At 70.0% G+C, this 54,843-nt stretch carries 58 protein-coding genes, 3 tRNA genes and 1 pseudogene (1 of these 62 only partly in view); 13 read left to right on the plus strand and 49 right to left on the minus strand.

The annotated features are described in order from the left end of the window. Positions 1 to 119: 119 nt before the first annotated feature. Complete coding sequence (gene groES / locus A4X16_RS13985; protein ID WP_017203655.1) at positions 120 to 416, minus strand: co-chaperone GroES; 297 nt, start codon at positions 414 to 416, stop codon at positions 120 to 122. Positions 417 to 573: 157 nt separating this feature from the next. On the opposite strand from groES, the gene A4X16_RS13990 reads away from it, so the two are divergent. Then, positions 574 to 1,779 (plus strand): class I SAM-dependent methyltransferase, encoded by a 1,206-nt coding sequence (locus tag A4X16_RS13990; protein WP_067121520.1) that lies wholly within the window; start codon positions 574 to 576, stop codon positions 1,777 to 1,779. A 4-nt stretch (positions 1,780 to 1,783) separates the two neighbouring features. Here A4X16_RS13990 and A4X16_RS13995 read toward each other — a convergent pair whose 3' ends face one another. From A4X16_RS13995 to A4X16_RS14030, 8 genes are read right to left on the minus strand one after another with little or no spacing between them, the layout of a single operon-like run. Beyond that, positions 1,784 to 3,046, minus strand: coding sequence for a hypothetical protein (locus A4X16_RS13995; RefSeq protein ID WP_067121526.1), 1,263 nt, complete (start codon positions 3,044 to 3,046; stop codon positions 1,784 to 1,786). 3 nt (positions 3,047 to 3,049) lie between these two features. Beyond that, a complete protein-coding gene (locus A4X16_RS14000) occupies positions 3,050 to 3,595 on the minus strand; it encodes a hypothetical protein (protein WP_442922917.1) in 546 nt (181 codons plus the stop codon). After that, a complete protein-coding gene (gene tsaD, locus A4X16_RS14005) occupies positions 3,595 to 4,665 on the minus strand; it encodes a tRNA (adenosine(37)-N6)-threonylcarbamoyltransferase complex transferase subunit TsaD (RefSeq protein ID WP_067121528.1) in 1,071 nt (356 codons plus the stop codon). The genes A4X16_RS14000 and tsaD overlap by 1 nt, the downstream gene beginning before the upstream one ends. Then, the gene (gene rimI / locus A4X16_RS14010; protein ID WP_067121530.1) at positions 4,662 to 5,165 is read right to left on the minus strand and encodes a ribosomal protein S18-alanine N-acetyltransferase; all 504 of its coding nucleotides are present in this window, start codon (positions 5,163 to 5,165) and stop codon (positions 4,662 to 4,664) included. Before rimI ends, tsaD begins: the two co-directional genes overlap by 4 nt. Further along, positions 5,162 to 5,785: a tRNA (adenosine(37)-N6)-threonylcarbamoyltransferase complex dimerization subunit type 1 TsaB gene (tsaB, locus tag A4X16_RS14015; RefSeq protein WP_067121532.1), complete on the minus strand. Its 624-nt coding sequence runs from the start codon at positions 5,783 to 5,785 to the stop codon at positions 5,162 to 5,164. The genes rimI and tsaB overlap by 4 nt, the downstream gene beginning before the upstream one ends. A 20-nt stretch (positions 5,786 to 5,805) precedes the next feature. After that, positions 5,806 to 6,303 carry a tRNA (adenosine(37)-N6)-threonylcarbamoyltransferase complex ATPase subunit type 1 TsaE gene (gene tsaE / locus A4X16_RS14020; protein ID WP_067121534.1) on the minus strand — a complete coding sequence of 166 codons (498 nt, stop codon included), beginning with the start codon at positions 6,301 to 6,303 and terminating at the stop codon, positions 5,806 to 5,808. After that, positions 6,300 to 7,406: an alanine racemase gene (gene alr, locus A4X16_RS14025; protein WP_067121536.1), complete on the minus strand. Its 1,107-nt coding sequence runs from the start codon at positions 7,404 to 7,406 to the stop codon at positions 6,300 to 6,302. Before alr ends, tsaE begins: the two co-directional genes overlap by 4 nt. Next, positions 7,403 to 7,762 carry a holo-ACP synthase gene (locus A4X16_RS14030; protein ID WP_067121538.1) on the minus strand — a complete coding sequence of 120 codons (360 nt, stop codon included), beginning with the start codon at positions 7,760 to 7,762 and terminating at the stop codon, positions 7,403 to 7,405. The genes alr and A4X16_RS14030 overlap by 4 nt, the downstream gene beginning before the upstream one ends. 321 nt (positions 7,763 to 8,083) lie before the next feature. Between A4X16_RS14030 and A4X16_RS14035 the strand changes: the two genes are divergently transcribed. Further along, the gene (locus A4X16_RS14035; protein WP_067121540.1) at positions 8,084 to 8,917 is read left to right on the plus strand and encodes a type IV toxin-antitoxin system AbiEi family antitoxin domain-containing protein; all 834 of its coding nucleotides are present in this window, start codon (positions 8,084 to 8,086) and stop codon (positions 8,915 to 8,917) included. A 488-nt stretch (positions 8,918 to 9,405) separates the two neighbouring features. On the opposite strand, the gene glmS is transcribed toward A4X16_RS14035, so the two are convergent. After that, on the minus strand, positions 9,406 to 11,253 hold the full coding sequence (glmS, locus tag A4X16_RS14040; protein ID WP_067121542.1) for a glutamine--fructose-6-phosphate transaminase (isomerizing): 1,848 nt from the start codon (positions 11,251 to 11,253) through the stop codon (positions 9,406 to 9,408). 53 nt (positions 11,254 to 11,306) lie between these two features. Beyond that, complete coding sequence (gene coaA / locus A4X16_RS14045; RefSeq protein WP_067121548.1) at positions 11,307 to 12,257, minus strand: type I pantothenate kinase; 951 nt, start codon at positions 12,255 to 12,257, stop codon at positions 11,307 to 11,309. 31 nt (positions 12,258 to 12,288) lie between these two features. Between coaA and A4X16_RS14050 the strand changes: the two genes are divergently transcribed. Both A4X16_RS14050 and A4X16_RS14055 read left to right on the plus strand, forming a co-directional pair. Then, entirely contained in the window at positions 12,289 to 12,729 is a 441-nt protein-coding gene (locus A4X16_RS14050) for a VanZ family protein (RefSeq protein WP_067121553.1), read from the plus strand. Between the two features lie 41 nt (positions 12,730 to 12,770). After that, on the plus strand, positions 12,771 to 13,238 hold the full coding sequence (locus A4X16_RS14055; RefSeq protein ID WP_067121554.1) for a VanZ family protein: 468 nt from the start codon (positions 12,771 to 12,773) through the stop codon (positions 13,236 to 13,238). Between the two features lie 87 nt (positions 13,239 to 13,325). On the opposite strand, the gene A4X16_RS14060 is transcribed toward A4X16_RS14055, so the two are convergent. After that, positions 13,326 to 15,167 carry a DUF4012 domain-containing protein gene (locus tag A4X16_RS14060; protein ID WP_157560208.1) on the minus strand — a complete coding sequence of 614 codons (1,842 nt, stop codon included), beginning with the start codon at positions 15,165 to 15,167 and terminating at the stop codon, positions 13,326 to 13,328. Positions 15,168 to 15,420: 253 nt separating this feature from the next. Here A4X16_RS14060 and A4X16_RS18350 point away from each other — a divergent pair. The 4 genes and pseudogenes from A4X16_RS18350 to A4X16_RS14080 all read left to right on the plus strand — a co-directional run. After that, positions 15,421 to 16,470: pseudogene (locus tag A4X16_RS18350) on the plus strand (nucleotide sugar dehydrogenase); the annotation flags it as partial. A gap of 44 nt (positions 16,471 to 16,514) precedes the next feature. Beyond that, a complete protein-coding gene (locus tag A4X16_RS18355) occupies positions 16,515 to 16,799 on the plus strand; it encodes a hypothetical protein (RefSeq protein ID WP_067121562.1) in 285 nt (94 codons plus the stop codon). Continuing rightward, positions 16,796 to 18,271: a hypothetical protein gene (locus A4X16_RS18360; protein ID WP_157560210.1), complete on the plus strand. Its 1,476-nt coding sequence runs from the start codon at positions 16,796 to 16,798 to the stop codon at positions 18,269 to 18,271. Before A4X16_RS18355 ends, A4X16_RS18360 begins: the two co-directional genes overlap by 4 nt. A 29-nt stretch (positions 18,272 to 18,300) precedes the next feature. Further along, the gene (locus tag A4X16_RS14080; protein ID WP_067121564.1) at positions 18,301 to 19,239 is read left to right on the plus strand and encodes a Ppx/GppA phosphatase family protein; all 939 of its coding nucleotides are present in this window, start codon (positions 18,301 to 18,303) and stop codon (positions 19,237 to 19,239) included. A gap of 80 nt (positions 19,240 to 19,319) precedes the next feature. On the opposite strand, the gene glmM is transcribed toward A4X16_RS14080, so the two are convergent. From glmM to A4X16_RS14125, 9 genes are all read right to left on the minus strand, one after another. After that, complete coding sequence (gene glmM / locus A4X16_RS14085; RefSeq protein ID WP_067121566.1) at positions 19,320 to 20,678, minus strand: phosphoglucosamine mutase; 1,359 nt, start codon at positions 20,676 to 20,678, stop codon at positions 19,320 to 19,322. A gap of 14 nt (positions 20,679 to 20,692) precedes the next feature. Continuing rightward, complete coding sequence (gene rpsI / locus A4X16_RS14090; protein ID WP_067121568.1) at positions 20,693 to 21,178, minus strand: 30S ribosomal protein S9; 486 nt, start codon at positions 21,176 to 21,178, stop codon at positions 20,693 to 20,695. Positions 21,179 to 21,205: 27 nt separating this feature from the next. Continuing rightward, entirely contained in the window at positions 21,206 to 21,652 is a 447-nt protein-coding gene (gene rplM, locus A4X16_RS14095) for a 50S ribosomal protein L13 (RefSeq protein WP_067121576.1), read from the minus strand. A 166-nt stretch (positions 21,653 to 21,818) separates the two neighbouring features. Beyond that, entirely contained in the window at positions 21,819 to 22,571 is a 753-nt protein-coding gene (locus A4X16_RS14100) for an MBL fold metallo-hydrolase (protein WP_067121843.1), read from the minus strand. A gap of 65 nt (positions 22,572 to 22,636) precedes the next feature. Next, complete coding sequence (locus tag A4X16_RS14105) at positions 22,637 to 23,305, minus strand: endonuclease/exonuclease/phosphatase family protein (RefSeq protein WP_067121578.1); 669 nt, start codon at positions 23,303 to 23,305, stop codon at positions 22,637 to 22,639. 97 nt (positions 23,306 to 23,402) lie between these two features. After that, positions 23,403 to 24,689, minus strand: a complete 1,287-nt coding sequence (locus A4X16_RS14110) for a hypothetical protein (RefSeq protein WP_067121579.1) — start codon at positions 24,687 to 24,689, stop codon at positions 23,403 to 23,405. Next, positions 24,686 to 25,534: a tRNA pseudouridine(38-40) synthase TruA gene (truA, locus tag A4X16_RS14115; RefSeq protein WP_067121581.1), complete on the minus strand. Its 849-nt coding sequence runs from the start codon at positions 25,532 to 25,534 to the stop codon at positions 24,686 to 24,688. The genes A4X16_RS14110 and truA overlap by 4 nt, the downstream gene beginning before the upstream one ends. A gap of 42 nt (positions 25,535 to 25,576) precedes the next feature. After that, the gene (locus tag A4X16_RS14120) at positions 25,577 to 27,118 is read right to left on the minus strand and encodes an APC family permease (protein ID WP_067121584.1); all 1,542 of its coding nucleotides are present in this window, start codon (positions 27,116 to 27,118) and stop codon (positions 25,577 to 25,579) included. Positions 27,119 to 27,221: 103 nt separating this feature from the next. After that, the gene (locus A4X16_RS14125) at positions 27,222 to 27,584 is read right to left on the minus strand and encodes a winged helix-turn-helix transcriptional regulator (RefSeq protein ID WP_067121586.1); all 363 of its coding nucleotides are present in this window, start codon (positions 27,582 to 27,584) and stop codon (positions 27,222 to 27,224) included. A gap of 95 nt (positions 27,585 to 27,679) precedes the next feature. On the opposite strand from A4X16_RS14125, the gene A4X16_RS14130 reads away from it, so the two are divergent. Beyond that, positions 27,680 to 28,525 (plus strand): SDR family oxidoreductase, encoded by an 846-nt coding sequence (locus tag A4X16_RS14130; RefSeq protein WP_067121587.1) that lies wholly within the window; start codon positions 27,680 to 27,682, stop codon positions 28,523 to 28,525. 51 nt (positions 28,526 to 28,576) lie between these two features. Here the strand turns inward: A4X16_RS14130 and A4X16_RS14135 are convergent, their stop codons facing one another. The 9 genes from A4X16_RS14135 to A4X16_RS14175 form a co-directional block, all read right to left on the minus strand. Next, positions 28,577 to 28,933: a hypothetical protein gene (locus A4X16_RS14135; RefSeq protein WP_082914471.1), complete on the minus strand. Its 357-nt coding sequence runs from the start codon at positions 28,931 to 28,933 to the stop codon at positions 28,577 to 28,579. Next, positions 28,912 to 29,535, minus strand: a complete 624-nt coding sequence (locus A4X16_RS14140) for an Asp23/Gls24 family envelope stress response protein (RefSeq protein WP_067121846.1) — start codon at positions 29,533 to 29,535, stop codon at positions 28,912 to 28,914. The genes A4X16_RS14135 and A4X16_RS14140 overlap by 22 nt, the downstream gene beginning before the upstream one ends. Further along, positions 29,532 to 30,098, minus strand: a complete 567-nt coding sequence (locus A4X16_RS14145) for an RNA polymerase sigma factor (RefSeq protein ID WP_067121588.1) — start codon at positions 30,096 to 30,098, stop codon at positions 29,532 to 29,534. The genes A4X16_RS14140 and A4X16_RS14145 overlap by 4 nt, the downstream gene beginning before the upstream one ends. A 144-nt stretch (positions 30,099 to 30,242) precedes the next feature. Then, positions 30,243 to 30,416, minus strand: coding sequence for a CsbD family protein (locus A4X16_RS14150; RefSeq protein WP_067121589.1), 174 nt, complete (start codon positions 30,414 to 30,416; stop codon positions 30,243 to 30,245). A gap of 50 nt (positions 30,417 to 30,466) precedes the next feature. Beyond that, on the minus strand, positions 30,467 to 31,084 hold the full coding sequence (locus A4X16_RS14155) for a hypothetical protein (RefSeq protein ID WP_067121590.1): 618 nt from the start codon (positions 31,082 to 31,084) through the stop codon (positions 30,467 to 30,469). Beyond that, positions 31,081 to 31,647 (minus strand): hypothetical protein, encoded by a 567-nt coding sequence (locus A4X16_RS14160; protein ID WP_067121591.1) that lies wholly within the window; start codon positions 31,645 to 31,647, stop codon positions 31,081 to 31,083. The genes A4X16_RS14155 and A4X16_RS14160 overlap by 4 nt, the downstream gene beginning before the upstream one ends. Beyond that, positions 31,644 to 31,991, minus strand: a complete 348-nt coding sequence (locus tag A4X16_RS14165; RefSeq protein WP_067121592.1) for a hypothetical protein — start codon at positions 31,989 to 31,991, stop codon at positions 31,644 to 31,646. Before A4X16_RS14165 ends, A4X16_RS14160 begins: the two co-directional genes overlap by 4 nt. Next, complete coding sequence (locus A4X16_RS14170) at positions 31,988 to 32,179, minus strand: DUF2273 domain-containing protein (protein WP_067121594.1); 192 nt, start codon at positions 32,177 to 32,179, stop codon at positions 31,988 to 31,990. Before A4X16_RS14170 ends, A4X16_RS14165 begins: the two co-directional genes overlap by 4 nt. Further along, positions 32,176 to 32,622, minus strand: coding sequence for an Asp23/Gls24 family envelope stress response protein (locus A4X16_RS14175; protein ID WP_067121852.1), 447 nt, complete (start codon positions 32,620 to 32,622; stop codon positions 32,176 to 32,178). Before A4X16_RS14175 ends, A4X16_RS14170 begins: the two co-directional genes overlap by 4 nt. Before the next feature lie 165 nt (positions 32,623 to 32,787). Here A4X16_RS14175 and A4X16_RS14180 point away from each other — a divergent pair, with 165 nt between their 5' ends. Both A4X16_RS14180 and A4X16_RS14185 read left to right on the plus strand, forming a co-directional pair. Continuing rightward, on the plus strand, positions 32,788 to 33,399 hold the full coding sequence (locus A4X16_RS14180) for a TetR/AcrR family transcriptional regulator (RefSeq protein WP_067121596.1): 612 nt from the start codon (positions 32,788 to 32,790) through the stop codon (positions 33,397 to 33,399). Continuing rightward, on the plus strand, positions 33,400 to 35,046 hold the full coding sequence (locus A4X16_RS14185) for an MDR family MFS transporter (RefSeq protein WP_067121598.1): 1,647 nt from the start codon (positions 33,400 to 33,402) through the stop codon (positions 35,044 to 35,046). It abuts the gene before it with no gap. Between the two features lie 67 nt (positions 35,047 to 35,113). Here A4X16_RS14185 and A4X16_RS17895 read toward each other — a convergent pair whose 3' ends face one another. The 10 genes from A4X16_RS17895 to A4X16_RS14230 form a co-directional block, all read right to left on the minus strand. After that, positions 35,114 to 35,287 carry a hypothetical protein gene (locus A4X16_RS17895; RefSeq protein WP_157560212.1) on the minus strand — a complete coding sequence of 58 codons (174 nt, stop codon included), beginning with the start codon at positions 35,285 to 35,287 and terminating at the stop codon, positions 35,114 to 35,116. Between the two features lie 142 nt (positions 35,288 to 35,429). After that, positions 35,430 to 35,503: transfer RNA gene (locus A4X16_RS14190), tRNA-Met, on the minus strand. A 34-nt stretch (positions 35,504 to 35,537) separates the two neighbouring features. Then, positions 35,538 to 35,609 (minus strand) — tRNA-Thr (locus tag A4X16_RS14195). 68 nt (positions 35,610 to 35,677) lie between these two features. Next, a complete protein-coding gene (locus tag A4X16_RS14200) occupies positions 35,678 to 36,919 on the minus strand; it encodes a M23 family metallopeptidase (RefSeq protein WP_067121600.1) in 1,242 nt (413 codons plus the stop codon). 121 nt (positions 36,920 to 37,040) lie between these two features. Then, entirely contained in the window at positions 37,041 to 37,829 is a 789-nt protein-coding gene (locus tag A4X16_RS14205; RefSeq protein WP_067121602.1) for an inositol monophosphatase family protein, read from the minus strand. Positions 37,830 to 37,846: 17 nt separating this feature from the next. Beyond that, positions 37,847 to 38,941, minus strand: a complete 1,095-nt coding sequence (locus tag A4X16_RS18145; protein ID WP_067121604.1) for a hypothetical protein — start codon at positions 38,939 to 38,941, stop codon at positions 37,847 to 37,849. 84 nt (positions 38,942 to 39,025) lie between these two features. Further along, positions 39,026 to 39,823 carry an enoyl-CoA hydratase/isomerase family protein gene (locus tag A4X16_RS14215; protein ID WP_067121606.1) on the minus strand — a complete coding sequence of 266 codons (798 nt, stop codon included), beginning with the start codon at positions 39,821 to 39,823 and terminating at the stop codon, positions 39,026 to 39,028. Between the two features lie 45 nt (positions 39,824 to 39,868). Continuing rightward, the gene (locus tag A4X16_RS14220) at positions 39,869 to 40,360 is read right to left on the minus strand and encodes an FBP domain-containing protein (RefSeq protein ID WP_067121607.1); all 492 of its coding nucleotides are present in this window, start codon (positions 40,358 to 40,360) and stop codon (positions 39,869 to 39,871) included. Positions 40,361 to 40,614: 254 nt separating this feature from the next. After that, positions 40,615 to 43,308: a LuxR C-terminal-related transcriptional regulator gene (locus tag A4X16_RS14225; RefSeq protein WP_067121608.1), complete on the minus strand. Its 2,694-nt coding sequence runs from the start codon at positions 43,306 to 43,308 to the stop codon at positions 40,615 to 40,617. Positions 43,309 to 43,457: 149 nt separating this feature from the next. After that, on the minus strand, positions 43,458 to 44,165 hold the full coding sequence (locus A4X16_RS14230; RefSeq protein ID WP_067121610.1) for a FadR/GntR family transcriptional regulator: 708 nt from the start codon (positions 44,163 to 44,165) through the stop codon (positions 43,458 to 43,460). Between the two features lie 139 nt (positions 44,166 to 44,304). Here A4X16_RS14230 and A4X16_RS14235 point away from each other — a divergent pair, with 139 nt between their 5' ends. After that, entirely contained in the window at positions 44,305 to 45,714 is a 1,410-nt protein-coding gene (locus A4X16_RS14235; RefSeq protein ID WP_082914472.1) for a GntP family permease, read from the plus strand. 10 nt (positions 45,715 to 45,724) lie between these two features. Beyond that, a complete protein-coding gene (locus A4X16_RS14240; protein ID WP_067121858.1) occupies positions 45,725 to 46,240 on the plus strand; it encodes a gluconokinase in 516 nt (171 codons plus the stop codon). 33 nt (positions 46,241 to 46,273) lie between these two features. On the opposite strand, the gene A4X16_RS14245 is transcribed toward A4X16_RS14240, so the two are convergent. From A4X16_RS14245 to A4X16_RS14285, 9 genes are all read right to left on the minus strand, one after another. Further along, on the minus strand, positions 46,274 to 47,359 hold the full coding sequence (locus A4X16_RS14245; protein ID WP_067121862.1) for a LacI family DNA-binding transcriptional regulator: 1,086 nt from the start codon (positions 47,357 to 47,359) through the stop codon (positions 46,274 to 46,276). 33 nt (positions 47,360 to 47,392) lie between these two features. After that, positions 47,393 to 48,880 (minus strand): amidohydrolase family protein, encoded by a 1,488-nt coding sequence (locus A4X16_RS14250; protein ID WP_067121613.1) that lies wholly within the window; start codon positions 48,878 to 48,880, stop codon positions 47,393 to 47,395. Next, positions 48,877 to 50,349, minus strand: coding sequence for a Na+/H+ antiporter NhaC family protein (locus A4X16_RS14255; protein ID WP_067121615.1), 1,473 nt, complete (start codon positions 50,347 to 50,349; stop codon positions 48,877 to 48,879). The genes A4X16_RS14250 and A4X16_RS14255 overlap by 4 nt, the downstream gene beginning before the upstream one ends. Next, a complete protein-coding gene (locus tag A4X16_RS14260; protein ID WP_067121866.1) occupies positions 50,346 to 51,209 on the minus strand; it encodes a PfkB family carbohydrate kinase in 864 nt (287 codons plus the stop codon). The genes A4X16_RS14255 and A4X16_RS14260 overlap by 4 nt, the downstream gene beginning before the upstream one ends. An 8-nt stretch (positions 51,210 to 51,217) precedes the next feature. Further along, positions 51,218 to 52,228, minus strand: a complete 1,011-nt coding sequence (locus A4X16_RS14265; RefSeq protein ID WP_067121617.1) for an SIS domain-containing protein — start codon at positions 52,226 to 52,228, stop codon at positions 51,218 to 51,220. Between the two features lie 91 nt (positions 52,229 to 52,319). Further along, entirely contained in the window at positions 52,320 to 52,793 is a 474-nt protein-coding gene (locus A4X16_RS14270) for a heme-binding protein (protein WP_067121869.1), read from the minus strand. A 69-nt stretch (positions 52,794 to 52,862) separates the two neighbouring features. Next, positions 52,863 to 53,996: an epoxide hydrolase family protein gene (locus A4X16_RS14275; RefSeq protein ID WP_067121618.1), complete on the minus strand. Its 1,134-nt coding sequence runs from the start codon at positions 53,994 to 53,996 to the stop codon at positions 52,863 to 52,865. Positions 53,997 to 54,074: 78 nt separating this feature from the next. Further along, a tRNA-Tyr gene (locus A4X16_RS14280) sits at positions 54,075 to 54,159 on the minus strand. 86 nt (positions 54,160 to 54,245) lie between these two features. After that, on the minus strand, positions 54,246 to 54,843 hold the 3' portion of the coding sequence (locus A4X16_RS14285) for a PfkB family carbohydrate kinase (RefSeq protein WP_067121619.1). It continues 332 nt past the right edge of the window; 598 of the gene's 930 nt are visible here — the last part of the coding sequence; the start codon falls outside the window, past its right edge — the gene reads right to left on this strand; the stop codon is at positions 54,246 to 54,248.

Consider the following 54,843-nt stretch of genomic DNA (forward strand, 5'->3'; position numbering starts at 1 on the left):
GGGTATCGGGGGGTCGGGGGTCTCGTCCGATAGGGGATGCGGGCGACGCCGCGGCATCCGCCCGAGAATGCGGAGAGGGCCCGGATGCGATGCATCCGGGCCCTCTCGAAGACGTTGTCTCAGCGGACGACGACCGCCAGGACGTCGCGAGCCGACAGGACGAGGAACTCGTCTGCGCCGAACTTCACCTCGGTGCCGCCGTACTTGCTGTAGAGCACGCGGTCGCCGACGGCGACGTCGAGCGGGACGCGGTTGCCGTTGTCATCGATGCGACCGGGGCCCACGGCCACGACCTCGCCCTCCTGGGGCTTCTCCTTGGCGGTGTCGGGGATGACCAGGCCACTCGCGGTGGTCTGCTCGGCCTCGACCTGCTTGATGACGATGCGGTCCTCGAGCGGCTTGATGGAAACCGACACGGTCTACCTCTTCTTTCTTGACGCTGACAGGAAGACTTGTTCGCACTCTCAACCCGAGAGTGCTAACCCAGTCTAGGGCGTCCGCTGGCACTCACGCAATGCGAGTGCCAATGCCCGCCCTCCGTCGACCAAGCGTCGCGCGCCTAAGCTGACACACGTGGAGATGTCCGAGCTGCGTGCCCTGCTCACCCCCGAGGGGCTGAGCCTTCTGGATTCCACGGATTCGGTCGACGGCGTCGCCGACGTGGCGAGGACGGTCTCCCGTCTGCGTGCCGCCGGCCACTCCCCCGACCTCGTCTCGGCCGTCGTCGGGCAGGCCCGTCTGCGGGCGAAGGCGACGACGAAGTTCGGCGACTTCGCCGCACGGATGCTGTTCACGCGCGCGGGACTCGAGCAGGCCACGCGGCTCGGAGTCGCCGCTCGCCATGCGCAGCGGATGCGACGTGCCGGCATCCGGTCGGTGGCCGACCTCGGCTGCGGGATCGGCGGCGACGCGCTGGGCTTCGCCGGCGCGGGACTCGGAGTGCTCGCCGTCGACGCGGACGAGGTGACCGCGGCCATCGCGGCGTACAACCTCGCCCCGTTCGGCGACGACGCGGTGGTGCGCCACGGGACGGCGCAGGAGCATCTCCCGTCGCCCGCCGACGGCCAGGCGGTATGGATGGATCCCGCGCGGCGCACATCCGGTCATGCCGAGACCACCCGGGTCGGCGCCGAGGAGTACTCGCCACCGCTGGACTGGGCGTTCGCGGTGGCCTCGCGCATGCCGACGGGGATCAAGCTCGGGCCCGGCCATGATCGCGACGCGCTGCCCGCCGAGGCCGAGGCCCAGTGGGTGAGCGCCGACGGGAGCGTCGTGGAGCTCGTGCTGTGGACCGGTGCGCTCGCGCGCGAAGGTGTGCGTCGAGCGGCCCTCGTGATCCGCGGTGAGCGCTCGCACGAGCTCACGGCGGGCGCGGACGCGGAGGACGCGCCCGTCCGGGAGCTCGGCGCCTTCCTGCACGAGCCCGACGGCGCGGTCATCCGCGCGCGCCTGATCGGCGATGTCGCTCGCAGCCTCGACGCCGGGATGCTCGACGAGCGCATCGCCTATCTGACCTCGGATGCCGCCGTGACGAGTCCCTTCGTGCAGTCCTTCCGCATCCGCGAGACCATGCCCGCCAATCCGAAGGCGATCAGCGCGGTGCTCAAGGCGCACGGCATCGGAACTCTCGAGATCAAGAAGCGAGGCATGGATGTGGATCCGGCCGCGTTCCGCAAGAAGCTGACGCTGCGCGGCGACGCGAGCGCGACCCTGATCCTCACTCGCGTGGGAGAGCAGCGGCGCGCCATCCTGGCCGACCGGGTGCCCGTCGCGGACTGACCCGTCAGCCGGCCGGATCCGAAGGCGCCTCGACGCGGATGGGATCCCCGTGCTCCCCGCCGAGCTCGACGAATGCTCCGGTCGTCGAGTCGAGCGAATCCGGGACCTCGCCTCTGATCGTCAGATACGCGTTGCCCGCGGCCATGACCTCCAGATCGATGCTCCACGGCGTGCCCGCCTCGCCCGATCCCTCATCGACCTCGACGCCGCCGATGCTGAGAGCGCGGTCGCCGTTCTGCACGAGCACGGCGTCCTCGCACTGCATCAGATCGAGGGCGTCGACGATCATGCACTCCTCCGGCATCCCGTCGTCGATGCGGGTCCCGCGCCAGATCGCGGAGTCGTTCACGTAGCCGACCACCGAGAACGAGTACTGCTCGAAGCCCAGTTCCAGGAGCTCCTCGGCGCGTTCGCGCTCGCCGACCGCGAACTGCGCGAGCCAGCCTGCCCGGCTCGACGGCCAGCGCTGGATGAGCGCGACGATGTCGCCCGTCGCCGCGCGCACGGCGGTCGCGGAGATCTGCATCTCCTCTCCGCCGGGGGCTCCGTCCTCCGCATCGCCACCCGGATCGATCAGGGTCACGCCGACGCCGTCTCCCTGGGAGAGGAGCTGATCGGCGGGCTGGCACATGTCGCTCGACTCGCCGCCGGCGTCGAGGACGATGCAGGCGAGCTCGCCGTCCTTCTTCGTGCCGTACCAGACCACGGCGTCGTCGTCCGACCCGATGGCGCGCACGCTTCCCTCGTCGTACCCGCCGTCGGTCTGCAGCTCCACCCGGCGCTCCTGCTGGGCGCCGGTCAGGGCCACGCGCTCCTCGGCGCGCCCGAACAGCGCCCATCCGGCCGCGATCCCGATCAGGAGGAGCACGACGGATGCGGCGGCCACGAGCGGCACGCGACCCCGCACGGCGGCCCACAGCCCCGCCGCGGCCGTCGCGGACGGCGCCCCGCCGTCCCGCTCACGCTGACCCTCCAGCGCGGCGCCGTCGAGCGTTCCGCCGTCGGCATCCGCGCGCGCCGCTGGCACCGCGACCGCGTCGCCGGCGTCGGCGCCCGCGACTCTCGCGTCGGCGCTCTCACCGGCGGCTGCGCGGCCGTCAGCCGCCTCCTGCTCGTGAGGGGCGATCTGCGGACTCCTGCCGGCAGCCGCGCGGGCCGCCTCGAGCTCGTGCAGCCGCGCCGCATCCGCCGACGTCAGGACGCCGTCGCGACCGTAGGCGCGCTGCTGCAGGTCCCGCAGCTCGCTGGTCTCGTCGGCATTCAGCATCCGCTAGCCCAGCCTCTCGAACTGCATCCCGGCCCACACCAGCCAGCCGAGGCTGTAGACGGTGGCGCACAGGCCCAGGACGAGCGCCCACCGGGCGATCGCGCGGCTCTCGACCGGGCGGCGCAGGGACATGATCGAGGCGATCACCGCGACGATGGCGATCGGGATCGCCCAGCCGACGAAGAACGACGAGCACAGCGCGACGATCGCCGCCATCAGCGCCCACGGAGCGAGGCGGGTCTCGTCGACGGGCACCGTCTGATCGACGGTCGGCTCCCATTCGGCGCCCCGCCCCCGCGCGTCCACGTCAGGGCCGGTCGCGACGACGGGCTCGATGCCCACCGGACCGGTGGGCAGCTTCGTGTACCGCTCCCGCCGGGCACCGGGTAGCCGTGCCGCTCCCGCGGGCCGCTCGACCTCGTCGCTCGGCCGCTCGACGCGGGGCGGCACGACGTCACCGCGTCCGGCGCTCGACGGCGACGGCGTGGATCCGCCGAGGGGGGCGCGCTCCTCCCCCGTCCGGTCGGAAGATCGCGGCACGTCGCTCATCACGCCACCGCGACGCGCTCGTCGACCTGGATCTCGGTGACGGGAAGCGTGGAGTCCGCGCCGAAGGCGAGAGTGGACGGGCGCCGACCGGACGTGATGAGCTCGGCGGCGAGAGCGGCGATCATGGCACCGTTGTCGGTGCAGAGCGACAGCGGCGGGATGCGCACGGTGACCCCGGCCGCCTCGGCTCTGGCCAGCGCCACCTCGCGCAGGCGACGGTTGGCGATGACGCCCCCGCCGAGCAGCAGTCGCGGGACGCCCAGGTCCTCGCACGCGGCGAGCGCCTTGGTGACGAGCACGTCGACCACGGCCTCGCGGAAGCTGGCCGCGACGTCCGCCACCGGCACCGCTGTCCCCTCGGCTTCGCAGCGCTCGACCCAGCGGGCCACGGCCGTCTTGAGTCCGGAGAACGAGAAGTCGTAGCGGTGCGCGGCCATGTCGGATGCCCGGGAGAGGCCGCGCGGGAAGCGGATCGCCGCGGGGTCGCCCTCGAGCGCCGCGCGATCGATCTCCGGACCGCCGGGGTACGGGAGCGACAGCAGGCGCGCGACCTTGTCGAAGGCCTCACCCGCCGCGTCGTCCATGGTCTCGCCGAGCATCTCGACATCGGTCGTGAGGTCGCGCACGTGCAGCAGCGAGGTGTGTCCGCCCGAGACGAGGAGCGCGATGGTCGGGTACTCGAGCGGGTCGGAGTCCGGGGTGAGGATGTCGGCGGCGATGTGTCCGACGAGGTGGTTGACCGCGTACAGAGGCTTGTCGAGGGAGACGGCGAGACCCTTCGCCGCACCGACGCCGACCATCAGGGCGCCCGCGAGACCGGGGCCGCTCGTGACGGCCACCGCGTCGAGGTCGGCGAGCCGGACTCCGGCCTCGGCGAGGGCGGCGTCGATCGACGGCTGCAGCGCCTCGAGGTGGGCGCGCGCCGCGACCTCGGGGACGACACCGCCGTACCGGGCGTGCTCGTCCATGCTGGACGCGATCGTGTTCGACAGCAGCGTGCGTCCGCGGACGATCCCGATGCCGGTCTCGTCGCAGCTCGTCTCGATGCCGAGCACCAGGGGCTCGCTCATGCCGTCGCCTCCTTCTCGGCATCCGCAGAGGTCGCGTCGCCGTCGCCGCGACGATGCGTGAGCACCAGGCGCATCACGATCGCGTCCACGTCGTCGGGCTGGTAGTAACGGGGGCGTCGCCCGATCTCCTCGAAGCCCTCCGACCGGTAGAGACCCTCGGCGCTCGGATTGTCCGCGCGCACCTCGAGGAAGACCTCGCGCGCTCCGCGCTCCTCGGCCGCGTCGAGAAGCGCACGCAGCAGGGCGCGCCCACGTCCGGATCCGCGGTGCGCGGCGTCCAGCGCGATGGTCTGGATGTCGGCATCCGCACCGCCCTGCAGCGCGCGCACACCGCCGTAGCCGATGATCGTGCCCTCGAGCTCGTCGACCAGATAGCGTCCGTGGGGGCTCGCGAGCTCGGCCGCCATGAGCTCGGGGCTCCAGGCGTCGGTGGGGAACGACCGATGCTCGATCGCCATGATGGCGTCGAGGTCGTCGGGGGTGGCGGCGCGCAGAGTCACAGGCCCACCTTCTTCGGCGCGCCCGGAAGGCTGACATCCGGATGCCGCAGATACAGCGGCTCGTCTCCGGTGAGCGTGCGCCCGGCGGCGTGCGCGCGAGCGCCCACGCGGGCGAGGGCGACGGCGGACAGCGTCGCGGCGTCGATGCGGCGGACGCCGTCGAGGTGCGCGTCGGCCTCCGCCGCGGGCACCAGCACCGTGTCGGCGATCACGATCGGGATGCCGTCGGCATCCGTCCCGTCGAAGACGGTGACCGCGACCTCCCGGCGTCGGGCGTCGGTGACGACGGCGAAGGATCCGGTGACGCCGTCCTCCTCGATGGCGGCGAGGGCGGCGGCGTGATGGCTCGGGACGGGGAGCACGGGGATGCCGCGGCCGAGCGCGAAGGCCCGCGCGGCGGCGATGCCGATGCGGAGTCCCGTGAAGGGGCCCGGGCCCATGCCCGCGACGACGTGATGCACCGGATCGGCCCCGCCGTCGTCGAGCACCCGGGCGATCAGGTCGCCGATCACCTCGGCGTGGCCCAGCGGGTCGGCGGTCGACGCCTCGGCGCGGCTCGCGCCGTCGTCTCCGATGAGAGCGACGGCGGTGCCCAGGGAGGTGTCGACGGCGAGGATCACCTCTCCAGGGTAGTCGGCGTTCAGGCGGGTGATGCCGAACGGTCCTCTCGCCTGATCGTGACGAATCGCGGAGCATCCGCGTCGAGCTCGGACGGGTCGAGATCGTCATCGCCGCCGACCGGTCTCTCGAGCTCGATGTCCCACCACGTGTCGGCGAGGTCCTCCGCCATGCCGCGGCCCCACTCGATCACGACGACCGAGCGCGAGAGGTCGAGGTCGAGGTCGTCGAGCTCCGCCCCCGAGCCGAGGCGGTACGCATCGACGTGCACGAGCGGAGCCCCGCCCACGAGCGACGGGTGGGTGCGGGCGATCACGAACGTCGGGCTCTGCACCGGCCCGCGGACGCCGAGACCCTCGGCCAGTCCGCGGGTGAAGGTGGTCTTCCCGGCGCCCAGCGGGCCGGTCAGGATCAGCAGGTCGCCTGCAGCGAGCTGCTGCCCGATGCGTCGACCCAGCTGCTCCATGCCCTCCGAGGTCGCGATCTCCTGGCGACCGAGGAACGCCGGGCCGACGCTCATGCCGACCGCCGCGGCACGCGTGCGCCGATGCGCGTGACGATCTCGTAGTTGATGGTCGATGCGACGTTCGCCCACTCCGCGGCGGACGGGACGCCGAGAGTCGGGTCGCCGAAGAGCACGACCTCGTCGCCGATCGAGACCGGCGCGTCGCCGACGTCCACCACGAACTGGTCCATGGCGATGCGGCCCACGTTCGTGTACCGGCGTCCGGCGATCGAGACGGGCAGCCGGCCGGACGCGTGACGCGGGATGCCGTCGGCGTAGCCGAGCGGCACGAGCACGAGCGTGGTGTCCCGCGGCGCGCGGTGGTCGTAGCCGTAGGAGACGCCGGCGCCGGCGGGCACGCGACGCACGGCGGCGACCGCGCCGCGGAGCGTCATCGCGGGGCGCAGGCCCAGTTGGGCGGAGGACCTGTCCTCGAACGGGGAGAGGCCGTAGATGCCGACGCCGATGCGCACGGCATCCAGCCTCGTCTCCGGCAGATCGATCGCCGCGGCGGTGGCCGCGATGTGCCGGAGCTCCGGGCGGATGCCGAACGAGGCCGCCGCGGCGACGGCGTCGTCGAAGCGCGCGAGCGCCTCGAGGTCGTCCTGCGGCGACGTGTTCGACAGGTGGCTGAAGAGGCCGATGATGCGGAGTCGCCCGATGCGCTCGAGACGTGCGGCCTCGGCGAGCACACGACGCCAGTCGGCGGGCGCGATGCCGTTGCGCGACAGGCCCGTCTCGAACTTCAGGTGCACGCCGACCGGACGGTCGACCGACGCCGCCGCCCCCGCCGCCTCGAGCTGGTCGAACGACGAGATCCCGACCTCGATGTCGTGGGCGGCCGCCTGCTCGAAGCGCTCGCCGGGAGCGTGCAGCCAGGCCACGATCGGCGCGGTGATCCCCTGACGGCGCAGGTCCAGCGCCTCGGGGATCTCGGCGACCCCGAGACGGGTCGCCCCTCCCGCGAGCGCGGCGACCGCCGCCGGGGCCGCGCCGTGCCCGTATGCGTTCGCCTTGACCACGGCGATGACCTCGACGCCGGTGAGGCGACGGAAGTGCCGGACGTTGTCCGAGATGGCGTCGAGGTCGATGCGGGCTTCGCGGAACGGTGCGCTCACAGCGGCTCTCCTTCGGCGACGACGAACGCGGCCGCGAGGCCGGCGTCGTGGGTGAGGGTCAGGTGCAGTCGGGTGATGCCTCGCGCGGCGACGACCTCGGCGGTCGTCCCCGACAGCACGAAGTGCGGTCGTCCCGACGCCTCGGAGGCGATCTCGATCTCGATCCAGTGCACGCCGTCGGAGCCGCCGAGCGTCTTGATCAGCGCCTCCTTCGCCGCGTAGCGCGCAGCGAGCGACGGCAGCCGCATCCCCCGCTCGGCGTGTGCGAACAGACGCTCCCTCAGACGCGGCGTGCGCTCCAGCGTGCGCTCGAACCTCGGGATGTCCACAAGGTCGATGCCGGTGCCGATGATCACCTGTTCAGCCTAGTCGCGGCGTCGCGGAGCGCCCCGCCGCGGTGCCGCCCCGCCGCGGTGCCGCCCCGCTCTGCGGCCCGTTCGGGTCCCTGCGTCCCGTCCCGGCCCCCTGCGCCTGTCCGGTCTCCTGTCCCCCGCCCTCGCGTGTGCATGCCGGATCTTCTTGTGCATGCCGGATCAGCGCGTCCGGACATGCATCCGCGATTCGGGCATGCATACCGCACCGCGACTCGGCCTCCACAACCGCACCGGTGCCCCGACACTCCACGACAGCCGCCCCTGTGCACGACGCGACGTCAGAGGCTGCGGCATCCTCGACGGATGTTCACTCCTGCAGACCTCCTCGACCGGCTCGGCGGCATCGCGCGGGCACGATTGCTGCGGGACTTCGGATGCTCTGCGGCACACCTCAGCGCGGCTGCGCGCGTCGGTGCGATCCGGCGAGTGCGCAAGGGCGTGTATGCGCTTCCGACCCTCGACGTGAAGGTGCTGACGGCGGCCGCTCACGGCGGTGCGCTGACATGCGCGGACGCTCTTCGGGCTCACGGGGTCTGGGTGCTGCCGGATGTCGACGACATCGTGCATGTATGGATGGGCGGGTCCGGGCGCCGGCATCCCCACGACGGATGCTCGTGCGTGGCGCACTACTCCCGGGGCACCAGCGGCATCGGTCTCGCCCCGGTCGCGGCGGCGCTCGTCCACGCGTATCGCTGCCTCGGGGACGAGACGTTCTTCGCCGCGTACGAGTCGGCGTGGAACAAGCGGCTGATCTCCGCCGAGGATCGCCGGAGGATCAGAGGAGAGCTGCCGTCAGCGGCCCACTGGATGCTCGACCTGGCTCGGCCCGATGCCGAGAGCGGCTTGGAGTCGCTGCTGCGTCTGCGGCTGCGACTGCTCGGGCTGACGCTCGAGTGCCAAGTCGGGATCGACGGCGTGGGGCGCGTCGACTTCGTGATCGGGGGCCGCCTCATCCTCGAGGCGGACGGACGCGGCAACCACGCCGGTGCGGAGAGGCGTCACACCGACCTGGCGCGCGACGCGGCGGCATCCGCACGCGGCTTCGAGACCCTGCGGTTCGACTACGCCATGATCATGCACGACTGGCCCTCGGTGGCATCCGCCATCACTTCGGCGCTCGATCGCGCGATGGCCTGACCGCACGCTCACGGCCGTGGCGGGCGTCGGCGCGCGCGAGATCCGATGCCCCATACCCGCGCCGCCGCCTGCGAGCCCGGGAGACGGCCGACGGATGCCGGCGGCTGCCCCACCGTGTGCAGGCCCATAATCCGTGCGCAGGCCCGAATACCCGGACCGAACATGCACACGCACATCCGGCATGCACACGAACACGGATGCGCACACGGCACGCTCGGAGAACCGGGTCAGGCCCGAGAGACCGCCCACGGATGCCGACGGATGCGCCACCGTGTGCAGGCCCATAATCCGTGCGCAGGCCCGAATACCCGAATCGAGCATGCACACGCACATCCGGCATGCACACGACCACGGATGCACACACGGCACACCGAGACAGCCATGCACACGCACATCCGGCATGCACACGAACGGCAATACGCACACAGCACGCTCGAAGAACCGGGTCAGGCCCGACAGACGGCCGACGGATGCCGACGCGCGGCGACCTACTCGACGGTGACGGACTTCGCGAGGTTGCGCGGCTGGTCGACGTCGAGGCCCTTGGCCGTGGCCAGGGCCATCGCGAAGATCTGCAGCGGAACGACAGCCAGCAGCGGCTCGAACATCGGCCCGGCGAGCGGGATGCGGATGACCTCGTCGGCGAAGGGCAGCACTGCGGCATCCCCCTCTTCGGCCACGACGATCACGCGGGCACCGCGGGCGCGGATCTCCTGGATGTTCGAGACGACCTTCGAGTGCACCAGAGCGGAGTGCCGCGGCGACGGCACGAGCACGAAGACCGGCTGCCCCGGCTCGATGAGCGCGATGGGACCGTGCTTGAGCTCACCGGCGGCGAAGCCCTCGGCGTGGATGTACGAGATCTCCTTGAGCTTGAGCGCGCCCTCAAGGGCGATCGGATAGCCGACGTGGCGTCCGAGGAACAGCACCGACCGCGTGTCCGCCATCCAGCCGGCGAGCTGCGAGACGTGATCGTTCTCGGTCTCCAGCACCTGGGCGATCTTCTCGGGCAGTGCCGACAGCTCGGCGACGTCGACCGAGGCATCCGTCATCGACCCGCGGACGCGTCCCGCGTGCAGGGCGAGCAGCAGGAGCGCGGTGATCTGCGCCGAGAAGGCCTTGGTCGATGCGACGGCGACCTCGGGGCCGGCGTGCGTGTAGACGACGGCATCCGACTCGCGCGGGATCGTCGCGCCCTGCGTGTTGCAGATCGACAGCGTGCGGGCGCCGCGCTCTCGGGCGTACTTGACGGCCATCAGCGTGTCCATCGTCTCGCCGGACTGGCTGATCGACACCACGAGGGTGTCGTCGCCGATCACCGGGTCGCGGTAGCGGAACTCGTGCGCGAGCTCGACGTCGACCGGCACCCGGGCCCACTGCTCGATCGCGTACTTGCCGACGAGGGCGGAGTACGCCGCAGTGCCGCAGGCGGTGATGATGATGCGGTTGATGCCGAGGAAGAGGTCGTCGAGACCGTCGAGCTCCGGGATGACGACCTGGTCGCCCTGGATGCGTCCGCGCAGCGTGTTGGCGACCGCCTCGGGCTGCTCGGCGACCTCCTTCGCCATGAAGCTCGACCAGCCGCCCTTCTCGGCGGCGGCGGCGTCCCAGGAGACGTCGAACGGCTCGGCCTCGACGGGACTGCCGGCGAAGTCGGTGACCGTGACGGCCTCGGGGGTGATGGCGACGATCTGGTCCTGGCCGATAGCGAGGGCCTTGCGGGTGTGCTCGACGAAGGCGGCGACGTCGGAGCCGAGGAAGTTCTCGCCCTCGCCGAGGCCGATGACCAGCGGGGAGTTGCGACGAGCGCCGACCACGAGGCCGGGGTGGTCCTGGTGCATGGCGAGGAGCGTGAACGCGCCCTCGAGGCGGTTGACCACGGCCCGGAAGGCGCCCTGCAGGTCTCCGCCGTTACTGCGGTACTCGCGACCCAGCAGGGCGGCGGCGACCTCGGTGTCCGTCTCGCTGCGGAACGTGACGCCGTCGGCGAGGAGCTCGTCGCGCAGCGCCGAGAAGTTCTCGATGATGCCGTTGTGGATCAGTGCGAGCTTGTCGTCATCCGCCAGGTGCGGGTGCGCGTTCTCGTCGGTGGGTCCGCCGTGGGTGGCCCAGCGGGTGTGGCCGATGCCGGTCGTGCCGTCGGCGAGAGCCGCATCCGAGAGCGAGTCGCGCAGCGCGGCGAGCTTGCCGGCCTTCTTGCGCATGCCCAACGCTCCCTCGCCATCGATCACCGCGACGCCGGCGGAGTCATAGCCCCGGTACTCCAGGCGGGCGAGACCGGCGAGCAGGATGTCCTGGCTGGGCCGCGGGCCCACGTATCCGACGATTCCACACATGGGATACAGAATAGGTGCGGGATTTTGCGAAGATCCCGAACGAATCTCGCGGGTCAGAGCTTGCGCAGCAGCACGCTCTCCACGTTGTGGTCGGCGCCCTTGTTGAGCACCAGCCGCGCGCGATGTTTTGTCGGCATCACGTTCTCGACGAGGTTCGGCATGTTGATCTCGTTCCAGTACCCGAGGGCGGTGGTGACCGCCTCCTCGTCGGTGAGGTGGGCGAAGACGTTGAAGTACGACGACGGGTTCGAGAAGGCACCCTCCCGGAGGGCGAGGAAGCGGTCGACGTACCACTTCTCGATGTGGGCGGTGTCGGCGTCGACGAAAATCGAGAAGTCGAACAGGTCGCTCACGGCGACGTCGTTCGGCGCGGGCGGCGGCTGCAGGACGTTGAGGCCCTCGACGATCACGACATCGGGGCGGCGCACGACCACATGCGCGTCCGGCACGATGTCGTAGCGCATGTGCGAATAGAAGGGAGCCCGCACCTCGGGGGCGCCGCTCTTCACCTCGGTGAGGAACTGGATCAGCGAGCGCCGGTCGTACGACTCGGGAAATCCCTTGCGATCCATGAGCCCCCGACGCTCCAGCTCCGCGTTTGAATGCAGGAAGCCGTCGGTCGTGATGAGCTCGACCCGCGGCGTGCCGGGCCAGCGGCTCATCAGCTCGCGCAGCAGGCGGGCGATCGTGGACTTGCCGACGGCGACGGATCCGGCGACGCCCACCACGAACGGCGTCGTCGTGTCGTCCTCGTTGAGGAAGGAGCTGGTCGCCGCTCCGAGTCGCTTCGTCGCGGTGGCGTAGAGGCTGAGCAGTCGGCTCAGAGGCAGGTAGACCTCGCGCACCTCGGTGAGGTCGAGACGGTCGCCGATGCCGCGGAGCTCGACGACCTCGGTCTCGGTGAGCGGCTGGTCGAGTCCGGCGGCGAGCCGCGCCCACTCCGCGCGACCGATCTCTCGGTACGGGGACAGCGGCAGCGTCGGGTCAGCAGTCACGCGCTCCATCGTAATGGCGGGGGACGCTAGCCTCGTCTCGATGACCACTCCCCTCACGCGACGGCGTCTGGCGCTCGTCTCGAGAGCGATGCTCGTGCCGTACCTCGCCGCGCTCGCGCTCATCGTCTGGCTTCCCGGACGGGACGCCGAGGCGGTCACGGGGATCGTCGCCACGACGGCGCGGATGCTGGAGACCTGGGGGCTTCCGTTCGAGATCGGCTATCCGGTGCTCGAGTTCACGGCGAACATCGCGCTGTTCGTGCCGTTCGGCGTGCTGGTCACGCTGGCATGGCCCGCGCTGCCGTCGTGGGCGGTGATCGTGGCGGGAGCAGCGACGAGTGTGCTGATCGAAATCGTGCAGATCGCACTGCCGACCCGCTTCCCGACCGTGTCGGACGTCGTCGCGAACACCCTGGGAGCGGCGGTCGGGGTCGCCGTCGTGTGGATCGGGCGACGGATGCTGGCCCGCGCCGACACCTGAAGCTGGGGATGTCGGCCAGCAGCGCTGGCTAGCATGACCGCATGCCCTCCCTCGACCGCGCTCACACTCGTGCGGTCCGAGCGCGGATCGCCCTGATCGCGTATCTCGTCTTCGTGGCCTTCACCGTCTGGTTGCCCGCCGCCATCTCGGGGAAGGTCGTCGGATTAGCGCTCCTGCCCGCGCGTTGGGCGGCGGAGCACGACCTGGCGTCGTATCAATTCAGCTCCATCGTGCTGGAATTCGTAGCCAACATCGTCTTCCTGATACCCGTGGGTCTCCTCATCTCCCTCGGTTGGCCGCGGCTGCGGGTGTGGCACATCATGCTGATCGGTGCACTGATGAGCGGGCTCATCGAGGCGGGGCAGAGCCTCATCCCCACACGCGCCCCTTCTCTTTCCGACGTAATCGCGAACACGCTGGGCGCGCTGATCGGCGGCGCCATCGCGGCGACGATTCGATGGCGTGCGAGAACCTCTGCGGGACCAGCGACACGTGTGCCGAGACAGTAGCGGCGGTCGGCGAGGAACCGAGGCTTCTCCAGAGACCATCGCGGCGTCTACCCTCCGGCTGGTGACACTCGGAGTAGATCACCATCGTCAGCCGCAGCCGAGCTTTTCGATAGTGATCGGAGTCTCTCGGACCATAGGTGTCGTCCACACTTCGTACGGGCCGTACTCTGAACCCGAAACGCCCCCAGCGCCCTTCATGGTCACAGTGATGGTCGCGACGGTCTGCGGCGGAGTCAAGACACTGATGCGAACCGCATTACGGCCAAGATGAGGGCCCTCCGCCATCAGCGTATAGCTAGCCGCACCTTCGACATTCCAAGATTCGATAGTCGCTCCAACTGGACCATATACAACCACATCCGTCGCGATATCTCCCGCCCGATAGTGCGGGCCAGTGATGAAGTAAGGCAAGTCGGTGGCCTGCTCGCTTGTGATGTTGTTGGCGAACGTGATGACCTGACTGAAGGTCGGCTCGCCCGAGGCCGAGCACTGAGCCGTGGACGTGATGCTGGCGTCAGCGTAATAGTCGGTCTTGGCGCCAGTGGTGTCGTTGAAATACACTCCTGCAATCGTACGAACGTCGTTCGTCGGCGGAAGTGTTCCCGAAAGCCGGCCGTCGCCAATCAGGTTCTGGATGGCAGGGTCGGAGGACCAGAGCTTCATCCGACCTTCCTCTGTCGACTGACGTAACACGTCCAGGAAGGTCAACGGATCGCTGGTTCCGCTGGTGAGCGCCGTGAAGATCTTGGCTGCGGCTGCGGCGAAAAAAAGGTCCTGCTCCGCCCCGCCCGTTCCTTCGCCGTACTTGAAGTAAACCTCGTTCAGAAGCAGCGGAACGGCATTCTCGCTCGTGAGGATCTCTCCCGTGTCCAAAGGAATCGGCCCCGTTGTTTTGAGCAGGTAACTCAGCGCCACCGGGTCGGTCGAGATGACATCGTCGAACGGCGGAAGCCCCTCGTCCGCCCACCATGCCCGCATGATCTCCACTGTGGTCGGAAAATCGGGGGTCGCCGTCATGTTGGGGATCCAGCGCCCGATGATGTCCGAGTACAAATTCTCAGTTTCCGGGTCCAGCGCACTGATGCTCTCTGGGCGCGCGTTATCGAACTGCACGCTCGTAGCTTGCGTGGTCAGCTGTATGCGGCCGGCTGTCGCCGTGACCAGGGCTAGAGCCGCGGGATTGCCGCCGGAGGCTCGCAGTTCGGAATTGCCTTGAAACATGAGCAGATAGGTGCGCGGTGCGTCCTCGCCCAGGGCTGACGGAAGGACTTGCAGGAGGGGCGCTAGCGCGCCGAGCGTCTCATCCACGCCGGATACGGCTTCGTCGAGCGTCCCGAGCGCTTCGTCGACCTCGGGCAGCAAGAACGAACGGTCGGTAGCGTCGAGGCGTTCGTTCACGGAAGTGAACGCGGCGGCACCGCGGGAGACGATCTCCTCTAGACTGTGCACGGCCGCCAGGTCGACCGCGCCATCGACAGGCTGGAAAGCGGCGAGGTTGAGTGTCGGAACCGCGGAGACGCCGAAGGTAGCGAGGTCGTCTACACCTTCGGCGGCCGCGCGGATCGCGGCCAGATTCTGGCCAAGGACCGGGATCCACTCGGCTATGCCCCACACTCCGTCGCGAGTCTCGGAGACCGCGTCAGCGGCAAACTCCTTGAGCGCGTCGGCATCGGCCGTCGCGCTCTCCGTGTCGCCAGCGACAATCTTGGACGGGAGAGCGCTCGCGATCGGGATCGCTCCGCTCAGCGAATCCCGCACGATCAGCGCCTTCGAGACTGCGACCCCAGCGATCACGGCCACGGCGGCAAGCACGAAAACGAGCACTCCAACGACGATCCAGGCGACACGCCGCCGGGCGGAGCGGTTCGACGAATCGTGGCGCAGTTGGGCGCGACGCTGTGCACGGGTGGTTGGAAGGGAGGAAGACATCACGTCCCATTCAAGCGCAACTTCGCTGTGGGGATCCCCCTAGGCGGATCGCCCAGGGGGAGGCGGCTCCGAGGCGGCGAGCGCGGAGAATGTGTCCGAGGGGGCGGTGCGAGGCATCTTTCTCGCCTTCTGGGAACGCAATTCCCCAACCGGGCCCCGTTCCGAGGGGCGGCGTCCGCGACCGCGAACAATGCCTCGTGTGAATAGAATCGTCACGGCGCGCTCGCGCCGCCACATCCGAATGGAGTCCTCCATGCTCGACCGCTCTCGTTCCGTCGTCGTCATCGGACAGGGGTATGTCGGGCTTCCGCTAGCAATGCGTGCCGTGGACGTCGGCTACGACGTGGTCGGCCTTGACCTGAACCGCGGGCGCGTCGACGCGCTCGCGGACGGCCGCTCCTTCGTGGAGGACATCGCGGATGCGACCGTGCGTGCTGCGCTGGACTCGGGACGATATCGCGCCACAGCGGACTACAACGCCGTCCGTGACTTCGGCGTCGCGGTCATCACGGTGCCCACACCCCTGAAGGAGACGCTTCCCGATCTCTCGTTCATCGAGTCTGCATCGGCTTCGCTCGCGCCGTTCGTGACCAAAGGCGCAATCGTAGTGCTCGAATCCACCACCTATCCGGGCACCACGGAGGAGCTCATGGTGCCACTGCTTGAACGGGGGTCGGGACTCAAGGCTGGCAGGGATTTCTTCGTGGGATACAGCCCCGAGCGCATTGATCCGGGGAACGCACGGTGGAACTTCGTGAACACGCCAAAGGTCGTGTCCGGCATCGACCCCGACTCTCTTGGACGCGTAGAGGCGTTTTACTCCTCGCTAGTAGAGCGCACGGTCCCGGTGTCTACTCCAAAAGAGGCCGAGCTCACCAAACTGCTCGAGAACACTTTCCGCCATGTCAACATCGCCCTCGTCAACGAGCTGGCTGTGTTCGCCGACGAGCTGGACGTGAACGTGTGGGAGTCGATCGACGCCGCCGCAACCAAGCCCTTCGGGTTCATGAAGTTCACACCTGGCCCAGGTGTCGGCGGCCACTGTCTCCCGGTCGATCCCAGTTACCTGTCATGGCAAGTGCGGCGCACGCTGGGCAAGAGTTTCCGCTTCGTCGAGCTCGCGAACGACGTCAACGACAACATGCCTGCCTACGTCGTGCAGCGCGTGATCGAGCTGCTCAACGTCGAGCGTAAGTCGCTCAACGGCTCAACGGTGCTGATCGCTGGCGTGGCCTATAAGAAGAACTCCGGCGATAGCCGCGAGTCGCCCGCGATTCGCATCATCCAGCTACTCGGCGGATATGGGGCGAAGGTGCTGGCCGCCGACCCCTACGCCCCGGAAGCGCAATGGCCGCATGGCGCCGAGCGGCGCGAGTTCTTCACTTCTCCCTCGCCGAGGCGCGCGGCGGTTTCGCCGTGCGGTACGTCCGGGTGCGCAGCATCCCGCGCCGAGGAGAATCGGCGAGCGGCACGATGTGGGGCAAGGCCGCACGCATCCCGCTGCCGCCCGCACGGCTGCGCGCCTTCGTCCGCGTCGCCCTCGCCGAGGTCTGGACCTGGTCGCTGCGGCCGGGTGCGCCGCTGCGCGCGGTCAGGCGCCCCGCCGACGCGCGGGAGCGATCCGGATCATGAGTCGGCCGGTGCGCACGACCCTGTTCTGGGCGGCCCTCGCGGTGATCATCGCGGCGAACATCGCCGTGGCCCTCCAGAGCCTTCTCGTGCTGCACTTCTGGGAGGACGAGGCCTTCAACCTCACCGTCCCGCTGAACCTGCTCGAGGGACTCGGCTACGCCAGCGACGGCGCTCTCTCGGGCTCGACCCTCACGCCGTTCGACCCCCGCATCTCGACGGGCCCGTCCGTGCTCCTCCCGGCGGCCGCGGTCATCGCCCTCGGCATCGACCCGGTGATCGGCGCCCGCCTCGTGCCGCTCCTGTACTGGGTGCTGCTCCTCGCCGGTCTGTGGATCCTCGGACGTCGCATCGGCGGACGCTGGGCCGGTCTGCTGGCGGTCGCCGTGCCGCTCGCCTTCGACGCGTCCGCGCTCCCCTCCCCCATCCAGGGACCCGCCGACCTCCTCGGGGAGATCCCGGCGGCGGCGCTCCTCGTGTGGGCGCTGGTCGTGCTGCCTCGACGCGCCTGGATCGCGGGTCTGCTGGTCGGGCTCGCCGTGCAGGCGAAGCTCATCGCGCTGCTCGCCCTGCCCGCCTTCGCCGTCGCCGTGTGGGCCCTCGCACCCGGAACCGGCCGTGCTCGGCTCGTCGCGACGCTGCGCCGCGGATGGCTGCCGCTCGTGCTCGCGGGAGTGCCGACGTTCCTGGTCGAGATCGCCGCGCTCGTCACGCTCGGTCCCGCCGCGTTCGTCGAGCACCTCCGGGACATCGCGCGCTTCATCCGCTCGGGCGGGCAGAACGAGGCACCCACGACGGTGCCGGAGAAGCTCGCCCGGTTCGTGGACTCGTGGCACGTCCCCGTCTGGGCCGTCCTCGTCGCCGCTCTCGTCGGAGGGGCGCTGATCGTGACCGCCCTGGTCCGCTCCCGCGGCATCGACCGCGACCGCCTCGCGCTGCTCCTCGCGGCATCCGTCGGCCTGGTCGCCTTCCTCGGGTGGTGGTCGACCGCCGCGCACACACCGCTCTGGGTCCGGCATCCTGCCCCCGGCGTCTTCGCCTTCGTGCCCGTGCTCGCGGCCTTCACCGTGTGGGCGGTGCAGGCGCTGCGGGCAGCCCGCGCCGACGAGGTCGCACCCCCGTCGCGCAGGGTCCGTGGCATCGCGGTGGCCGCCTCGCTCGCCGTCGCCGTCGTCGCGGGGAGCGCGGCATGGGGCGTGGTGCAGCACGGAGTGCTCGGCGTCTCGCCGGTGACCGTGGCGACTCTGCCGGCGCAGCAGGAGACCGTCGCGGAACTCGCGGAATGGGCCGATGAGGCCGATCCGGAGTGGTTGGCCGCGGAACCCTGGGGCTCCGCCGTGCCGATCATCGTGATGCTGGGAGCGCACGTCGGGCTCTACGACGCCCCGGCGATGGAAGACGTCACACGCCTCGGCTTCGCGTGCGACGAGCCCCTCGCCCAGAGCGGGCCGTTCATCGTCTGCGCCGCTCCGTAGCCGTCGATCGCGTCCGGTACGCTTCACCCGTGCGTCTCGGAGTGATCGACATCGGTTCCAACACCGTCCACATGCTCGCGGCCGACGTCCGCCCCGGCGGCCGCCCCCTCGCGACCACCAGCGATCGCACGGTGCTCCGGCTGATGCGGTATCTCACCGATGACGGAGCCATCTCCGACGAGGGCGTGCGCGCGCTCGAGGAGGCCGTCGTCCGAGCCCGACGGGTGGCGGAGTCGGAGCGGGTCGACGCGCTGCTCGCGACCGCGACCAGCGCGGTCCGCGACGCGACGAACGGCGCCGAGGTGATCGCGCGCGTGGAAACGGCGCTCGGCCAGCCGCTGCAGGTGCTCGACGGCGAGACCGAGGCCGAGCTGACCTTCTTGGCCGTGCGGCGCTGGTTCGGCTGGTCGGCCGGCCAGCTGCTGCTGCTCGACATCGGAGGCGGGTCGCTCGAGATCGCGGCCGGCGACGACGAGGTGCCGGATGCCGCCGCATCCGTCCCCCTGGGCGCGGGGCGGATGACCGTGCAGTTCCTGCCCCACGACCCTCCGGGAGAGGACGAGGTCGAGCGTCTGCGGGAGCACGCGACGACGACGCTCGCAGAGGTCCTGCCGAGATTCGCCGCGCTCCCCCGCCCCGACCACACGGTCGGCTCCTCCAAGGCGATCCGCTCTCTCGCCCGGCTGTCCGGCTACCCGGTCCCCGGGTGGTCCGGCATCCAGCGGATGGTGCTCCCGCGGGCGGCCCTCGGCTCGTGGATCCCGCGGCTCGCACGCATCCCGGCATCCGCTCGACAGGAGCTGCCCGGGATCACGGCGGATCGGACGTTCCAGATCGTCGCTGCCGCCGTGTCCCTGCACGCGGCGATGACGGCGCTCGAGATCGACGAGCTCGAGGTCTCACCGTGGGCGCTGCGCGAGGGCGTGCTCCTGCGCTACATCGAGCAGCTGGCGCAGCCCCGCGGCTGAGCGCACGACGCTCCCGCCGCTCCTCCGGTCGCCGCGGTATCGGGCGGCGATCGGGGGTGCGACGGGAGCGGTGGCGGTCGTCAGAGCGCGAGGCGCTCGCGGACGACGTCGACGAGGCGATCGGCGTACGCCTGGGCCGACTCGGCATCGGCGGCTTCGACCATGACGCGCACCAGCGGCTCGGTGCCGGACTTGCGCAGCAGCACGCGTCCGGTGTCCCCCAGCTCGGCGGTGACCGCGCGCACGGCGTCCTGCACGACCGGATCGGCGTCGACGGCGTCCTTGTCGACGTCCCGGACGTTGATCAGCACCTGCGGGTAGACGGTCATGACGCCGGCGAGCTCCGCGATGCTCTTGTTCTGACGAGCCATCTCGGCGACGAGGTGGAGTCCTGTCAGCAGGCCGTCGCCCGTGGTCGCGTACTCGCTCATGATGACGTGCCCGGACTGCTCGCCGCCGAGCGCGTATCGGCCCTCGTTCATGTCCTCGAGCACGTAGCGGTCGCCGACGGCCGTCTGCCGCACGGTGATCCCGTGCTCGCGCATGGCGACGTGCAGACCGAGGTTGCTCATGACCGTGGCGACGAGGGTGTCGTCGGTCAGGTGACCGCGCTCCTTCATCGAGACCGCGAGGATCGCCATGATCTGGTCGCCGTCGATGATGTTGCCCTCGGCGTCGACGGCGAGGCAGCGATCGGCGTCGCCGTCATGCGCGATCCCGATGTCAGCGCCGAGACGGACGACCGCCTCCGCGAGGTTGTCGAGGTGCGTCGACCCGACCCCGTCGTTGATGTTCCATCCGTCGGGGTCCGCGCCGATGACGGTCACGTCGGCACCGGCGTCGCGGAACGTCTCAGGAGACACTCCGGATGCCGCGCCGTGCGCGCAGTCCAGGACGACCTTGATGCCGTTGAGCCGGTTGGGCAGCGAGCCCAGCAGGTGCACGACGTAGCGGTCCTCGGCGTCCGCGAAGCGGATGACCCGCCCGACGCCCGCGCCGGTCGGACGCAGCTTCTCGCCCGCCATGGCGGCCTCGATGCGCTGCTCGACGACGTCAGGCAGCTTGACGCCGCCTCGCGCGAAGATCTTGATGCCGTTGTCGGCGGCCGGGTTGTGCGACGCGGAGATCATGACACCGAAGTCGGCGTCGCGATCGGCGACGAGGAACGCCAGAGCAGGCGTAGGGATGACCCCCGCCTCGAGCACGTCCACGCCCGAGGAGGCGAGTCCGGCGGCGACGGCCGCGGTCAGAAAGTGACCGGAGACCCGGGGGTCGCGAGCCACGACTGCGGTGAGGCGTTTGCCTTCGGCCTTGCGAGCCTCCGCAGTACGGCCCTGGCCCAGGACGACAGCAGTCGCCTGGGCCAGGGTGAGCGCCAGGTCGGCGGTGAGGATGCCGTTGGCAAGTCCTCGCACGCCGTCCGTGCCAAAGATCGGCATCGGAGCGGTGGACCTTAACGCTTGGAGTACTGAGGCGCCTTGCGGGCCTTCTTGAGTCCGGCCTTCTTGCGCTCCTTGACGCGAGCGTCGCGCGACAGGAAGCCGGCCTTCTTCAGGGTCGGACGGTTGTTCTCCTCGTCGATGCCGTTGAGGGCACGGGCGATGCCGAGACGCAGCGCGCCGGCCTGACCCGAGGGGCCACCACCGGAGATGCGCGCGATGACGTCGTAGCCGCCGGCGAGGTTGAGGACCGTGAACGGGTCGTTGATCAGCTGCTGGTGCAGCTTGTTCGGGAAGTAGTCCTCGAGCGTGCGGCCGTTGACCGTGATCGTTCCCGAGCCGGGGACGAGACGCACGCGGGCGATGGCCTGCTTGCGACGGCCGACAGCGGCACCCGGGACGCTGAGCACGGGGCGGGGAGCCGCCTCGACCGCGTCGGTCTCGGGAGTCGACGTCGAGAAGTTCTGGGGGGTTTCGGTGGTGTCCTGGATGTCAGCCACGAGTATGTCCTTAAGTCTGTACGGCGCTTACTGGGCGACCTGGTCGAGGGTGTACGGCTGGGGCTGCTGAGCGGCGTGCGGGTGCTCGGCACCGACGTACACCTTGAGCTTCGACAGCTGCTGACGGCCGAGGCTGTTCTTGGGGAGCATGCCACGGATGGCCTTCTCCACAGCGCGGACCGGGTTCTTCTCGAGGAGCTCGGCGTAGGTGACCGACTTGAGGCCGCCCGGGTAGCCCGAGTGGCGGTAGGCCAGCTTCTTCTGGAGCTTCTGACCCGTGAGCGCGACCTTGTCGGCGTTCACGATGATGACGAAGTCACCCGAGTCGATGTGGTTGGCGAAGGTGGGCTTGTGCTTGCCACGCAGGAGCGTAGCGGCGTGCGAGGCCAGGCGGCCGAGAACGACGTCGGTGGCGTCGATGACGACCCAGTCACGCTGGACCTCGCCGGCCTTCGGGGTGTAAGTGCGCGTCACGATAGTGCTGCTTTCTTGTGTCGAACGGAGAAGTTCGTGAATCCCACTCCGGGGTGGTTCTTCCCTACGGGGAGGAACACGCCAGTGGAGGGCTCACGTTCGCGGCACTCGGCAGTCGAGTACCAAAGAGACAGCTTACGTCATCCAGCGCCCGATCCCAAACCGGTCACGGGATCGCGACGCGCTCCCCTGGCGTCAGCATCCGCAGACGGTGATCCTGCCCCGCGTGCGCGAACATGCCCGCGAGGCGCTCCCTCGTCTCGGAGAAGTGGAACCAGCCCTCGGTGTGGACGGGGACGATGACGGCTCCGTCGAGCACCTCGGCCGCCTCGAGCGCGGTGCGCGCGTTGAGGGTGAGGTCGCTGTCGCCGAACCGTCCGACGTTCGCTGCGCCGGCGAAGAGGACGGCGATGTCGATGTGCGGGAAGCGCTCGGCGATGCCCCGCACCCGGTCGACCGACGCGTTGTCGCCGGACACGTACACGGTCGGCTCCCCCTCGGCCTCGAGCACGAAACCCGTCACCGTTCCGCTCAGCTCCTCCGCCCCCTCGGGACCGTGCAGCGCCGGCACCGCGGTGATCACCACGTCGCCGATGCGATGCTCCTGCCAGGGGTCGAGGCCGGTGATCGAGGGGATCCTCCCCGCGGACTCCGGAGTGCCGAGCACCACGGGCACGGAGGGCAGCAGCTCGCGCCCTGCGTCGTCGAGGTTGTCCGCGTGCTGGTCGTGGGAGAGGAGCACGACGTCGATCGATCCGAGGTCCTCGGGCGACACCGCCGGTCCGGTCAGCTTGTAGAGGGTCGCGCCGCCCGGATACTCGCCGGGCTCGTCGAAGGTGGGATCGGTGAGGATCGAGAGCCCGGCATAGGCGAGATGCAGCGTCGGCCCGCCGACGAGGAGGGCGGTGAGAGCGGTCATGACCTCAGTCTTCGGCATCCTGCCGCGCCGGTCCAGCCCCGTGGCACGACGCCGATCCCGGCGCCTCAGTCGAATCGCGTCGTGACCAGGATCGGGCGGTGGTCGCTCAGCCCCTGCGGCAGCGTCGTGACCCGCTGGATCTCGAAGCCCACGGACGTGGCGAAGTCGTAGTGACCGCGGAACACGCGGTACCGGGTGTACGTGTGATCGTCGCTCATCGTCAGCGCGTACCCGTGCTCACGGACGTTCTTGCCGAGGTTCTCCTTGAACACCGGGTAGTTGTAGTCGCCCACCATGAGCTGCGGGAGCCCTTCCCCCAGCGTCGCGAGCTCGGTGAGCGCCGCGCGGATCTGGTGGCGCCGCAGCGAGTTCAGCGCCGTCAGCGGCGCCGCGTGGAACGACGCCGCGATGAAGTCGCGCCCGGCGTCGATGTCGCGCAGCCGTGCCCCGAGCACGCGTTCGTGAGCGGGTTTGGCGATGCGATCGTGCAGCGACTTCTTCAGCCCGATGGTGCGGATGCCCTGCAGATGGAACTCGCTCGCGCGGTAGAACATCGCGAGCCCGAGCCGGTTGCTCTGCGTGGCGTCCGCGAGGATGAGGTCGCCGATGCGGTCGGGCAGGTCGGCGACGTCGCACTCCTGCAGGCACAGGATGTCGGGATCGTGCTCGTCGACGCGCTCGACGAGCTCGCTCGCGGCGCGATGCTTCTGGAGGTTGTACGAGATGACCTTCATGACCCCTCACACGCTACCCGCGCGATCCTCCTTCACCGCCACCCCTCACGGAATCCCCATCTTTTGCCCAGGCCGACCGCGTGGGCGCCTCGCGGGATCACCGGCGGCGCGCCCTGGCCGCTCGCGCACCGCGGGTCTGCGCTCCGGCCCTCACGACATCGCCCGGTGCCGCCGCCTCCCGGATCGCCTGCCGCTCCCGGCGACTGCGCGGCGCATCCGACCAGCCGACGACGACACCCAGCACGATCGCGCACGCCGACGCGAGCAGCACCGTCGGCGCGTCCATGTTCCGCCATTCCGCCCAGACGGCAGCCGTCCCGACGATGACGCCGCCCGCGCCGAGCGCAGACAGCCCGAGCTGCAGGCGCACCAGCGCACGGTTCTCGGTGAGCAGCGGGCGGATCCGCTCGGTGTCGACGCGACGAGACCCACCCGCGGCGGCCCAGCGCGCGAGCGCGATCTCGCGGGCGGACTGCAGGAGGACACCGCCGGTCCAGGCCACCGCGCTGACTCCCGCGCAGACGGCGATGGCGGCACCGCTGCCGAGACTCAGCACGTCGATGCCGTTCTCGATGGGCTCGTTCCAGTACACGGGATCGCAGGTGCGGCACTGCTGACGCAGGAAGACGGAGACCATGAACGCGCCGAGGGACACGAACGTCGCAGCCAGCAGCACGACCGCGACGCGGTCGAGGACGCGGGCGCTCGGGGTCGAGAGCCATCGCGGAAGCATGCCCTCGGGTGCCGTCCGACGACGGTCGGCATCGGCCGCGGTCGCCCGGATCGCGACCTGCGCCCACCGCCGGCGCAGCTCTCCGAGAAGGGCCGCCTCCTCCTCCTGTCGACCGACGGCGACGCGGCGGAGCACCTCCGCTCCGGCGGCCAGGGCCGCCATGACCGCGAGCACGATCCAGCTGATCGGGTCCTCGCGGAGGTCCTCCGTGAAGAGCACACCGAGCGCGAAGATCCCGCCGAGACCCGCCACCGTCCAGAACACGATGAGACCCGTGAGGCGCAGGTGCGACGACGGCGTCGCTGCGAGCTCGTCCCTGAGCACGTGCTGCGGAACGGCATCGGGATGCTCCGCCATCGCCACCTGCACGGCACGGAGGGCGGCCGTCCGCTCGGCGACGAGGACGAGCGGCACGCCGAGCGCGAGCACCGCACCCACGAGCAGGATGACCCCCATGCTCGAGCGGAACAGCGGATCGAGGTCGATCTGCCAGTACAGCGTCGACAGCGCCTCCTCCCCCACGATGCCGAGCACGACGATGCCCAGGAACGTGTAGAGCGTGCCGACGACGAGGCCCGTGCCGGTGTCGAGTGCCGCGCGCCAGAACGCCCATCCCGGCGTCAGCACCTCCCGGAAGGACGCCGACGTCATGCGTCGGTGCCCTCGCGGCGCGCGCGGGTCTGCTCGGCTCGGGTCGCCAGCAGGTCGTCGGCCGGGTATCCGACCTCCGTGAGCGTCAGCCCGCGCGCGGCGAGCACCTTGAACTCGCTCGTCCTCGTGAGGGCGTCGCGCAGCACCACCAGATCCTCCACGTCGAGACGCCCCTCACCCACCGCCGTGCACGCCCCGACCAGCGCGCGGACCATGCTGTGGCAGAAGGCGTCGGCCTTCACCTCGGCGACGAGCACGCCGTCGGCATCGCGTGACCAGCGGTAGTCGAGGAGCGTGCGGATGGTCGTCGCCTCCTCGCGCGGCTTGCAGTACGCCGCGAAGTCGTGGAGGCCGATGAGGGTGCGGGCCGCCGCATCCATGGCGTCGGCGTCGAGGCGTCCGCGATGCGCAGTGGTGTCGAGGCGCCGCAGCGGGTCGTAGCCGGCCGCCTCGTCGGCGAGCCGGTAGCGGTAGCGCCGCCACACTGCCGAGAAGCGCGCGTCGAAGCCCTCGGGGGCGAGGGACGTGCGGTGCACGGTCACGTCGGGGTAGGCCCCGAGCACGCCGCGCATGCGCCGGGCGATCGAGGCCGCGGGATCCTGCGGGGCGCGCCCCTGGCGCGACTCGATGCGCAACCACTGCGCGTCGTCGAGATCGACGTGCGCGACCTGACCCGAGGCGTGGACACCGGCATCCGTGCGTCCCGCGACGACGAGCTGCACGTCGGAGCCGACGATGCGCGCGAGTGCCCCCTCGAGCGTCCCCTGCACGGTGCGCAGCGTCGGCTGCTTCGCCCAGCCGCGGAAGTGGGTGCCGTCGTAGGCGATGTCGAGACGGATGCGCACGGGATCCACCCTAGGGCGTGCGTCGCCCCGTCCCCGGCCCGATCAGATGCCGCCGTCGATCGAGCGGATGACGTCGCCCGGCTCGTCCGGCACCATCACCTGCGTGTCGCGGTTGAGGCTCTCGCCGCGGAAGAACCGCTTCGACCGCGGGAACAGGTACCAGACGAACATCAGCACGAGTCCGAACGCGAGGGAGCCGATGCCGATCACGAAGGTGCCGCCGATGCCGAACAGCACGGTGTAGCCGTAGTCGACGTCCCACATGTCGATCGCCGACTGCACGAACGCTCCGGTCAGCATCAGGCCGCCCAGCAGGGGGAACAGCCCCTTGAAGAAGAAGTCCCGCGCCGAGCTCGTGAGGTCCTTGCGGAAGTACCAGACGCACGCGAAGCCGGTGATGGCGTAGTAGAACGCGATCGCGAGACCGAGCGACAGGATCGAGTCCTGCAGGATGTTGTCGCTGATGAGCGTCATGCCCACGTAGTAGGCGGATGCCACCACGCCCATGACGATCGTCGAGAACGACGGCGTCTTGTAGACCGGGTGGACGTCCTTGAACTTCGCAGGCAGCGCGCGGTACACGCCCATCGCGAGGGTGCCGCGCGCCGTCGGCAGGATCGTCGTCTGAGTCGACGAGACGGCGGAGATGATGACCGACACGACGAGCACCCAGCCGAACGGGCCGAGCAGGCCGTCCTTGATCGCGAGGAAGAAGTCGTCGGCGTTCGCCTCGTTGCCGAGCCCGGTGCCCTCCGAGCCGAGGCCGGCGTACATCATCGCGGCGATCGTGACGGCGACGTAGGTGAACAGCAGGATGACGGTGGTGAGCAGAGCAGCGCGGCCGGGGATGCGCTTCGGGTCCTTCGTCTCCTCGTTGAGCGCCAGGCACGTGTCCCATCCCCAGTAGATGAACAGGGCCAGCAGGATCGCCTCGGTGAAGCCCGACCAGTCCGTGAAGCCGAACGGGTTCAGCCACTCGAGGTCGAACGGCGTCGGATTCGGCGCGGTGCCGGCGAAGAACTGCCACAGCGCCGCGACCACGAAGATCGCGAGGGCGAGGTACTGGATGCCGAGCAGGATGTTCTGGATGCGCTCGCCGATCTCGACGCCGCGCCAGCTGACCCACGTCATCGCGGCGATGAAGATCACGGCGACCACGACGATCCGCCAGTCGTTGTTCTCCAGGTCGAAGCCGATCAGCGACCAGAAGTAGACGGAGGCGATCTGGGCGAGGTTCGCGAGGACGACCATGCCCGCGACCGCCACGCCCCAGCCGCCCATCCAGCCGACCCCCGGCCCGAAGGCCTTGGTGCCCCACGTGAACGTGGTGCCGCAGTCGGGCACCGCGTTGTTGAGCTCTCGGTATGCGAAGGCGATCAGCAGCATGGGGATGAACGCGATGATGAAGGCGATCGGAGCCTGCGCACCGACCGCGAGCACGACGAAGCCGAGAGTCGCGACGAGGGAGTACACGGGGGCGGTGGAGGCGAGCCCGATGACGGTGGATCCCCACAGTCCCAGGGAGCCGCTGGCGAGTCCCTTGCCGCCGGGACGTTCGAGATGGATGGGCGTCGTTGCTGCCATGTTCAGAACATACGGCTCGTGCGTATATCGCGTCAATCGTTTTGTGTTGCCGACTGATTACGATGGTGTTTCGCCGAACTGGCGACGGATTCCGTCGATCGGGCTAGCGATCGAGCATGCTGTCCGCGTGATCCGCGACCCACTCGACGAGGGGCAGCATCCTGGTCATCAGGTCGCGCCCGAGGGGCGTCAGGCTGTACTCCACGTGCGGGGGCACGGAGGGGAACGACTCCCGGTGCACGAGCCCGTCGTCGGCGAGCGTGCGCAGGGTCGACGCCAGCATCTTCTCGCTGATGCCCCCGACCTGCCGACGCAGCTCGCCCCAGCGCAGAGTCCCGTCGGACAGCGCGGCCAGCACGAGCACGCCCCACTTGCTCATGACGTGATCGAGGATCACCCGCGTGCTGCACCCCGGCTCGAAGACCTGGGGCGTGGACTCCTTGATCTGCGCGAAACTCACCACCATGTAGGTACCTTACCTGAAAGTGGGTACCCGACATCTGGAATGCGAGTCGCGGTGATCCTGGTTGTCCGAGGTGTCGTCAACGAAAGGACACTCCCATGACCACCCTCATCACCGGCGCGACCGGCAACCTCGGCCGCCTCGTCATCCAGAGCCTGCTCGAGCGGGGCGCGGAGCCCGGCTCGATCGTCGCGGGGGCGCGCGACCTCTCCAAGGCGAGCGATCTGGGAGTCCGCAGCGTCCGCGTCGACTACACCGACCCCGCCTCGCTCGCCGCAGCCCTCGTCGACGTCGACAGCGTCCTGCTGATCTCCGGCTCCGAGGTCGGACAGCGCGCCGCACAGCACCAGGCCGTGATCGACGCCGCGAAGGCCGCCGGGGTCACCAAGTTCGTCTACACCAGCGCGCCCAAGGCGACGACGAGCGATCTCGTCCTCGCCCCCGAGCACAAGGCGACCGAGGAGGCGATCGCGGCGGCAGGCCTTCCGGCCGTGATCCTGCGGAACAACTGGTACACGGAGAACTACGCGGCCGACGTCGCCCGCGGCGCCGAGACCGGCGTGCTGGCGGCGGGTGCCGGCGACGGCCGCGTCGCCTCGGCCAGTCGCAAGGACTTCGCCGAGGCCGCGGCGGTCGTGCTGCTCGAGGACGGCCACATCGGACAGGTCTACGAGCTCGGCGGAGACGTGGCCTGGACCTACGACGACCTCGCCGCGGCCATCGGCGAGGTCTCCGGCCGCGACGTCGACTACCGTCGCCTGACGGCGGACGAGCAGCTGGCCGCACTGCAGTCCGCGGGCCTGGACGAGGGCACGGCCGGCTTCGTGGTGGCGCTCGACGCGGGGATCGCCGCGGGCGCGCTCGCCGATACCGACGGCACTCTCGCGCGGCTCATCGGGCGCCCGACCACTCCTCTCGTGGAGGGGCTGCGCGCGATCGCGTGACGCTCGTCGAGGGGTCGCCCGTCATGCGGGCGGCCCCTCGTCGCGATGCGGTCAGGAGGATTCCCGCGCCTGGACGTGCGCGACGGTGAGCAGAAGCCGCTCCGCCCGCACGCCCGCGTCGGCCAGCACCCGCTCGACGGCGAGACGCACCTCGCCGAGCACGACCTGCGCCGGACGGGAGTCGTCGACGCCGACCGAGGCCTCGACGATCACCGACCCGTCGACCTCGGTCACGGCGACCACGGGGGCGGAGTCGGGGCGGATGCCGAGCGCTGTCGCGCCGGCATCCACCAGGTTCCCGACGAGCGAGCCGGGCCGGTACACCGCCCGCACCCCGCTCGTCCCGAGGACGACGTCCTCCACGCGCCGCGCGAGATCCGCATCCGTCATCGTTCCCTCTCCGTCCATGTCTCGATCCGCTGGATGTCGCGCACGGTGATGTCGATCGCCGCGACGGACAGGTCGGTGTGCCGCCCGACGCGCGCGGCGACCTCCGCCCGCAGTCGGTCGACGGCAGCGGGGATCGCCGTCCCGTACAGCGCGCTGACCTCGAGCGTGATCGTGATCGGCGCACCGACGACATCGGCGTCGCCGTCGAGCACGCAGCGTCCGACGAGCAGTCCGGCCACGGCGTTCTCGGCCGACCTGACGAGCCCGCGCACCGCTCCCTCCGTGATCGCGAGGTCGGCTCCCGGAGCCTGCTCGGCGAAGGGGATCCGCCGCCCCGCCCGCGCGTCCAGGGCGATGCCGCCGAGGATGCGGTCGACCCAGCTCTCGTCGACCTCCGGCATGGCTGCGGCATCCGCGTCGATGAGCTGACCGCTCAGCCCCCTCAGCCGCTCCAGCGCGTCGAGGGCCAGCTGACATCCTGCGGACGCCTCGATCGAGGGGTCGACGGGCTGCCGACCGGCCTCCAGGTAGTCCGTGAGCTCGTCGAGCGTGTGGCCGTCGAGGTCGTCGGGCTCGAGCCCGAGCCGTCGCACCTCGTGCTGCTCCTGTTCCTCGGTCATCGCCACGCCTCCATCCGCACGATCATGTATTTCCTCGCCCGCGCGAGCAGACCGCGGGCGGTCGAGACCGAGATCCCGAGCTCATCGGCGATCTCGTCATAGGAATAGCCGCCCATCTCCCGCAGCACCCAGCATTCGCGCTGCGCGGCGGGGAGCTCCTGCAGCGCTGCCCCGAGCGCTTCGATGCCGGCACGGGCCTCCGCCACACGCTCCGGAGAGGAGCGCGGCGGGGCCGGCTCGTCGACGTCGTCGATGTCGACCGAGGGACGCAGCGCACGTATCCGGTCGACCGCCTTCCTGCTGACGATGCGCATGAGCCAGCTCTTGACCTTCGACGGATCGTCGAGCTCGGCGAAGCGCTGCCAGGCCGTCACGAAGGTCTCCTGCACGATGTCGTCGACCTCGGCCGAGGCGTTCAGCATCCGCTGGGTGTACGCGCGCATCATCGGCGTGTACCTCCGCACCAATACCGCGAAGGCGGCGACGTCGCCGTCCATCGCGCGGCCGGCCACGATGCGGTCATCGGCATGCTCGAGAGCGCTGCGGAAGCGATCCCCTGCCATCTGGCCTCCTCTTCGTCATCCATCGGTGGGTTCGGAGCCGAGCCGTCATCGGATCGGCGCCCCCCGCCGATCTCGCGCTCGGACGCCGGACCCGCACCGGGGTGCGCGGAGGGAGGGAGCGACCGCGCCCCCTCCCCCCGCAGCTCACTTCTTGAAGGCATCCTTGACGTTCTCGGCGGCGTCACGGACGTCGCCCTTCGCCTTCTCGGCCTTGCCCTCGGCGACCAGCTCGTCGTTCCCGGTGACCTTTCCGACGGTCTCCTTGGCGGTTCCGGCGATCTTCTCGGCCGCGGCCTTGATCTTGTCCTCAGCACTCATGGGTGTCTCCTTTCTTCGGTCGCCCCCGGCTCTCGGGAGCGAGGTCTTCGTCAACTCACCCGCGTGCGCGGGCGGAACGCATCGCGCCAGCTGCGATCGGACAGGTGCAGCACCACCGGCGTCCGCGCATCGAGCAGGCCGTCCCACACGTCCACCGCCTGCTCCGCCGCGGCGACGACGGCATCGAGCCGTGCGGTGGGCTGCACGCGCACCGAGAGCTCGAGCGCCCGTCGGCCCCTGATCATCCAGGCCGAGACCTGCGCCGACACGACATCAGGCCGAGCGCGGAGCGGCGCGCCGAGAACCGCATCGGCGACGCTCCGATCGACCGCGATGCGGCCGTCGGCACCGTCGGCGCTCCACACGTCGGCCGTGCGGCCTCCACCGCGGGTCGAGAGGAAGACGATCAGCAGCACGAGCACCACGACGACGACCGCCGCCGCGATGACCGCTGCGACCGGCACGACGCCGATGCCGGCGACATCGATCGTGGGCCGCGTCGCGATGCTCCAGACGTCCGTCATCGCGCGGGACAGTCCCGAGATCCAGTCGGCGCGGATGCCGTTCTGCACGGCGCCGATCACGAAGAGCGCCGCACCCGCGACGACCAGCACGACGGCGGCGATGAAGAGGACGATCCTGTTCGCGAAGCGATTCGTGGCGTTCATGCGATGACCCCCTCCGAGGCGATGATGACGCGCGAGCGGGCGTCGAGCCCGATGCGCGAGAGCGTGTCGTCGGAGGCGGATGCGACCGCTCCCTGATCGACGGCGGTACCGCTGATCGGTGTCACGCGGATCGTCGCGCCTCTGCGGGCGAGCGTGACGGCGATGTGCCGCCGGGCGATGCCGAGACGCCGCGCCACGGCATCCGCGATCGCGTCGGCCACGACGCCGTCGTCCACGAGCAGAGCCAGCCGGTCTCCCGTGCGCGCTCGCCGTGCCCGGCGCCCCGGCGACACGGCGAGGACGAGGAGGACCACGGCCACGAGCACCAGCAGGCCGCCGAGCACCATCGCCGCGGTGCCCGGCTGGAGCGACGCGAGCGCGGATTCCGTCGTCGCCGTCAGGCGATCGCGGAAGTCGGGATCGACCAGCCACCAGATCGCGGCGACGACCACGCCGAGGAGCAGGACCGAGAAGAGCGCGGCGACGACCGCAGCGGCGGGCGTCCGCGACGCATGCACCCCCCGGCGCAGCGCGCGGCGGTACAGCACCTGTTCGTCGGTCATCGCACTCGCCTCTCCGTCACTGTCCGCACCCCGGCGTATCGGATGTCCACCGCATCCACAGCGCGCCCGGAGAGATCGCGCATCCCCTCGACCAGCCGTCGCCGCAACTCCTCGCCGTCCTCGCGGACGGAGACGTCTCGCCCCGGAGTGAGCGCGAGGGGAACGGTCACCGAGACCCGCAGCCTGCCGCGCTCGTCGGCGAGCGCCACCGAGACGTCGTCGACGGGGACCCGCGCGGCATCGCGGGCGATGCCGGTGGCCATGTGCTGCAGAGCCTTCGCGCTGAGGGTCGTCGTCCCCACGACGACCCTCAGCTCCGGCTCTGCCACGAGCTGGTCCGTCATGATGACGAACGCCGCCCGCGGAACACGTCCGCGAGGGCGCGGACGTCGAGCCGGCCATCGATGATCCGGCCGACGGCCACTCCGACGAGCATCGCCAGGGCGACGAGCACGAACGCCCAGAAGCCGAAGGCGATCCAGGTGAGGGCCAGCACGGCGGCGACCGCCGCCCCGATCATCGAGCCGTTCACAGGACTCGAGCCTCCTGCTGCTCGTCCTCGTCGTCATCCGACGGGATGTGCACGTCGTTGACCGTCACGTTGACCTCGGCGACCTCCATGCCGACGAGCTCGACCATCGCACGCGCGATGGCGGCACGGACCTCGTCCGCGACCTTCTGCAGCGAGACGGGGTACTCCGCGACGATGGTCGCGTCGACGGCGACCTGCGTCTCGCCGACCTCGACGCTGATGCCCTGGGAGAGATCGGTCGTGTTGAGGGCGTCCCTGATCGCGCCGACCATGCGCGCCGCTCCGCCGCCGAGCGCGTAGACGCCGGGGACCTCGCGTGCGGCGATGCCCGCGATCTTCGCGACGACGCCGTCGCCGATCGTCGTCTTCCCCACCGTCGTCGCGCCGGTCGACGCCGTGACGACCTGAGCCTTGGGCTGGGTGCCACCAGTCACGTTTGCCATCTTGAGCTCCTTCATCCGAGTGTCCGCATCCGTCCGGGACACGGGCCGCAGTGCCGCGACACTCCTAAGACGGATCCCGGAGGGGAATCGTCACAGATCCGTCCGAGATTCCTCTGACCGGGCCTCTCAGTGCACTCCTAGGTAGAGAGTGCAGAATTGCACACTATGACCGACAGTGCAGATTCTCTGCGGGAGAAGCGCAAGCGCGAGACGACCCGGGCGTTGACCGAGACCGCGCGTCGCCTGACCACCGACCGCGGTTTCGCGGGCTTCACCGTCGAGGAGCTCTGCGCCGAGGTCGGGGTCTCCCGGCGCACGTTCTTCAACTACTTCGAGAGCAAGGAGAACGCGGTCTTCGGCTTCGCCGCGATCGACTCCCGCCAGGAGGCGCTGGAGGCGGAGTTCGCCGCCAGGGACGGCGCGCTGCTCGACGACTTCATCGACCTCACGATCGCGCGCTTCGAGCTCTTCAACCCGCTCGACGACGCGCCCGCGCTGTTCGCGATCATCGAGCAGGAACCGCGATTGCTCAAGGCGGCCTTCGCGCAGCTCGCAGAGAACGAACGCCGGGACATGGCGCTGATCGTGCAGCGCACCGGCGAGAGCGCGGATGCCGAGCTCCGCGCCGAGGTCATGGTCCACACCGTCGGCGCGCTGGTGCGCCTGAGCATGGACCAGCTGCTGCACCACCACTCGACCATCCCCTTCGCCGACCTCGTCAGCCGACGGCTCGACGTCGCCCGCTCCGTGTACGCACCATCACAGAAAGCCGACTGAATGTCCGCCACCGCCACCCGGGATGCGCCCTTCCTGCTCACGAAGCGCCGCATCTGGATCATCTTCAGCGCCCTCATCGCGGGCATGCTGCTCTCGAGCCTCGATCAGACCATCGTCTCGACCGCCATGCCGACGATCGTCGGTCAGCTCGGCGGCGTCGACCACCAGGTCTGGATCACCACCGCCTACCTGCTCGCCACGACGATCGTCATGCCCATCTACGGAAAGTTCGGCGACGTGCTCGGGCGCCGCAACCTCTTCCTCGTCGCGATCGCGCTGTTCACGCTGGCGTCGGTCGGATGCGCCTTCGCCACCGACTTCTGGATGTTCGTCACCTTCCGCGCCCTGCAGGGCCTCGGCGGCGGCGGTCTGATGATCCTGTCGCAGGCGATCATCGCCGACATCGTGCCCGCCAACGAACGCGGCAAGTACATGGGCCCCCTCGGCGCGGTCTTCGGACTCTCGGCGGTCGCGGGCCCCCTCCTCGGCGGGTTCTTCGTCGACCACATGACCTGGCAGTGGGCGTTCTACATCAACATCCCGGTCGGCATCGCCGCGTTCATCATCGCCCTCGTGGCGCTGAAACTCCCGAGCAAGAAGGCCGAGAAGCCGATCGACGTCCTGGGCGTCGTGTTCCTCTCCATCGCCACGACGTGCCTGATCTTCTTCACGGACTTCGGCGGCGACAAGGAGTTCGGATGGGACTCGCTCGCCACCTGGGCCTGGGGCGCGGGGCTGGTCGTCGCCGCGACCGCCTTCGTCATCACGGAGGCCAAGGTGCAGGACCCGATCATCCCGCTCAGCCTGTTCCGGAACCCCATCTTCATCAACGCCACGGCGATCGGCCTCGTGCTCGGCATCGGCATGTTCGCCGCGATCGGCTTCGTGCCGACCTTCCTGCAGATGTCGTCCGGCACCTCCGCCGCGGCATCGGGGCTGCTGATGATCCCGATGATGGTCGGCCTCATGGGGACGTCGATCTTCTCGGGAATCGCGATCTCCAAGACGGGGAAGTACAAGGTCTACCCGATCCTCGGCACGATCATCACGGGCCTGGCGATGGTGGCGTTCACGACACTGTCGGCATCCACCCCGATCTGGCTGATCTGCGTCTTCCTGTTCTTCTTCGGGGCGGGCCTCGGCCTCATCATGCAGGTGGTGGTGCTCGTCGTGCAGAACGCCGTGCCTGCGGGTGAGATCGGCACGGCGACGAGCACGAACAACTACTTCCGCGAGGTCGGTGCGTCACTCGGCACCGCGGTGTTCGGGACGATCTTCACCACGCGGCTGACCGAGAACCTGCTCGGCGTGTTCTCCGGAGCCGGGGCGTCGTCCGCAGACGCCTCGCAGGCCGCGTCGACCATCGACCCCGCGACCCTGAGCACGCTCCCCGACGAGGTGCGCGACGGCATCGTCGCGGCCTACGCGGACGCGCTCGCTCCGGTGTTCTGGTACCTGGTGCCGTTCATCGTCGTCGCGCTCGTGCTGTCGCTCTTCCTGAAGCAGATCCCGCTCTCCGATCAGGCGGGCCTCGTCGCCCGCGGCGAGGCGATCAGCGGCGAGGAGGCGGAGCGCCTGGAGGCCGAGCAGCGCGGCGTCGCGACCGCCGCGCCGGCATCCGAGGAGACCGCTCCGCCCGTCCGCTGACGTCTGCTCACGAAGGAAGGGCCCGCTCCTCAGTCCGAGGAGCGGGCCCTTCTGTCATCCGGAGACGTCAGGGGAGGTCGGCGACGTCGACCTCGTCGTCGTCACCGTCCGTGGCCTTCTGACCCTCACCCGGGGTGGCCGGGTCGATCTCCGGCTCGGAGTCGTTGGTCACGAAGTCGGCGTCGACGCCCGTGGCGTCGACCTCGGCTCCGTCGCTCGGTGGCTGCTGCGGATCTGACATGTTCGCTCCGATCGTCGATGGACAGGACGATCAGTCTCGCGGCCGCCGCCGCCGTCGGGCATCCCCTTGACAGGAACCCCTGCCGCGGCACGCGCAGCCCCGGATACGACAAAACCCCCGGAATCCCGGGGGTTTCATTATGTAGCAGGAGCGGGGCTTGAACCCGCGACCTCACGATTATGAGTCGTGCGCTCTGACCAGCTGAGCTACCCTGCCGCAACGCATCCGCATCGCAGATGCGAACACCGTGAGCCCCGAGTCAGGATTGAACTGACGACCCCTTCCTTACCATGGAAGTGCTCTGCCACTGAGCTATCGGGGCGCGCTGCCCCTCGCGGGGCAACCACACGAGAATACCATCTCCATGGCGTCCTCATGAAATCGAGCCGATCAGTACGAGTACCGACCTGCGTTCTCGCGGAGCCACGGCAGCGGGTCGATCTTGCTGCCGTTGATGATGAGCTCGAGATGCAGGTGAGCTCCGTACGAGCGGCCGGTGTTGCCGGTGCGGCCGATGATGTCGCCGACCTTGACGGTGTCGCCGGTCTTGACCTGGAGCGAGCCGTACTGCATGTGCGAGTAGTGGCTGGTGACGACCTGTCCGTCGATGACATGGTCGATGTACACGGTGACGCCGTACGCGCCGCCCTGCTCGGTCGCGATGCGCACCGTGCCGTCGGCGATCGCCTGGATCGGAGCGCCCTCGCCGGGCACGAAGTCGGTGCCCTCGTGCAGGCGCCCCCAGCGCATCCCGTATCCGGAGCTCATGTTCACGCCGACCTTGAAGGGCCACTGGATCGCAGCCTCGGGGTCGTTCGTGAAGATCTCGTCGGAGTAGTTGATGCCCTCTTCGGAGGCGACCTGGATCATCGACACGGTCGAGAAGCTGTCGGAGCGGGCGAGCGATTCGTTCTGCACGTCGGAGGACGTGACGAACGCCTGGATCTCGTCGTCATCATCGGAGGCGCCAGAGCCGGATGCGGCGACCAGCGACGACGATGACAGCGCCTGTCCGCCCTGGACGGCCGCGACGGCCTCGGCGGGCAGCGTCATGCCGACTGCGAGCAGGCCGGCGAGGCTCATCACACCGACGGTCGCGCCGACCGCGAGGAACCTGCGCACCGGCGGGCGACGACGCCCGACGTGCTGCGTGGCTTCCGCCGGGACGGCGCTCGGAGCGGCGTCGGCCTCGGGAGCCTGCGCGCTCTCGGCCTCGGGCGCCGCCGTGCGGAAGGCCCGCGCGGCGGATTCGAAGGCGTCGACCCGGGGCTCGTCGGCCGGCGCGTCAGCGGCAGGCGCGTCCGCGGCAGGCGCGTCCGTCTGGACGGTCGACTCGGAGACGATCGACGGCTCGGCGGCCGTCTCGACGGCGGCGCCGTCTTCAGCCGGCACGACGGCCTGGTGATCGGATGCGGCGGATGCGGCGGCGACGGCCGAGGCCGCGACGAAGATCTCTGCGGTGCTCAGTCGCTGGCGCGCGGCGCGGCGGGAGAGCGGGGCTTCGGAGACCTCGCGAGCGTCGTCGACGACGACATCCGCTGCTTCTGCCGCGATGGCCTGGACAGGCTCGGTGCGGGGGCGGCTGGAGCGGCGTGTGGGCGCAGCAGCAGCCGGGGAATTCTCGAAGGGCAAAACAGATTCTCTCGGGTTAAACGTCAAGCTCGGGGGCGCTTACAGCAGTCATCGTTCGGGCCGATGAAAGTAACGATCGGATAAACCCTAGCCTGCTCAGCCTGGGAATGCCATGAGCGGATCAGGGACTCGCCGTGAGCAGCGCGAGAAGTCGCCCGTGAACCTCGGTTCCTGCGGCGATGAGCATGGGTCTCAGCGACTCGGTGTCGACGAGACTCACCGCTCCCCCGGCCTCCGACACCAGCAGCGACCCCGCCGCGAAGTCCCAGGGCTTGAGGCCACGCTCGAAGTAGCCGTCGAGTCTGCCCGCCGCGACGTAGGCGAGATCGAGCGAGGCCGCGCCCGCTCGGCGCAGGTCACGAGCGATCGTCATGACGGTGCGCACCGTCGTCAGATCCCCGTCGTGCGTGGCCGGGTCATAGCCGAATCCGGTCGCCAGCAGAGCCCCTGCCGGAGTCTCGTCCGTGACCGCGAGGCGCTGATCTCCGAGCCACGCGCCGCCCCCGCGCACGGCGCGGAACAGCTCGTCGGTGGCCGGGGCGTACACGGCCCCCGCGAGCGCCTCCCATTCGCCGGGTGCCGCGACGCCGCGGACCGCAGCGATGCTGACCGCGTAGGACGGGATGCCGTACGCGTAGTTGACGGTGCCGTCGATCGGGTCGACGACCCAGGTGATGCCCGTCTCGCCGGGCTCCGGGTCGGTCTCCTCGCCCAGGAATCCGTCGCCCGGCCGCTCTTCGCGGAGCCGGGTGCGGATGAGCGCTTCGACCTCGCGGTCGGCGTCGGTCACGATGTCGGCCACCGACGACTTCGTCGCCGCCAGTCGCACGCCCTCGGCGCGTCGTGTGCGCGCCAGCGCTCCCGCCTCGCGCGCGATCCGCGCCGCGAGCTCTCCGAGTGCAGTCTCCACGGTCGCTACCTCCCCGATCACTGCGGCGGCAGCGGCGGAGCGGGCGGGTACGACTGCGGAGCAGGCGGCACAGGTGGCTGCGTCGGCTGCCCTGCCGGGGCGGCGGTGTGTGGAGCGGGCGGCGCGGGAACCGCGGTCGCAGGGTCCGGCGCGACCGGGAACGCGGGCGTCGGCGGCGCGGGGAACTGCGGAGTCGGGAAGGCCTGCACGGGCTGCGCCTCGCGCGGCTGCGCGGGGTACGGCGCCGTGGCGTACTCCTGGCCTGCCTGCTGCGGAAGCGCGAGCGGAGCCCCGTGCTGCGGCGCCGGAACCGACGGGTGCCCCGTGTAGTAGGCGTTCCAGTCGGGTGAGCCGTCGGGCAGCACCGGCAGCGGCGTGACGCCGTCGGCGTAGGTGGGCCACGCGGGGGCTCCGCTGACGCCGCCGTGCGCGTGCGCGGGCGCCGGCTTCTTCGGGGCGAACAGGGCGTTCAGCAGCGGGATGAGGGTCGTGCCGACCGCCGCGAGGATCGTGAGCGCCACCACGATGCGCCAGTACAGCTCGCCGTAGTCGAACGTGTGCGGGAACGTGAGGAAGAACACCAGCATGCCGACGAGCCCGCCGAGGAACACCAGTGTGGCGATGTAGATGACGCGCGTGAAGGTCGTCACGTGCCGCTGCGCCGCGGGAGTGAAGAGCCGCACGTGCAGCAGCGCGAGCTGGAGGATGCCGACCACCAGCAGCAGCTGGAAGAAGCGCTCGGCTCCCGAGAAGAAGGGGTCGTTGTCGGGCAGCCAGATCTTGACCGCCCCGACGAGCAGGGCGACGATCCAGCTCACCATGCTCGACAGCGCGAGCCAGTCGGGACGGTTCGGCGCGAGCCCCGCCTCGAGGATGGCGATCCCCGCGAATGCGGCGAGCAGGAGGATGGTCAGGAACGCTCGGCCGATCAGACCGTCCTGGTCGCCGATGAGCACCCAGACGACGCACACGAGCGCCGCCGCGATGAGGGCCCCGATGGCGATCCAGAGGGCACCTCTGATGAGGAGGGACAGATTCTTCTTCTCGACCAGAGCGGCGGGCTGCTGGGCGATCTCCGGCTGGGACATCGCATTCCTCTCGTTGAGCGGCATCGGGATCATCCTCGCATGCGGGACGCCGACGCCGTGGTCATGCGCGCCATCCGCACGGGACCGATGCCGCCGCGTGCGGGAGGGTCAGCCGGCCTTGCCCGCCGACGCGGCGGCGAACGCCGCGATCCGACGCTGCGCCTCGTCCGTCTCGAGCGACGCGCCGATCGACCGCGCCTCCTCGCTCAGCTGCTCGGCGAACGAGCGCTCCGGCTGGGAGCGCACGAGTCGCTTGGCCTGGCCGTAGGCCTCCGCCGCACCCGCGAGCCAGAACCGGGCGACCTCTTCGGCGCGGGAGCGCACGGCATCCGCCTCGGCTGCCGCATCCTCGGCCGCGACCACCTCGGCGACCAGGCCCCACTCGAGAGCCTCCGATGCCGTGAGAAGGCGATCCTGCAGCACCAGCTGCAGAGCGCGGCGCTGGCCGACGGCGCGCGACAGCTGCGCCGAGACCGAGAGGTCCGGAGTGAGACCGATGTTCGCGTAGAGACTGCCGAGCCGAGAGCGGGACCCCACGACCGCGTAATCGCTGCTCAGCAGGATGCCGAGACCGCCGCCTGCCGTGGTGCCGTGCGCGGCGGCCACGACCGGGACCGAGGACTCGGTGAGGGCGCGGATGCCGGAGTTGATGACCTCCGCCAGAGCGGTGATCTCCGCTCCCGAGCCCATCGTCGTCGCCATGTCCACCACGTCGCCGCCGGCGCAGAAGGCGGGCCCCGTCGCATCGACGAGGATCGCGCCGACGTCCGACCGCGAGGTCGCCGCCGCGGTCGCGTCGCGCCACGCGTGCGCGAGCTCGGCGTTGAAGGCGTTGAGCCGCGACGGCCTGTTGAGCGTGAGCCGCGCGAGACCCTCTTCGACGGCGAACAGGATGACATCACTCATGGCTTCTCCTTCGAGCACAGGGCAGTGCGATCCAGGCTAGTCGGGTCAGGACTCGTCGCGCGTCCGCGCGACGAAGGCCTCCATGCGCCGTCGAGTGCCGTCGAGTCGCATGTCCACCTGACCGGGGGCGAGGACCTCGTTGGGCGCGAGCGGGTGGGCGAGACGGACGTTCTCGTGGCACGACAGATCCGCGCAGATGTAGGTGCCGACCGAGTCGCCGCGCTCCCCCGCCGCTCCGGCGCGACGTGCGGAGAAGAGGGCCACCTGGTTGCCCGGCTGCATCGTGTGGCAGATGTTGCACATGCCCGACCGGCCGCGGCCCGGGTCGGACACGCGCAGGACGGTTCCGGTGATCGCGCCCTCGTGCTGCGTCAGCACGTATCCGCGCCGCCCGGCGCTCGGGTCCCGCCACGCGTAGAAGTCGAGGTAGTCCCAGTCGACGAGCACCAGATCATGCGGCATCTCCATGACCCGCAGCTCGTCGGCATCCGCGTTCGCGAAGGACGCACGGATCTCTGCTTCGGTGAGCGCTCGCATCCGCCCAGTCTATGAAGACTCCGACGCGACGGCGAGCCGTCGCGGAGCCGGCGCGGAGCCGGCGCGGAGCCGGCGGACCGCGGCCCGGGGGTGAGTCCCGGGGTGAAAAAACGACCACCGCTGCTCGCCGACGATCACGCGACATCCGACGCTCCCTACCGTGGTCTCAGGTCGCCGAGCACACGGATCCCCGGTCCGTCCCCGGGCTCGCGGCCGCGAGGCGCATCGGGCGACCCCCAGGCGCTCGATGCGCCTCATTCCATCGCAGGGCCGCGGGACGCGGGAGGGGCAGGAGGATCGTCATCGCCGAACAGACCGAGCTCTGCGCCGCGCAGCAGCGCCTGCTCCCGCGTGGCGGCACCCAGCTTGCGGTACGCACTGCGGCGCTGCACCTTCACGGTGTTCGGCGAGACGAACAGGGCCTCGGCGATGGATGCCGTCGACGAAGTCCTGCGGAGTTGTCGCATCACGGCGAGCTCCCTCGTCGTCAGAGTCACGGGAGGCGGCATCGGTGGGAACGGACGGGTTCCGGCGGACCGGGCGACGTGTCGATCGATCTCGTCACGGACCGACGGATCCGAGATCTGCCGCGCGGCCGTCAGCGCGTCGGGGTCGAACAGCGCGATCGGCGCCGAGGTGTCCTCCTCGCGCATGATCGCCGCGGCGAAGGACATGGCCTGCGCGCCGATGCGATCCCTGCCGAGCCGGGCCGCCGCGACGCCGACGGTCAGAAGGGACAGCCCGAGCCACTGCGTGTCGCCGGAGTCCTCGGCCTCTCGTCGCGCCGCCTCGCCGTCGGCGAAGGCTCGCGCGTCGTCGCCCGTCAGCAGAGCGCGAAACGCATCCACCGCATGGGCGCCGGGAGAGCGGACGCGCACTGTCGCCAGCACGCGCTCCGCCGCCCTGGGGTCGCCGAGCGCCAGCAGAGCGAGGCCGTGCGCGACGGTCAGCCGAGCCGCCGCGGCCTCGGAGGTCGCCGAGTTCGCTCCCCTCTCGAGGGCGCGCTCGACAGCCAGGAGGGCCTCCGGCCCACGCCCCGCGCGCACCTCGATCTCGCTCTGCACCGACACGATGTAGGGCCAGAGCTCGGTGGTGCCGAGATGATGCGCCACCGCGGCCACCCGGCTCCGCGCGCCGTCGAGATCGTGCGCCGCGACGGCGATGTGGGCGCGGGCGAGCTGCTCCATGATCCCGAAGTGGTCGAATCGCCAGGCGAGCGGAGGATCGGCCTCCGCGATCTCCTCGAGGATGCGACGGGCCTCCGCGAGTCGTCCGCGCATCGCGTGGATCCCGGCGAGGACGGCGGCGCAGTGGTACCAGCCGCCGTCGTCATCCGGCATCCGCAGGACGACGCCGTCTTCGAGGAACGTCACGTTCTCCGAGACGCGGATCGCCATGCCCTGCTCGAGCACCGCCACGGCATCCTCCAGCCGTCCCGCGAAGAGATGGCTCAGGCCGCAGTTGCTGAGGAGGAGGGCGGTGACGCCGATGCAGTCCGCACGCTGCGCGGGCGTCAGGGCGTCGTAGGTCTCGGCGACGCGATCGGCCGTGACATCGGAGCGTCGGAACTGGCCGGCGAGGCGCTCGGCGAGCACGGCGATGCTCAGCATCCAGAACCGCTCGACGCGGTCGTCGTCCGCGCCCTGACGTCGGAGCGTCGATGCGGCGCTCTGGAAGTAGGCGAACGCCCGGAGGCGATGCCCGAGGCGCATGAGGACGAGCGCCATGACGGTCGCCAGCACGGGGTGGCGGACGAGGACAAGCGGGCTCTCCCGCTGCAGCAGCACCTCGACATCGCGCGGGCAGGTCCGCGAGAGGAGGAACCACGACTCCCGTCCGAATCGGGAGGCGAGCGCGTAGTCTCGCGCGCGGAGGGCGTTCGACAGCGCCTCCAGATGTCGACCGTGCTCGAACGCCCACGCTGCGACGATCCGACGGATCGGCGCGGTCGCCTCGACCGGACGCCGATCGAGGCGACGGATCAAAGCTTCGCGCAGAGCCGGGGTGTAGACGAAGGCCGGCCCGCCGTCCGCCGCCTCCCACATGCCGAGCCCGGAGAGCTCCGCACGCTCCAGGTGCCGACCGGCCACGCCCTCCCATCCGAGCCGGGCCACCACGTCCGACGTCACGATGCCGGGGACCGCGGTCTGCAGCAGGAACTCCTGGAAGTCCGCCGGGTCATCCGAGCGGAGGAGACCCGCCAGCATCGCGTCCGCGACCTGCTGCACGTCCGCGGTCGCGGCGTCCAGCGGGCCGCCGTGCGTCACGGCGGCGATGCCCAGCATCCGTGCCCCGAGCGGCAGCGCGGCGACGCCGTCCATGGCGAGCTGCGGTTGTGGCCGACCGCTCGCCCGCTCGATCACGGTGCGCGCCTCGTCCGCGGTGAACAGCAGCTGCGCCGGGCCGATGACGCCCGCGTCGGTCGCGGCGAGAGCCCTCAGCGTCCTCGGCACGATCGACCGCCGGGTGGCGACCGCGATGCGGAGGCGCGGAGAGGCGGCGAGGAGCTCTGCCGTGAGATCGAGGAGCGGCATGTCCCCCGCCTGTTCGGCGTTGTCGATGAGGATGACGCACGGCTCGGTGATGTCCGCCACCGCCGCACGGATCCGAGCGACCGGGTCGCGCACGCTGTCGAACCCGCGCAGCACCGCGTGCGTGGTCTCGACATCCGTGACGAGATGGCGCTCGAGCAGCCGGGCGAGCAGCTCTCGCAGAAGCAGGTGGATGTTCGTGACCCGCTCGTCGAGAGCCAGCCGGACGACGGCCACCCCGGATTCTCGGAGGCTCCACGCCCACTGGCTGAGGAGCACCGACTTCCCCGCGCCGGCCGGGCCGCTGATCAGCGTGAACGCGTGCCCTCGATCGAGGATCTCGGTCAGCCGCGGGCGATCGATCGCAGCGGCGGGAGGACGTGCCGCTCCGGCATCCCGTCGACGGTCATCGTCCATGCACAGCCCCCAGAGATCGCGGACTCCCCCTTCCGCGTCACCGATCGTACGGCGACGTGGCCCGCGGAGGGCACCGCGAGGACGCAGCCATATCGAGATATCGGTATCGCTTCCTCGTCTCCCCGTGCGGCCATGCCCGCGGGTCGGGACTACTCGGCCGCCCGCTGCATCGCCTGATCGGCCTCCGAGACGATGTTCCGCATCGCGGCGGCGGCGACATCGCCCGCTCCGCTCGCGACCGCGAACGCGACATCGCGATGCCATTGCACGGCATCCGAGTCGGCGACGTGCGGCATGAGATCGTGCGCGGTGCGCCCACGGAGGACCGCCTCCACCGTGCCGCCCAGCGCCGCGAGCATCCCGTTGCCGGACGCCTCGAGAAGGAGCCTGTGGAAGCGGATGTCCGCGGTCAGGTAGCGGTCGCGGTCGGCCTCGTGGTCCTCCTCCCCCATCTGCACGACGAGGGAGACGAGATCCACCTTCTGCTCCGGAGTCGCGTTCGCCGCCGCCAGCTGTGCGGCCAGCGGCTCCACCACGGATCGCAGCTGGCTGAGCTCCCGCAGCTGCTCGGCCCGTCCCGGCCCCGCGAGACGCCACGCGATCACCTCGGGGGCGTAGACGTTCCAGTCGGAGCGAGGCCGCACCTCGACCCCGGACTTCCGTCGCACCCAGACGAGACCGAAGGACTCGAGCACGCGCACCGCCTCGCGGGCGGCCGACCGCGAGACGCCGCGTCGCACGGCGATCTCGACCGTCAGCATCCGCGAGCCCGGCGCATGGACGCCGTCGACGATGGCGCGGCCGAGCTCGTCGACGAGCGACTCGTGCACGGTGTTCGCCGGAGCGGAGGAGGTCATAGCTCGAGTATGCCTCGGGATAGCGCGGCTGATCGAACAAGTAGGAGCCGGCGCAGTCTTTATGTTGCGCATCTCTCATCGACCGTGCTTATTATGTACGGCATAAGGTCGAATCTTCTCGCCCGGATCAAGGAAGCTCATGGCACTCATCACCCCCGCCGCGTCCGCATTCGTGACCGCAGCCACAGACACCACCGTCACCGACCGCCCGGCGGGCCAGCTCATCGCCGCCGCGGTGATCGGGATCGCGATCATCATCGTGCTCATCACGTGGGTGAAACTGCACCCGTTCCTGTCGCTCACGATCGGTGCGCTCGCGACCGGCGCGATCGCCGGCATGGACATCGCCGACTCGGTCACGAGCTTCTCCACCGGCTTCGGCTCGACCATGGGCGGCGTCGGCATCCTCATCGCGCTCGGCGCCATCTACGGAAAGCTGCTGGCCGACTCCGGCGGAGCCGACCGCATCGTCGACACCCTCGTCGCGCGAGCGAGCGCGCGCTCCCTCCCCTGGGTCATGGGACTCATCGGCGCGGTCATCGGCCTGCCCATGTTCTTCGAGGTCGGGCTCGTGCTGCTCGTTCCCGTCATCATCCTCGTCGCCCGCCGGTCGGGTCAGCCCCTGATGCGCATCGCGATCCCCACCCTCGCGGGCCTCTCGGCGATGCACGGTCTGGTGCCGCCCCACCCGGGTCCCCTCGCCGCGATCGACGCGCTCGGCGCCAACCTCGGCCTCACTCTGGCCTTCGGCGTCATCGTCGCGATCCCGGCCGTGATCGTCTCCGGTCCGCTGTTCGCGCGCTTCGCGGCCCGCTGGGTCGACGTCCCGGTCCCCGAGCTGTTCACCACGTCCGAGGATGAGGGCGAGGCGCAGCGCCGCCGTCCGTCGTTCGGCGCCACGCTCTTCAGCATCCTGCTGCCTGTCTTCCTCATGCTCGCGAAGGCGATCGCCGACATCTCGGCGGCGGGCTCCGACGCCCCCTGGAAGGTCGCCCTCGACTTCCTCGGGACCCCCGTCATCGCCCTCCTCATCGCCGTGCTGGCCGGATTCTTCATCCTCGGTCGCGGCGCGGGCTTCGACCGCACGAAGGTCAACGACATCGTCGGCTCTTCGCTCGGCCCGATCGCCGGCATCCTGCTGATCGTGGGCGCGGGCGGCGGCTTCAAGCAGGTGCTGGTCGACACCGGCATCGGCGGCGTCATCGCGGAGTTCGTCTCCGGATCCTCCGTGTCGGTGCTCATCCTCGCGTGGCTCGTCGCGGTCGTCATCCGCATCGCCACCGGGTCGGCGACGGTCGCCACGATCACCGCGGCCGGCATCCTGCAGCCGCTGACCGAGACTCTCGACTCCCCCATGGTCGCGCTGCTCGTGCTCGCGATCGGCTCGGGATCGGTCTTCCTGTCGCACGTGAACGATGCGGGCTTCTGGCTGATCAAGGAGTACTTCGGTCTCAGCATCCCCCAGACGCTGAAGTCGTGGACCGTGCTGGAGTGCCTGATCTCGGTCACCGGCCTCGCCGGCGTCCTCGTCCTGAGCATCTTCGTGTGAGGCTGGGATGATGACGACCACCGCTCCCGTCCTCGTGTTCATGGGCGTCGCCAGCACGGGCAAGTCGACCGTCGCCGCCATGCTGTCGGGACGCCTCGGCTGGGCCTTCGAAGAGGGCGACGATCTCCATCCCGAGGCGAACGTGGCGAAGATGGCCGCCGGTCACGCCTTGAACGACGACGACCGCTGGCCGTGGCTCGACCGCATCGCGGAGTGGATCGACGAGCGCATCGCCGCGGGCGAGCCGGGGATCGTGACGTGCTCGGCTCTGCGCCGCAGCTATCGCGACGTCCTGCGCCGGGACGCGGTGACGTTCGTGCACTTCGCCGGCGAGCGTCAGCTCATCCTCGACCGGATGCTGCGCAGGCAGGGGCACTTCATGCCCCCCACGCTGCTCGACTCGCAGTTCGCGACGCTCGAGCCGCTCGGCGCGGACGAGAAGTCGATCGAGATCGACATCTCCCTCACACCCGCCGAGCAGGCCGCCGAGATCGCGACGCGTCTGCGCCTGCAGGCCGACATCTGACGACGGCGGGAACTCCGGGTCCTGCGTCGTCACTCATCGGAGCCGACGCACGGACCGGCGATCGATGAACTCGGAGGCGAGATGGCTGACGATCACGCGGTCCCCTCCGCCCTCGAGCCGGGACAGCAGTCGCCCTGCCGCCCTCTCCCCCAGCGCGTGCAGCGGCTGACGGACGGTGGTGATCGGCGGATCGTGCACCTCCGCCCAGGGCGAGTCGTCGAAGGCGACGAGCGAGAGGTCCTGAGGGATGCGGCGCCCATGGTCGCGTGCCGCTGACAGCGCCGCGATGACCGAGTCCTGCTCGGTGGCGATGATGGCGGTGACGTCCCCGTCGGTGAGCGTGCGGGCGAGGAACTCCTCGACGCCCGCGATGTTCTGCGCGCCCGTCATGACGAGTTCAGGGCGCAGCGGCACGCCTGCATCGGCGAACGCGTCCACGTATCCCAGGAATCGCTCCCCGGTACTCGTGATCTCCGAGGTCAGGGCGGCAGAGGTGAGTGCGGCGAGGTCCGCGTCCGCTCCGGCCGGCAGCGCCGGGCCCCAGGCCAGCGCGATCCTCCGGTGCCCGGCTGCGAGCAGGTAGTCGGTCGCTTCGCGCGCCGCGTCCCTGTTGTCCAGGACGACGGCATCCGCATCGAGCCCACGCAGGGTGCGGTCGATCTGGACCACCGGGATCCCCCGCTCCGCAGCACTGCGCAGCGCGGAGGCGGACGCGTCACGGCCTCCGGCGGGCGCGACGATGATGCCGTCCACCTGCTTCGCCGTCAGAAGGCGCACGGCATCCGCCTCGAGGCCCTCGTCCTCGTCGCTGCTGATGACGATGGTGCCGTACCCGGCGCGGCGGGTCGCGTCGGCGATGCCGCGCAGCACCCCGGCGAAGAACGGGTTGGAGAGGTCGGCGAGGATCACGCCGATCGTGCGCGTGACACCGGTGTTCATGCTCCGCGCGAGCTCGTTGGTCTCATAGCCGAGCTCCGCCGCAGCGGCGAGAACCCGTTCGCGGGTGCGCGCGCTCACGGATCCGTATCCGCCGAGCACGCGCGCAGCGGAGGACCGGCCGACACCGGCTCTCTCGGAGACCTCCGAAAGAGTGGGTTTGGCGGGTTCGTGAGAAGGCACGGACTTCACTCTACGGCTCCGCCGCGGCCCGGCTCATCCGCCGAGCACGAGCTCTCCGGAGGCGAGCACGAGCCGCGGCGACGCGCCGATCAGCTCGTCCTCGGTGACCGAGAGGAGATCCCGGTCGAAGACGACGACATCGGCCGCGGCTCCGGCCACGAGCCCTCGACGGCCCCGATCGGACCCCAACGCGCCGCGCTCGTCGGTCCAGATCGAGATGACATCATCCCGCGGGACGGCTGCCCCATGCGGCCAGCGCTCGCTCGCCCCTTCGCGCCCCAGGACTCGGCCGGACGACGACAGGAGCGCCTCGGGCAGGCTCGGGTCGAAGAGGGGGAAGTCCGAGCCCGAAGCCACGGCGACTCCGGATCGGAGCAGCGCCGAGAGGTTCGCGAGACGATGCCGCTGCGACCCGTCCAGCCACCCCTCGACGGAGCTCGTGGTGTATCCGGGATACCGAAGGATCTGGGTGTAGTACTCCACGCCGAGACCGAGGTCCGCCAGACGCGCCACGTCGTCATCGTCGAGCATCGAGGCGTCCGAGACGGTGCACCCGCCAGGCAGCGGACCGCGATGCGCGGCGTAGATGTCGAGGCAGGCGCGGACAGCGGCGTCCCCGTCGGCGTTCAACGCCAGCCGGAAGCCCGCGTCGAGAATGCGCGCGGCCTCGCGCGCGAGAGCCCGTCGGTCGAACGACAGCCGTTCGTCTTCCGGATCGGAGCATCGGAGGTCGGCGGTCCCCTCGTCGAAGGAGCCGTCGGTCATGAGCTTGAACCCGTGGAACCGCGCACCGCCGTCCGGCCGGTCGTCGAGGGCTCCGGCCCAGTCGAGATCCGCCGGCTCCCGCACCGGCTGCGAGGCGAACGAGTACGAGAGCCGAAGCCGAGCCGATCTCGACAGCTCGTCGATGACCGGCAGCATCCCGAGGTGGTCATCGAACCCGATGTCCTTGACCGACGTCACGCCGCCCCGATGCATCCGCGCGGCGGCGGCCAGGAACGCCCGCTCGACGGCGGAGTCGTCGAGCGCCAGGCGCGCGTAGAGCGGCGCGAGTTGCTCGTTGGATGCGGGGTCGGGGTCGCCGAGCTGTGCGCGCGCCGCTGGGGTGAGCAGGATGCCGTCACGGTCGGCGCTCAGCAGCACGGCGTCGCCGACTCCTTCGCCGCCGAAGGTCTCCCGCAGACGCGTCACCTGTGCGGCGGTGGCGTTGCGCAGGAACACGGCCCCCTCCGAAGCCGAGATCAGGCGACCGATGTCGTCGTCGGAGACGTGGCGTGCGTCCGTGCCCGCCACTTCCAGGAGCTGCGACGTGAAGAACGTGTGGTCATCGTGGAACCCGGAGGTCACGAGCCCCGCGCCGGCGTCGTGCACGGCGGTCCCGTCGCCGATCCACGGGGCGGCCTCGTCCGCGCGCCGCCCGGTGGCCACGATCCGATCCCCCGCGACGGCGAGGAACCCGGGTCCGACATCTCCGGCACGCCGCCGGATGCTGTCGCCGACGATCACATGGTCCGCGATCACGCCGTGATCCCGAAGACACCCACCAGTGCGAAGCCGACGACGGCGACGACCGCGGCGATGATCTGATAGGGCAGGTTGGTGATCCAGTGGCGGTACAGCGGGACGCGAGTCGCGCTGGACGTGAGAAGCCCCACGTCCGACGAGATCGCCGCCGCGACGCCGAACGTCCCCGCCGACAGCAGAGCAGCCACCGTCGCGGGGACGCTCGCCCCGGTCTGCCCCGCCAGCTGCACCAGCACCGGCACGAGCAGGATGTACAGCGACCAGTTCAGGGTGACCAGCATCTCCGTGAGACCGAACACGAGGAAGATGATCAGCGGCAGCCACTGGGGTGCGAGCACGCCCGAGACGTTGTCGATCACGAAGTCCGTGAACCCCAGCGTGGAGATGCCGTGCACGAGCACGAAGGCCAGCGCCATGAGCAGCACCAGCGAGAAGATGTCCTTCATCCCGTCGATCACCGCGTCGACATACGCGGCGATGGTCGTGAACCGCTGCGCGACGAGAAGCACCCCGGTCACGAGGATCGCCAGGATGAAACCGAGCTGGATCTGACCGAACACCAGCGTCGTGACGATGACGACGGCGATCGGCACGAGGAAATTGAGGAAGTGCGGGAGGGAACCCGTGTCTTCGGCCTCTTCGACCTCGTCGCTCTGCGCAGCCGCGGCGAACTCGGCACGCATCGGTCCGATGATCGGGAGGATCCGGGCCGAGAGCAGGATGCCGATGACGACCGCCGCCATCGAGTAGAAGAGGAACGGGATGACGTCCAGATATGCGCCCAGCTGATCCGCTCCATAGCCGGCCGCGACAAGGAGTCCGGCGATGAGCGCCGACGTCGATCCGATGGGATTGAGAGTCGTGCCGGGCTCACCCGTCGATCGGATGACGCCCGCGCTGAACGCCCGCGGCAGCCCATAGCGGCGATTCAGCGGCGTGAGACTGACGCCGACTCCGGACGCGGAGAGGTAGCTGTCGTTAGAGAGCAGCAGACTCGAGACGGACGTGACGAGACCCGCCGCGCGCGGGCCGCGGGCGAGCCGGGAGGCGGCGCGGGCGAAAGACGCCGCGAGCCCCATCTTCTCGAACACTCCGAGCAGTCCGCCGATCGCAACGAGGAGGACGAGGAGCGAGACATTGTCGGGATCGGTGATCTGGCCGTACAGGGAATCCATCCACGCTGTCGGCGCCTCCGCTCGGTGGATCATCACGACGGCCAGCAGGCCGCTCCAGAAGAACCCTTCGACGACCCGATGCGTGACGAGGATGAATCCGAACAGCGTGACGGCCGGCAGGAGACTCCACCAGCCGTAGAACGACTCCTCGCCTGATGGCGCCAAGAGCGACACCAGCGCGATCACGGCGAGCCCGGCGTATCCGGTCATCGTCCGGGCTCGGTGACTGAAGCGGCCGCTCGGCTGAGCGAGTGAAGCGGAGTCGACCTTCGATGCGGTCTGCTGCGTCATTGCTGATACTCCTTCGGGTACCCGAATGCTCCCTCGATGGAGCATTGCTCTGCGGCGAAGCCCGCCGCGCGCATCATGGCCGCGCGCAGATGCTGCGCCTCGACCGGAGTCTCGCGACCCCACCCCGCTTCCAGGAGGGACAGCGAGAAGGCCGTGAGGAACGCATCGCCGGCGCCCATCGTGTCGACCGGGTCCACCTCGATCGCGGGAGCGCGGAGGAACGACTCACCGTCGAACAGCCCGGAGCCGTCCATGCCGCGGGTCACGAGGCAGAGCCGCGCTCCGCGCTCGTGCACCGACCGCGCGAACTCCTCCGCCTCGGTCCAGTCGAGGTCCGCGACGGAGAACGCCGCGAGGTCGACGAGCGGGGCGACCGCATCGAGATGATGCGACTCGCGGTGCTCGACGTCGTCGGAGAAGTCGTAGGACACCAGACGCGCGGCCGCACGCACGGATGCCATGTGCGGCTCGAGCGCGGCATAGGCGCCGACGTGGACGAGGTCGAATCCGGCGAGGTACGCGAGGTCGTCATCGGTCGGCACGAACGGGCTGTCGAGCACGATTCCCCCGTCCCATTCGCCGAACACGCGGTCGCCGTCGACGACGCGGACGTCGCACCACCCGGTGGCGCCGGGCTTGACGACACATCGGCTGGTGTCGACACCGAGCTCCGTGAGCGCCATACGGATGTGCGTCGCGGCGTCGTCATCGCCCAGGACGCCGACGTAGGACGCCTGCGCGCCCAGCCTGGCGGCGAAGACGGCGAAGTTCACGCAGTTGCCGCCCGGGTAGAGCACGCCCCGATCCACGAAGCGGTCGACGACGTTGTCGCCGAGCCCCGCGACCCGGAGCCCGCTCATCTCCGGCATCAGTACTCGACCGTGCGGTAGTACCGGCGCGTCGTGAGCGCGTGACCGCGTGCAGCCTCGAGGTGCTTGCTGAACCGGATGGTGATCGCGTCGACGACGATCGGAGCGATCAGTCCGCGGAACTCGGGGCTGATGCCGTCCAGGGGGTACGCGCTCGTGTCGATCACGGTCGTCTCGTCGTTGTACGTGTCGGTGAACCGCTGCACGCGCTCCATGAGCGGGCGCGACTCGTCCTCGCCCACGAAGAGGAGGACGCTCGTGTCCTTCTCGATGAGCTCGAGCGATCCGTGGAAGAACTCGGCGCCGTGCACGCGAGTGGTCCGCAGCCACTGCATCTCCTCGAGGATGCACATCGAGTAGTTGTACGTGAATCCCCACAGATTGCCCGCCCCGACGAGGAAATGATAATCGGTGTCCGCGTGCCGCTTCGCGAAGGCGGCGGCCTGAGGGTCAGCCTGCTCCTGCACCGCGGTGAGGACGCCGGTGAGGTCGGCGAGCTCGTCTGCGAGGCGGGGATACGCGTCGAACTCACCGCGTCGGTGCAGCAGCGCGGTGGTCAGGAGCAGGAGCTGGATGTCGACGGACTCGCCGGCGGTCTCGTCGTCGGCCCAGTTGACGACGATGTGATCCGCTGCCGCGATGGGGCTGTCCGCGTAGCCGGTGAGCGCGATGGTCGTGACGCCCTTCGCCTTGCAGTACTCGAGCGCGGCGACCGTCTCCTTCGTCGTCCCGGAGAGCGAGGAGAAGACGGCGAGGGAGCGCTCGGTGAGGCGCGGATCGCCGGCCGTCACGAGCTCGGCCGCGATGACGGAGCGCACAGCGAGGGTGGACGACCGCGTGATCAGGTGCTCATAGGGCCACATCGCGGCGTACGATCCCCCGGATCCGATCAGGAACAGGTTGTCGTAGCCCGCCTCCGTCGCGGCGTCGGCGATCCGCTCGATGTCCGCACGGCGGGCGCCGGCTCCCCCGACGACCGAGGCGTAAGTGTCCGAATCGAATCCCAGCATGTGTGTCTCCCATTTTGGTACCGGTACCAATTGGTACCGGTACCAATCTGACACATGCTTCTCGCAGGCGCAACCTCAGAGAGACTGGCGGTCAGACCGTCCGACGCTGCAGCGTCCGGATGCCGTCTGCCACCGCGTCGTGGTCGTCGGCCGACGCGAGTCCTGACATCGTGGCGACGGCGACGACACCGACTCCTTCCACCCGGACCGGAACGGCCCCGCCGGCGACGGCATATGTGTCGTGGTCGAGCCAGCCGGGTTCATGCATGTCGCGGCCGCCGAGAGCGATCCGCAGCTCCAGCAGCGCCGTGCTCACCTCGAACCGCAGTGCCGTCGCGGCCTTCTTCGCGACCCAGACGTCGTTGTCGGCGGTCGCGCCCGGCAGGGACGCGTGGAACAGGACACCCGCGGCCGTGCGAACGTCGACCGCGACCGGATGCGCCGCCGCGAGGGCGCGCTCGGAGATCGCACGGCCGAGCTCCCACGCATCCGCGCGATCGAACCGCCGCAGCACGAGCGCCTCGTGCTCCTCCTCCAGCTGGTCGAGCCTCGCGTGATCACTCATCGTCATCTCCTGTCCTCGCGACGAACCGGCGGGGCGGTGTGCGGGCCACCGGTCATCCTCGCGTCCACGCTATGCCACCGATGCCGCTCCCCCGTCGAGCGAGGCGGCGAACGCGCGGAACCTCTCGGCCATGGCCCGGGGCTGCTCGGCGATCGTGAAGTGCCCGCCCCGCTCGAGGCGCTCGAACACCCGCAGGTCGCGGTAGAAGCCGCGCGCCAGCGCCTCGGGATAGTCGTGCTCGTGGCGCTGGATGAAGACGGCTGCGGGGACGGTGACCTGAGGGATCACATCCGGGGTATCGGCACCCTCGTAGTACGGGCGGAACGACGACGCGATGCTCTGCGTGACCCAGTAGATCATCGCCTCCGTCAGGATTCGGTCGCGAGAGATGGTCGTTTCGACCGACGCCGGGTCGCCATCGTCGGTGTCGGCCCATTCGGACAGCTTCTCGGCGATCCAGGCGAGGAGTCCAGCCGGCGAGTCGTTGAGCGCGGCTGCCAGCGTGTCCGGCCGCGCCCACTGCACGTGCCCGTACGAGCCGTTGGGGCCGTGCTCGGCGTCGAGCCGCGCGAAGAACGCATGCACCTCGGGATCGTCGCTCGCCGCGCGCTCCTCCGGGGTGCCGAAATGCGCGTGGGTGGCGACGATACCCGCCACATTCTCCGGATAGGACGCCGCGATGAGATCGCTGACGTTCGCGGAGACGTCCTCGCCGTAGGTGAGATAGCGGTCGTAGCCCAGCACCTCCGTCATGAGGCGGTGCATGGTGTCGGCGAAGCGCCGCTCGTTCGCGGGACCGTCGGCATAGGGCGCGGAGAAGGCGAAACCGGGAAGGCTCGCGACCACCACGTGGAAGTCGGGCAGCAGCGCCGCTGCATCGAGCTGCAGGGCGAACGAGTGGGGCCACCCATGCATGATGAGGAGCGTCGGTGCCTCGCTGCGCTCCGAACGGAGATGGGCGAAGTGGACGTCGGCGCCGTCGATCTCGACGAGGAACTGCGGGAACTGCGCAAGCCATTCCTCGCGCTCGCGCCAGTCCCACTCGGACCACGTCGTGACCAGGTCGCGCAGCCACCCCGCGTTCATGCCCGACGGCATCCGACGAGGTGAATCGTCGAGGACGCGGGTGCGCCGGAGGCGGTCGCGCAGGTCCGCGAGCGTCTCGTCGGGGACGTGCAGCCGGAACGGTCGGATCTCGCTCATGACGAGACGGTACTGCGACCCTCCGACATCACGAGAAGCCCGGATCCCGCTTCTGCAGCGGGCTTCCGGGCTTCTTCGTGGTGGCGAGTGAGGGATTCGAACCCCCGAAGTCTAAGACGGCTGATTTACAGTCAGATCCCTTTGGCCGCTTGGGTAACTCGCCAGAGCGCACCCGTCCGACTTCGACAGCCAACCGGGGGCACGAGAGTCAATCATACCCGCCGGAGGCAGGCACGAGAAATCGAGGCGTCAGCTGCCGAAGACGCCGCGATCGGCATCCGCCAGCGACTCGGGTGTGCGCAGCAGACCGCCCTCGGCCCGGCACGTCGCCGCCGCCACGTCCATGGCGCGGTCCAGGAGCTGCTGCCAGCTCGCCGCGTCCTCGGGGTCGCTCACGGCGAGCCCGGCGGCGACCGCTGCGAGCGTGGCATCGCCGGCGCCGACCGTGTCGACGACACGTCCCGGAAGCGCGGAGATGGGCGCGGTCACGACACCGGCATCCGACTCCAGCGTCGCGCCCGCCGCGCCCGCGGTGGCCAGGACGGCTGCCACCCCGAGGCTGCGCAGGCGTGCGCGGAGCGCGTCGAGATCGCCGTCGTAGAGGAGCGCGGCGTCGTCGGCGCCGACCTTCACGATCGACGCCCGGTCGGCGACCCGCTCGAAGCCGCGCACGAACTCCTCACGATCGCTGAGCATGCCCGACCGGGGATTGGGGTCGAGCGCGAGGCGGGTCTCCCCCAGCGCCTCGATGAGCGCGTCGACCTCGGCAGGCACATCGAACGGGAAGCAGCTCACCGCGACGAGCCCCGCCGTGCGGATCGCGTCCACGGCCTCGCCGGAGTAGCGG

The sequence above is a fragment of the Microbacterium sp. H83 genome (genome assembly GCF_001650405.1).
Taxonomy (GTDB): Bacteria; Actinomycetota; Actinomycetes; order Actinomycetales; family Microbacteriaceae; genus Microbacterium.

Excerpts from the sequence above, each read along its gene's own strand:
- A4X16_RS14220 (WP_067121607.1), bottom strand. The coding sequence starts at position 40,360 with ATGCGAGCGCTCACCGAAGCAGAGATCCGTGCGTCCTTCGCGAACGCG.
- A4X16_RS14055 (WP_067121554.1), top strand. The coding sequence starts at position 12,771 with ATGCCCTCCCTCGACCGCGCTCACACTCGTGCGGTCCGAGCGCGGATC.
- A4X16_RS14160 (WP_067121591.1), bottom strand. The coding sequence starts at position 31,647 with ATGACCGACGAACAGGTGCTGTACCGCCGCGCGCTGCGCCGGGGGGTG.
- A4X16_RS14130 (WP_067121587.1), top strand. The coding sequence starts at position 27,680 with ATGACCACCCTCATCACCGGCGCGACCGGCAACCTCGGCCGCCTCGTC.
- A4X16_RS18355 (WP_067121562.1), top strand. The coding sequence starts at position 16,515 with ATGGCCGCATGGCGCCGAGCGGCGCGAGTTCTTCACTTCTCCCTCGCC.
- A4X16_RS14120 (WP_067121584.1), bottom strand. The coding sequence starts at position 27,118 with ATGGCAGCAACGACGCCCATCCATCTCGAACGTCCCGGCGGCAAGGGA.
- A4X16_RS14235 (WP_082914472.1), top strand. The coding sequence starts at position 44,305 with ATGGCACTCATCACCCCCGCCGCGTCCGCATTCGTGACCGCAGCCACA.
- A4X16_RS14155 (WP_067121590.1), bottom strand. The coding sequence starts at position 31,084 with ATGAACGCCACGAATCGCTTCGCGAACAGGATCGTCCTCTTCATCGCC.
- A4X16_RS14265 (WP_067121617.1), bottom strand. The coding sequence starts at position 52,228 with ATGCTGGGATTCGATTCGGACACTTACGCCTCGGTCGTCGGGGGAGCC.
- A4X16_RS14135 (WP_082914471.1), bottom strand. The coding sequence starts at position 28,933 with ATGGACGGAGAGGGAACGATGACGGATGCGGATCTCGCGCGGCGCGTG.
- A4X16_RS14060 (WP_157560208.1), bottom strand. The coding sequence starts at position 15,167 with ATGTCTTCCTCCCTTCCAACCACCCGTGCACAGCGTCGCGCCCAACTG.
- glmM (WP_067121566.1), bottom strand. The coding sequence starts at position 20,678 with ATGCCGATCTTTGGCACGGACGGCGTGCGAGGACTTGCCAACGGCATC.
- A4X16_RS14240 (WP_067121858.1), top strand. The coding sequence starts at position 45,725 with ATGACGACCACCGCTCCCGTCCTCGTGTTCATGGGCGTCGCCAGCACG.
- A4X16_RS14255 (WP_067121615.1), bottom strand. The coding sequence starts at position 50,349 with ATGACGCAGCAGACCGCATCGAAGGTCGACTCCGCTTCACTCGCTCAG.
- A4X16_RS14165 (WP_067121592.1), bottom strand. The coding sequence starts at position 31,991 with ATGACGGACCAGCTCGTGGCAGAGCCGGAGCTGAGGGTCGTCGTGGGG.
- A4X16_RS14035 (WP_067121540.1), top strand. The coding sequence starts at position 8,084 with ATGTTCACTCCTGCAGACCTCCTCGACCGGCTCGGCGGCATCGCGCGG.
- A4X16_RS17895 (WP_157560212.1), bottom strand. The coding sequence starts at position 35,287 with ATGTCAGATCCGCAGCAGCCACCGAGCGACGGAGCCGAGGTCGACGCC.
- A4X16_RS14100 (WP_067121843.1), bottom strand. The coding sequence starts at position 22,571 with ATGACCGCTCTCACCGCCCTCCTCGTCGGCGGGCCGACGCTGCATCTC.
- A4X16_RS14275 (WP_067121618.1), bottom strand. The coding sequence starts at position 53,996 with ATGAGCGAGATCCGACCGTTCCGGCTGCACGTCCCCGACGAGACGCTC.
- A4X16_RS14110 (WP_067121579.1), bottom strand. The coding sequence starts at position 24,689 with ATGACGTCGGCGTCCTTCCGGGAGGTGCTGACGCCGGGATGGGCGTTC.
- A4X16_RS14225 (WP_067121608.1), bottom strand. The coding sequence starts at position 43,308 with ATGGACGATGACCGTCGACGGGATGCCGGAGCGGCACGTCCTCCCGCC.
- A4X16_RS14270 (WP_067121869.1), bottom strand. The coding sequence starts at position 52,793 with ATGAGTGATCACGCGAGGCTCGACCAGCTGGAGGAGGAGCACGAGGCG.
- A4X16_RS14105 (WP_067121578.1), bottom strand. The coding sequence starts at position 23,305 with ATGAAGGTCATCTCGTACAACCTCCAGAAGCATCGCGCCGCGAGCGAG.
- glmS (WP_067121542.1), bottom strand. The coding sequence starts at position 11,253 with ATGTGTGGAATCGTCGGATACGTGGGCCCGCGGCCCAGCCAGGACATC.
- A4X16_RS14125 (WP_067121586.1), bottom strand. The coding sequence starts at position 27,584 with ATGGTGGTGAGTTTCGCGCAGATCAAGGAGTCCACGCCCCAGGTCTTC.
- tsaE (WP_067121534.1), bottom strand. The coding sequence starts at position 6,303 with ATGAGCGTCGGCCCGGCGTTCCTCGGTCGCCAGGAGATCGCGACCTCG.
- tsaD (WP_067121528.1), bottom strand. The coding sequence starts at position 4,665 with ATGAGCGAGCCCCTGGTGCTCGGCATCGAGACGAGCTGCGACGAGACC.
- A4X16_RS14150 (WP_067121589.1), bottom strand. The coding sequence starts at position 30,416 with ATGAGTGCTGAGGACAAGATCAAGGCCGCGGCCGAGAAGATCGCCGGA.
- A4X16_RS18145 (WP_067121604.1), bottom strand. The coding sequence starts at position 38,941 with ATGCCGCTCAACGAGAGGAATGCGATGTCCCAGCCGGAGATCGCCCAG.
- A4X16_RS14185 (WP_067121598.1), top strand. The coding sequence starts at position 33,400 with ATGTCCGCCACCGCCACCCGGGATGCGCCCTTCCTGCTCACGAAGCGC.
- A4X16_RS13995 (WP_067121526.1), bottom strand. The coding sequence starts at position 3,046 with ATGCTGAATGCCGACGAGACCAGCGAGCTGCGGGACCTGCAGCAGCGC.
- A4X16_RS18360 (WP_157560210.1), top strand. The coding sequence starts at position 16,796 with ATGAGTCGGCCGGTGCGCACGACCCTGTTCTGGGCGGCCCTCGCGGTG.
- A4X16_RS14000 (WP_442922917.1), bottom strand. The coding sequence starts at position 3,595 with ATGAGCGACGTGCCGCGATCTTCCGACCGGACGGGGGAGGAGCGCGCC.
- A4X16_RS14145 (WP_067121588.1), bottom strand. The coding sequence starts at position 30,098 with ATGGCAGGGGATCGCTTCCGCAGCGCTCTCGAGCATGCCGATGACCGC.
- A4X16_RS14050 (WP_067121553.1), top strand. The coding sequence starts at position 12,289 with ATGACCACTCCCCTCACGCGACGGCGTCTGGCGCTCGTCTCGAGAGCG.
- A4X16_RS14230 (WP_067121610.1), bottom strand. The coding sequence starts at position 44,165 with ATGACCTCCTCCGCTCCGGCGAACACCGTGCACGAGTCGCTCGTCGAC.
- A4X16_RS14260 (WP_067121866.1), bottom strand. The coding sequence starts at position 51,209 with ATGAGCGGGCTCCGGGTCGCGGGGCTCGGCGACAACGTCGTCGACCGC.
- A4X16_RS14175 (WP_067121852.1), bottom strand. The coding sequence starts at position 32,622 with ATGGCAAACGTGACTGGTGGCACCCAGCCCAAGGCTCAGGTCGTCACG.
- A4X16_RS14180 (WP_067121596.1), top strand. The coding sequence starts at position 32,788 with ATGACCGACAGTGCAGATTCTCTGCGGGAGAAGCGCAAGCGCGAGACG.
- coaA (WP_067121548.1), bottom strand. The coding sequence starts at position 12,257 with ATGGAGCGCGTGACTGCTGACCCGACGCTGCCGCTGTCCCCGTACCGA.
- A4X16_RS14140 (WP_067121846.1), bottom strand. The coding sequence starts at position 29,535 with ATGACCGAGGAACAGGAGCAGCACGAGGTGCGACGGCTCGGGCTCGAG.
- A4X16_RS14215 (WP_067121606.1), bottom strand. The coding sequence starts at position 39,823 with ATGAGTGATGTCATCCTGTTCGCCGTCGAAGAGGGTCTCGCGCGGCTC.